41 protein-coding genes, 1 tRNA gene and 1 pseudogene (1 of these 43 running past the window's edge) are annotated in these 41371 nt (G+C 74.3%); 18 read left to right on the forward strand and 25 right to left on the reverse strand.

Going from position 1 to position 41371, the window contains the following annotated elements; translation table 11 throughout:
- Together OO47_RS09700 and OO47_RS09705 are read left to right on the forward strand one after the other, a co-directional pair.
- On the forward strand, positions 1-1208 hold the 3' portion of the coding sequence (locus OO47_RS09700) for an ABC-F family ATP-binding cassette domain-containing protein (protein ID WP_030215704.1). Its footprint begins 436 nt before the window's first position; only the last 1208 of its 1644 coding nucleotides appear in the window; its start codon lies off the left edge, out of view; it ends in the stop codon at positions 1206-1208.
- A gap of 338 nt (positions 1209-1546) precedes the next feature.
- Positions 1547-2521: an acyl-ACP desaturase gene (locus OO47_RS09705; protein ID WP_030215707.1), complete on the forward strand. Its 975-nt coding sequence runs from the start codon at positions 1547-1549 to the stop codon at positions 2519-2521.
- A gap of 60 nt (positions 2522-2581) precedes the next feature.
- Here OO47_RS09705 and OO47_RS09710 read toward each other — a convergent pair whose 3' ends face one another.
- On the reverse strand, positions 2582-2839 hold the full coding sequence (locus tag OO47_RS09710) for a WhiB family transcriptional regulator (RefSeq protein ID WP_030215710.1): 258 nt from the start codon (positions 2837-2839) through the stop codon (positions 2582-2584).
- A 135-nt stretch (positions 2840-2974) separates the two neighbouring features.
- Between OO47_RS09710 and OO47_RS09715 the strand changes: the two genes are divergently transcribed.
- Positions 2975-3835, forward strand: a complete 861-nt coding sequence (locus OO47_RS09715) for a hypothetical protein (RefSeq protein ID WP_030215713.1) — start codon at positions 2975-2977, stop codon at positions 3833-3835.
- A gap of 76 nt (positions 3836-3911) precedes the next feature.
- Here OO47_RS09715 and OO47_RS09720 read toward each other — a convergent pair.
- The 3 genes and pseudogenes from OO47_RS09720 to OO47_RS38580 form a co-directional block, all read right to left on the reverse strand.
- Positions 3912-4376, reverse strand: a pseudogene (locus OO47_RS09720) (ABC transporter substrate-binding protein); the annotation flags it as partial.
- Between the two features lie 75 nt (positions 4377-4451).
- Positions 4452-5462, reverse strand: a complete 1011-nt coding sequence (locus OO47_RS09725) for an ABC transporter substrate-binding protein (protein WP_030215720.1) — start codon at positions 5460-5462, stop codon at positions 4452-4454.
- A 326-nt stretch (positions 5463-5788) separates the two neighbouring features.
- A complete protein-coding gene (locus tag OO47_RS38580; RefSeq protein WP_324606509.1) occupies positions 5789-5905 on the reverse strand; it encodes a putative leader peptide in 117 nt (38 codons plus the stop codon).
- A gap of 203 nt (positions 5906-6108) precedes the next feature.
- On the opposite strand from OO47_RS38580, the gene OO47_RS09730 reads away from it, so the two are divergent.
- A complete protein-coding gene (locus tag OO47_RS09730; protein ID WP_030215723.1) occupies positions 6109-6900 on the forward strand; it encodes an IclR family transcriptional regulator in 792 nt (263 codons plus the stop codon).
- Positions 6901-6979: 79 nt separating this feature from the next.
- On the forward strand, positions 6980-7645 hold the full coding sequence (locus OO47_RS09735) for a TetR/AcrR family transcriptional regulator (protein ID WP_030215726.1): 666 nt from the start codon (positions 6980-6982) through the stop codon (positions 7643-7645).
- A gap of 42 nt (positions 7646-7687) precedes the next feature.
- Here the strand turns inward: OO47_RS09735 and OO47_RS09740 are convergent, their stop codons facing one another.
- On the reverse strand, positions 7688-8572 hold the full coding sequence (locus OO47_RS09740; RefSeq protein ID WP_030215731.1) for an alpha/beta fold hydrolase: 885 nt from the start codon (positions 8570-8572) through the stop codon (positions 7688-7690).
- Positions 8573-9106: 534 nt separating this feature from the next.
- Between OO47_RS09740 and OO47_RS09745 the strand changes: the two genes are divergently transcribed.
- Both OO47_RS09745 and OO47_RS09750 read left to right on the forward strand, forming a co-directional pair.
- On the forward strand, positions 9107-9301 hold the full coding sequence (locus OO47_RS09745) for a hypothetical protein (protein WP_051716123.1): 195 nt from the start codon (positions 9107-9109) through the stop codon (positions 9299-9301).
- Positions 9302-9399: 98 nt separating this feature from the next.
- Positions 9400-11493 carry an MDR family MFS transporter gene (locus OO47_RS09750; RefSeq protein ID WP_030215737.1) on the forward strand — a complete coding sequence of 698 codons (2094 nt, stop codon included), beginning with the start codon at positions 9400-9402 and terminating at the stop codon, positions 11491-11493.
- A gap of 18 nt (positions 11494-11511) precedes the next feature.
- On the opposite strand, the gene OO47_RS09755 is transcribed toward OO47_RS09750, so the two are convergent.
- Positions 11512-11958, reverse strand: coding sequence for a YchJ family protein (locus OO47_RS09755; protein WP_030215745.1), 447 nt, complete (start codon positions 11956-11958; stop codon positions 11512-11514).
- 61 nt (positions 11959-12019) lie between these two features.
- Here OO47_RS09755 and OO47_RS09760 point away from each other — a divergent pair, with 61 nt between their 5' ends.
- The gene (locus OO47_RS09760) at positions 12020-13363 is read left to right on the forward strand and encodes a 6-phospho-beta-glucosidase (RefSeq protein WP_030215746.1); all 1344 of its coding nucleotides are present in this window, start codon (positions 12020-12022) and stop codon (positions 13361-13363) included.
- 170 nt (positions 13364-13533) lie between these two features.
- On the forward strand, positions 13534-15408 hold the full coding sequence (locus tag OO47_RS09765) for a M64 family metallopeptidase (RefSeq protein WP_030215748.1): 1875 nt from the start codon (positions 13534-13536) through the stop codon (positions 15406-15408).
- Positions 15409-15475: 67 nt separating this feature from the next.
- Here OO47_RS09765 and OO47_RS09770 read toward each other — a convergent pair whose 3' ends face one another.
- The 3 genes from OO47_RS09770 to OO47_RS09780 form a co-directional block, all read right to left on the reverse strand.
- A complete protein-coding gene (locus OO47_RS09770; protein ID WP_030215751.1) occupies positions 15476-16294 on the reverse strand; it encodes an SAM-dependent methyltransferase in 819 nt (272 codons plus the stop codon).
- A gap of 73 nt (positions 16295-16367) precedes the next feature.
- Positions 16368-16604 carry a DUF397 domain-containing protein gene (locus OO47_RS09775; protein WP_030215754.1) on the reverse strand — a complete coding sequence of 79 codons (237 nt, stop codon included), beginning with the start codon at positions 16602-16604 and terminating at the stop codon, positions 16368-16370.
- Positions 16605-17480, reverse strand: coding sequence for a helix-turn-helix domain-containing protein (locus tag OO47_RS09780; protein ID WP_030215757.1), 876 nt, complete (start codon positions 17478-17480; stop codon positions 16605-16607).
- Positions 17481-17743: 263 nt separating this feature from the next.
- Here OO47_RS09780 and OO47_RS09785 point away from each other — a divergent pair, with 263 nt between their 5' ends.
- Genes OO47_RS09785 through OO47_RS09795 form a run of 3 tightly spaced genes read left to right on the forward strand, consistent with a single transcriptional unit; the run spans position 17744 to position 19462 of the window.
- The gene (locus OO47_RS09785; RefSeq protein ID WP_030215760.1) at positions 17744-18181 is read left to right on the forward strand and encodes an ATP-binding protein; all 438 of its coding nucleotides are present in this window, start codon (positions 17744-17746) and stop codon (positions 18179-18181) included.
- Positions 18175-18717 (forward strand): hypothetical protein, encoded by a 543-nt coding sequence (locus tag OO47_RS34820; protein WP_234323114.1) that lies wholly within the window; start codon positions 18175-18177, stop codon positions 18715-18717. Before OO47_RS09785 ends, OO47_RS34820 begins: the two co-directional genes overlap by 7 nt.
- A gap of 34 nt (positions 18718-18751) precedes the next feature.
- Entirely contained in the window at positions 18752-19462 is a 711-nt protein-coding gene (locus OO47_RS09795) for a class I SAM-dependent DNA methyltransferase (RefSeq protein ID WP_030215764.1), read from the forward strand.
- Between the two features lie 82 nt (positions 19463-19544).
- On the opposite strand, the gene OO47_RS09800 is transcribed toward OO47_RS09795, so the two are convergent.
- From OO47_RS09800 to OO47_RS09860, 13 genes are all read right to left on the reverse strand, one after another.
- Positions 19545-19629: transfer RNA gene (locus OO47_RS09800), tRNA-Leu, on the reverse strand.
- A gap of 313 nt (positions 19630-19942) precedes the next feature.
- Positions 19943-20947 (reverse strand): sugar phosphate isomerase/epimerase family protein, encoded by a 1005-nt coding sequence (locus tag OO47_RS09805; protein WP_030215766.1) that lies wholly within the window; start codon positions 20945-20947, stop codon positions 19943-19945.
- A gap of 12 nt (positions 20948-20959) precedes the next feature.
- Positions 20960-22198 (reverse strand): Gfo/Idh/MocA family protein, encoded by a 1239-nt coding sequence (locus OO47_RS09810; protein ID WP_033208573.1) that lies wholly within the window; start codon positions 22196-22198, stop codon positions 20960-20962.
- A 67-nt stretch (positions 22199-22265) separates the two neighbouring features.
- Positions 22266-23306, reverse strand: a complete 1041-nt coding sequence (locus tag OO47_RS09815; protein WP_030215770.1) for a substrate-binding domain-containing protein — start codon at positions 23304-23306, stop codon at positions 22266-22268.
- Between the two features lie 41 nt (positions 23307-23347).
- Positions 23348-24346 carry an ABC transporter permease gene (locus tag OO47_RS09820; RefSeq protein WP_033208576.1) on the reverse strand — a complete coding sequence of 333 codons (999 nt, stop codon included), beginning with the start codon at positions 24344-24346 and terminating at the stop codon, positions 23348-23350.
- Positions 24343-25884 carry a sugar ABC transporter ATP-binding protein gene (locus OO47_RS09825; RefSeq protein ID WP_030215776.1) on the reverse strand — a complete coding sequence of 514 codons (1542 nt, stop codon included), beginning with the start codon at positions 25882-25884 and terminating at the stop codon, positions 24343-24345. Before OO47_RS09825 ends, OO47_RS09820 begins: the two co-directional genes overlap by 4 nt.
- 266 nt (positions 25885-26150) lie before the next feature.
- Positions 26151-27332, reverse strand: a complete 1182-nt coding sequence (locus OO47_RS09830; RefSeq protein WP_030215779.1) for an ROK family transcriptional regulator — start codon at positions 27330-27332, stop codon at positions 26151-26153.
- Between the two features lie 181 nt (positions 27333-27513).
- Positions 27514-28170, reverse strand: a complete 657-nt coding sequence (locus tag OO47_RS09835; RefSeq protein ID WP_030215781.1) for a class F sortase — start codon at positions 28168-28170, stop codon at positions 27514-27516.
- A 122-nt stretch (positions 28171-28292) separates the two neighbouring features.
- Positions 28293-29009: a hypothetical protein gene (locus tag OO47_RS37215; protein WP_030215785.1), complete on the reverse strand. Its 717-nt coding sequence runs from the start codon at positions 29007-29009 to the stop codon at positions 28293-28295.
- A gap of 198 nt (positions 29010-29207) precedes the next feature.
- A complete protein-coding gene (locus tag OO47_RS09845) occupies positions 29208-30170 on the reverse strand; it encodes a beta-ketoacyl-ACP synthase III (RefSeq protein ID WP_030215788.1) in 963 nt (320 codons plus the stop codon).
- Between the two features lie 190 nt (positions 30171-30360).
- Positions 30361-30744 carry a hypothetical protein gene (locus tag OO47_RS09850; RefSeq protein ID WP_030215794.1) on the reverse strand — a complete coding sequence of 128 codons (384 nt, stop codon included), beginning with the start codon at positions 30742-30744 and terminating at the stop codon, positions 30361-30363.
- Entirely contained in the window at positions 30741-31262 is a 522-nt protein-coding gene (locus OO47_RS09855; RefSeq protein WP_030215797.1) for an isochorismatase family protein, read from the reverse strand. Before OO47_RS09855 ends, OO47_RS09850 begins: the two co-directional genes overlap by 4 nt.
- Before the next feature lie 57 nt (positions 31263-31319).
- The gene (locus OO47_RS09860) at positions 31320-32360 is read right to left on the reverse strand and encodes a bile acid:sodium symporter family protein (protein ID WP_051716124.1); all 1041 of its coding nucleotides are present in this window, start codon (positions 32358-32360) and stop codon (positions 31320-31322) included.
- A 234-nt stretch (positions 32361-32594) separates the two neighbouring features.
- Between OO47_RS09860 and OO47_RS09865 the strand changes: the two genes are divergently transcribed.
- The 4 genes from OO47_RS09865 to OO47_RS09880 all read left to right on the forward strand — a co-directional run bounded on the left by OO47_RS09865 (position 32595) and on the right by OO47_RS09880 (position 37188).
- On the forward strand, positions 32595-33461 hold the full coding sequence (locus tag OO47_RS09865; protein WP_030215804.1) for a LysR substrate-binding domain-containing protein: 867 nt from the start codon (positions 32595-32597) through the stop codon (positions 33459-33461).
- Between the two features lie 351 nt (positions 33462-33812).
- Complete coding sequence (locus OO47_RS09870; RefSeq protein ID WP_030215806.1) at positions 33813-35636, forward strand: AMP-dependent synthetase/ligase; 1824 nt, start codon at positions 33813-33815, stop codon at positions 35634-35636.
- A 166-nt stretch (positions 35637-35802) separates the two neighbouring features.
- The gene (locus OO47_RS09875) at positions 35803-36597 is read left to right on the forward strand and encodes an aldo/keto reductase (RefSeq protein WP_051716125.1); all 795 of its coding nucleotides are present in this window, start codon (positions 35803-35805) and stop codon (positions 36595-36597) included.
- 126 nt (positions 36598-36723) lie between these two features.
- Complete coding sequence (locus OO47_RS09880) at positions 36724-37188, forward strand: RICIN domain-containing protein (protein WP_030215810.1); 465 nt, start codon at positions 36724-36726, stop codon at positions 37186-37188.
- 28 nt (positions 37189-37216) lie between these two features.
- Here the strand turns inward: OO47_RS09880 and OO47_RS09885 are convergent, their stop codons facing one another.
- Complete coding sequence (locus tag OO47_RS09885; protein ID WP_030215815.1) at positions 37217-38149, reverse strand: AraC family transcriptional regulator; 933 nt, start codon at positions 38147-38149, stop codon at positions 37217-37219.
- 121 nt (positions 38150-38270) lie between these two features.
- On the opposite strand from OO47_RS09885, the gene OO47_RS09890 reads away from it, so the two are divergent.
- Positions 38271-39197 carry a Rossmann-fold NAD(P)-binding domain-containing protein gene (locus tag OO47_RS09890; protein ID WP_030215817.1) on the forward strand — a complete coding sequence of 309 codons (927 nt, stop codon included), beginning with the start codon at positions 38271-38273 and terminating at the stop codon, positions 39195-39197.
- A gap of 34 nt (positions 39198-39231) precedes the next feature.
- Here OO47_RS09890 and OO47_RS09895 read toward each other — a convergent pair whose 3' ends face one another.
- Positions 39232-39966, reverse strand: a complete 735-nt coding sequence (locus tag OO47_RS09895) for a class I SAM-dependent methyltransferase (RefSeq protein ID WP_030215820.1) — start codon at positions 39964-39966, stop codon at positions 39232-39234.
- 50 nt (positions 39967-40016) lie between these two features.
- A complete protein-coding gene (locus OO47_RS09900) occupies positions 40017-40322 on the reverse strand; it encodes a 4a-hydroxytetrahydrobiopterin dehydratase (protein ID WP_030215823.1) in 306 nt (101 codons plus the stop codon).
- Positions 40323-40425: 103 nt separating this feature from the next.
- Between OO47_RS09900 and OO47_RS09905 the strand changes: the two genes are divergently transcribed.
- Positions 40426-41247: a helix-turn-helix domain-containing protein gene (locus OO47_RS09905; RefSeq protein ID WP_030215825.1), complete on the forward strand. Its 822-nt coding sequence runs from the start codon at positions 40426-40428 to the stop codon at positions 41245-41247.
- Positions 41248-41371: the final 124 nt, after the last annotated feature.

Consider the following 41371-nt stretch of genomic DNA (forward strand, 5'->3'; position numbering starts at 1 on the left):
CGGGCGGCGAGTCCGTGCTGCTGCGCCTCGCCGCGCTGCTGCTCGCCCGGCCCGACGTCCTGCTGCTCGACGAGCCGACCAACAACCTGGACCTGCACGCCCGCGCGCGCCTCTACGAGGCGGTGGAGAAGTGGTCCGGGGTCCTGGTCGTGGTCAGCCACGACCGCGAACTCCTGGAGCGGGTCGACCAGATCGCCGATCTGCGGGACGGCGAGGTCGCCTGGTACGGCGGTTCCTGGTCGGACTACGAGGCGGCGCTCGCCGCCGAACAGGAGGCGGCCGAGCGGATGGTGCGGGTCGCCGAGGCCGACGTGCAGCGGCAGAAGCGGGAACTCGCCGACACCCAGACGAAGTTGGCGCGCCGGAAGCGGTACGGGCAGAAGTCCTTCGAGAACAAGGTCGCCTCCAAGCTGGTGGCCAACAGCCAGAAGCGCAACGCCCAGGTCACGGCCGGCAAGCAGCGCACGCTCCACGCCGAGCGCCTCTCGGAGGCCCGGGAGCGGCTCGACGCGGCGGTGGAGGCGGTGCGGGACGACGACGAGATCCGGGTCGAGCTGCCGCGCACCTCGGTGCCGCCGGGCCGCGAGGTGCTGCACCTGCGGGACCTGGAGCTGCGGTACGGGGCGCGCGTCGAGGGCGCGTTCGAGCTGCGCGGCCCGGAGCGGATCGCCCTCGTGGGGCGGAACGGCGCCGGGAAGACGACGCTGCTCCGGACCGTCGCCGGGGAGCTGGAGGCGTCGGCGGGCGAGGTGGACGCACGGGTGCCGCTGCGCTTCCTGCCGCAGCGGCTCGACGTCCTGGACGACGGGCTGAGCATCGTGGAGAACGTGGCTCGTTTCGCACCCACGGCGACGGCGAACGCGATCAGGGCCCGGCTCGCCCGGTTCCTGTTCCGGGGCGCGCGGGCCGACCAGCCCGTGGGGACGCTCTCGGGCGGGGAGCGGTTCCGGGCGACGCTCGCGGCGCTGCTCCTCGCGGAGCCGGCCCCGCAGCTGCTGATGCTGGACGAGCCGACGAACAACCTGGACATGGCGTCGGTGCGGAAGCTGACGGCGGCGCTCGACGCCTACGAGGGGGCGCTGGTCGTGGCGAGCCATGACGTGGCGTTCCTGGAGTCGCTCGGGATCACCCGCTGGCTGCTGCTCGACGGCGCGCTGCGGCCGACGACCGCCGAGGAGGTCCGGGAGGTGGCCGGGGGCGGGGCCTGACGGCCGCACGCCCGCCGCCGCGGGACCTCCCGGGACCGCGCATCCAGCGCTGCGGGGCTTCCCGGGACCGCGAATCCGGCGCCGCGAGATCTCCCCGGGCCGCGCACCCAGCGCCGCCGGACGCTCGCGCCGTGTAGTCGGCCGGGCGTCCGGTGGGCGCCGTCCCGGACGTGACCTGCGTCTCGGCCGTCCGCACGAGCAGGGATCATAACGGAACGTAACCGGACAACGCCCGGAGCGGGGTTGGTGGACGCCTTACGGAGCCTTAACCTACGGTCTCGTAACCTACGAAGCCGTAGGTACGCCCGTATGTCCTTCTCCGTCCCCAGGAGTTCCCCTTGACGCTCACCTCTCCCCACCTCGGCAGCTCGGCAGAGTGGACCGACGCGCGGTTGCTCCACGCCCTGGAAGAGGTCGTGGAGAAGGAGCTCAACCGGCACCTGAAGGTCACCAAGGACTGGATGCCGCACGAGTACGTGCCCTGGTCCGACGGCCGGAACTTCCCGGGCTTCTTCGAGGACGGCGAGGCCTGGGACCCGAAGCAGTCCAAGGTGACCGAGATCGGGAAGATCGCCCTCGTGGTCAACCTCCTCACCGAGGACAACCTGCCGAGCTACCACCACGAGATCGCCACCCTCTTCGGCCGCGACGGCGCCTGGGGCACCTGGGTGCACCGCTGGACCGCCGAGGAGGGCCGGCACGGCATCGTGATGCGCGACTACCTGCTCGCCTCGCGGGCCGTGGACCCGGACAAGCTGGAGCAGTTCCGGATGACGCACATGAGCGAGGGCTTCGAGTCCGACAACCGGCACTCGATGCTGCACTCCGTGGCGTACGTCGCCTTCCAGGAGCTGGCCACCCGCATCTCGCACCGCAACACCGGCCACCAGTCCGGCGACCCGGTCTGCGACCGGATGCTCGCCCGCATCGCCACCGACGAGAACCTGCACATGGTCTTCTACCGCAACCTGCTGGGCGCGGCCTTCGAGATCGCCCCGGACCTGACCATGCAGGCCGTGCGGGACGTCGTGGTCAACTTCCGGATGCCCGGACACGGCATGCCGGGCTTCGAGCGGGCGGCGGCGCAGATGGCGATCGGCGAGATCTACAACATGCGCATCCACCACGACGACGTGCTCCAGCCCGTGCTGCGCTTCCTCAAGGTCCTCCAGATCGACGGCCTGGGGCCGGAGGGGCTGCGCGCCCAGGAGGAGCTGGGGCTCTACATGAACGGTCTGGACGTCGAGGCGAGCAAGTTCGACGAGAAGCTCGCGGCCCGCAAGGCCCGGCTGGCGGCCCGCGCGGCGGGCTGACGCCCGACGACGGCCGGCCGGCCGAGCCCGTGCGGCGGACGTACGGTCCGCCGCACGGGCTCAGCCCCGGTTGCGCTTCAGCCGGAACCGCTCCTTCTCCGAGAGCCCGCCCCACACGCCGAACCGCTCGTCGTGCGCGAGGGCGTACTCCAGGCAGGCCACCCGCCCCTCGCAGGCCCCGCACAGCTGCTTCGCCTCACGGGTGGAGGAGCCGGGCGCCGGGAAGAAGAACTCCGGGCCGGCCTGGGCGCACAGCGCGTTCTCCTGCCAGGTCATGTCGGGCTCCGGTGCGGTCAGTACGCTCGTGTCGGTCTGCATGTCGTACACCGTGCCGGAGCGTCGTAAACGAGCCATCAACGTTCGATCAATGCGGCGCGCCGAAAGGATTCGTCAGGTGGCCCCGTCCCCCGCGGCGTCCGGCCGCGCCCCCCCGACCGCCCACCCGGAGAGCCCGTGCACGAGATCGCCCTCGTCCCCCACGCCCGGCTGCCCCGCGCGCACCACGACCGCCACGTCCTGGCCAGTACCGTCGACGCCTTCGGCGCCGCCCACTGGCTGCTCGCCGAGCGCGCCCCGGAGCCGGGCGGTGACCTCCACCCCTTCGACGCGCTGGTCGTCTCCGTCCATGACGGCGGTGCCGTCGAGACCACCGAGCTGAGCGCCGTACGGCCCCGGTGGCCCCTGCTGGACCGGTTGCCGGACGGCGGGTTCGTCGTGGCCTCGGCCCGTGACCGCCGGGGCGACGAGAAGAGCCAGGTGCAGGTCTTCGACGCGCTCGGCCGCGAGACCTGGTCCTTTCACGTCGGGGACGCGATCGAACACCTGCTCGCGGACGAGGCCGGCGATCTGTGGGTCGGACACTTCGACGAGAACCCGCTGGGCATCCGCCGCTGGAGCGCGACGGGACAGATCCGCTGGGCGTCCGGAGAGGTTCCCGGAGCCGGGTGGATCATGGACTGCTACGCCCTGAACGTGTCCGGCACCGGCGTCTGGGCCTGCCCGTACACCGATTTCCCGCTCCTGGAGATCAGGCCCGACGAACCCGTGCGGGTACGGACCAACACCGTGCGGGGCGCGAAGGCGGTGGCGGTGCACGGGGAGCGGGTCGCCTTCTTCGGCGGCTATCGCGGAGAGCGGGACCGGATCGCCTACGGAGAGCTCACCGAGACCTCGGTCGAGCCGGTGGACGTCGCCCGGCTCACCCGGCCCGACGGCGGTGCTCCGGGCCGCCGCCGGGTCGCCGCCCGGGGAAGCAGGGTCTACGTCGGGTACGGCTCCCTCGCAGACTGGGGCGTCTTCGACCTCAGCGTGTGACCCCCAGGGCCGGCAGGACCGTTTCGGCCACCCGGTGGGCCTCCTCCAGGAGGGGGTTGCCGGAGAGGATGAAGGTGTCGACGCCCAGGTCCCGGAAGACGAGGTCCTTCACGGCGGTGATGCCGGAGCCCTCGCGGACGAGGATGCCCTCGCCGACGGGGTCGGGGTCGGTCGCGGTGAAGAAGGCGAAGCCGGGGCTCTGGGAGAGGGAGGTGATGCCGGAGGTGATCGACCCGGTCGCGATGTCGAGCTGGTCGGCGTTCATCGCCTGGGCGGCGGGGGCGAAGGGGCCGGCGCTGCCGGTCCAGGCCACCTTGGCGCCGACGGCGGCGAGGGCCTCGTCGAGGCTGCCGTCCTTCTTGCCGAGGGCGAGGACGCCGGAGTTGCCGGGGTCGGGGATGCGGACGGTGACCGTTCCCTTCGCTCCCTCGCCGTCGCCCCCGCCCCCGGCCGCGTCGGCGGCCGGGCTGCCGCCGCAGGCGGTGACGGTGGCGAGGGCGGCGAGGGCCGCCAGGGCGGCGAACGGGGTGAGTGGGCGCATGGCGGTCGTCCTTCGGGGTCGGGTGTGCGGGTCTGCTCGTGCCGGCTGCGGGGCGGGCGGGTTCGTGCGGATCGGTTACGGAGCGGGGGCGGGGGTGCCGACCGTGAGCAGGCGGGCGCGGCGCAGGGGCTCGGGATCGGCCCAGGCCCGTACGTCCACGGCCTCGGGCAGGAAGCCGTGGGCGCGCAGGGCCTCCTCCTGCCGGGCGAGGAGGTCGAGGCGGGTGTCGGACAGGTCGGGGTGGAGGGTGCGGTGGGTGCCGGGCCGGTAGGCGCCCGCGACCCCCTCCGCGCCCGCGCCGGTCTCGGCGCCGAGGATGCGGGCGACCTCGTCCGGTTCGCCGGCGGCCCAGTCGGCGGCGCGGAGCAGGACGGAGAGGAACCGGGCCACGAGGCCGGGGTGCTCGTCCAGGAGGTCCTGGTGCACGGTGAGGGGGCGGGGGGTGCCGTTGTTGACGCGGTGCGCCGGGTCGGGCAGTTCGTCCAGTTCGACGGCCACCTCGGCGCCGGCCCGCCGGGCGGCCTCGACGGCGAGGGCGCCCTTCGCGTAGACGGCGTCGACCTCGCCCCGGCGCAGGGCGTCCAGTTCGGCGGCCCACTGGCCCTCGTACCCGTCGGCGGGCATGTCCACGAGGGCGGCGTCGGCGAGTCCGTACCCCGCCGAGGCGAGGGCCCCCTCGAAGCCGCGCAGGGCCATCGCGCGCCAGAAGTCGACGGGCACGGAGTGGCGGGGGACGGCGAGCCGGAGCCCGCGCAGGGCGGCGGCCCCGCGCACCGGGGAGCCGGGGGCGACGAGTACCGCCTGCCGCTCCTCGATCCAGGTGAGTCCGACGAGCCGGGTGCGCTCACCCCGGGAACGGGCCCACAGGGCGGGCACGTTGCCGCCCTCGCGGAAGAGCCCGGGGAGGGCGTGGGTGAAGTGGGTGGCGCGGTCGGCGCCGGGCTCGGCGTCCTGGAGCGAACGGACGGCGATGCCGTCGGCCGCGAACTCCCCGGCCAGCCATCCCCGGTCGGCGGCGACGCCGGTGGCGGTGGGGACGGGGCAGCGGGTGAACCAGAGCGTGTCGGGAACGCGGGCGTGCGTCATGGAGGGCTTCCCGGGGTGTGGTGGGTCGGGACGTGGGTGGGCCGGGGACGGCGGCGGGCGCGCCGGGGTACGGGGTAGGGGTACGGGGGCGGAGGACGGCAGCCGCGTGCCGTTCCGGCCCGGAGGCGGGGCGCGGTCCCGGCAGGCGTCGGCTTGAGGTGTTTTCGGCCACGAGCCGGGGCGGGTGCCACCGGGCGCGGGCACCACCGGGCGCGAGCGCCGCAACGGGCCGTCAGAGGTGCCGCCGGGGTGGCATGCCGGTGACGGCGGCGACAGGGTCGACGGCGACGGCCGTCAGGCGCGGCCGGGACCGCTCACCGCTCGCGTCAGCGACAGGTGGCGCCCGCGACGCGGGCCAGGTCGATGTGACGGCGGCGGGTGAGGCCGAGCGGCACGGGGGAGGCGGCGGGCACGCAGCGCGCCGTACGACGTCCGTTCGTCACCGGCTCGTCTCCCTCCCGCTCGGCACCACCGCGGTGGTGGTGCGTTGGCCGGAACCTTGCCACGGAAGCCGGACCGCCCACAACACGCTCACCACCATGTGGGATTGCGTATGAACGGAGTGTTTCCGACCTGGCGGGGCCGCTGATTCGGCTCCCGCCATGTGGGAGCGTGGGGGCCCGATCACCCACGGGGAGCGAACCCTATGACGACCGAGGCCGGCACCGTCCGACCCCCGGCGGGCGCCCAGGCGGTCCGCCGCGCACTGGACGTGCTGCACTGCTTCCACGACAACGGACCCGACCTGAGCGCCTCCGACCTCGCGCGGCGGCTCGGGCTCTCCACCTCCACGGCGCACCGGCTCGCCCGGACGCTGCTCGGCGCGGGCTTCCTCGAACAGGACGCCAGAACGGCCCGCTACCGGCTCGGTCCGGCGATGACGGAGCTGGGCCGCCTCTCGTACCACCAGCGGGGGCTCCACCTGGCCGCGCCCGAGCTGTCCGACCTGGCCGGGCGGACGGGTGCGACGGCCGACCTGGCGCTGCGCAGCGGCCCGCACGTCGTGATCGTGGCGGGCGGCTCGGTGACCCCGAAGGTGGGGCTGCGCAGGCCGCTGCACTCGACGGCGCTCGGGAAGGTGCTCCTCGCCTGGCCGAGGGCGGGCGAGGGCGGGCCGCGCTCCCTGCCGCCGCTGTACGCGTTCACCGAGCGGACCATCGTCGAACCGCCGCTGCTCGCGGCCGAGTTGGAGCGCGTACGGGAGGCGGGGTACGCGCTCAACGACGGCGAGTCGGCGCACGGGGTCCGGACCGTGGCCGTGCCCGTCCTGGAGCGGGCGGGGCACGCGCGGTTCGCGCTCGCGCTCCGCGGGACCCCGGCGCTGATCACCGACGAGCGGCTCGACTGGTACCTGGCGCAGGCGCGGGCGACGGCGCGCGCCCTGGAGGTGCTGCTGCTCGCCCCGGCGGAGCGGCGCGGCTTCGACGAAGGCGCCTGAAGGCGCCGGGGGCGTCCGGGGGCCCCGGGGGCGCCTCGCCGATCATTCCGCACGGTCGTGCGTTCAGTACGATGGGGGTATGAGCGGCGGCACCGGCGGTACGGGCACGAAGACGGACGGGCGCGTCGAGCGCGGCAACCAGACCCGGCGGCTCGTGCTCGGCCGGACGATGGACATCGCCTCGGTCGAAGGCCTCGAAGGGCTGTCCCTGGGCCGGATCGCGACCGAGCTGAGCCTGAGCAAGAGCGGCGTCTTCGCCCTCTTCGGCTCCAAGGAGGAGCTTCAGCTCGCCACCGTCAGGGCCGCCGTCTCCGTCTTCTCCCGCCGGGTGGTCGCCCCGCTGCGGGACGTGCCGCCGGGGGCCGTGCGGGTGCGCGAGCTGTGCGGGAACTGGCTGGCGTACTCCTCGGAGCGGGTCTTCGAGGGCGGCTGCTTCTTCTACGCGGTCTCCGCCGAGTTCGACGCCCGTACGGGTCCGGTCCACGACGCCGTCGCCCGGGCCCGCCACGACTGGTCCGCGTACGTGGAGCAGACCCTGTCGGAGGCGCGCGCCGCCGGGGAGCTCGTGGCGGACCTGGACGTGGAGCAGCTGGCCTTCGAGGTGATCGCCCTGATGGAGGCGGCCAACGCGCACTCGGTGCTGTTCGACGACCCCGGGGCGTACGGCCGCGCCGAGCGGGGCATCGCGGCGCGGCTGCGCGCCGCGGTCACGGACCGGGGCCGGGAGGCCCTGGGCACCGCGTAGCCTCGCCGGAAAGCGGGACCCGCCCCGGGGCCCGACGCCGGTTCAGCCGGTCGCCACCCGCTCCCCCGGCGTTTCCACCGCCGGCGCCGTCACGAACTCGACGGCCTCGGCGACGACGGCCGGGTCCTTCAGAATGCGCCGGTGGCCGAGGCCCCGGGTGGCGACGAGCCGGGCGCGGTCGCCGTGGGCGCGCAGGAGCAGGCGCGCCTGGGAGGGGGAGACCATGTCGTCCTCCTCGTCGTGGAGGAGCAGGACGGGCACCCCGAGCGGTTCGGGGTCGCGGTCGGCCTCCAGGCGGTGCCAGAGGCCGGGCTCGCCCGGTGCGAGCCGGCGCTCGACGTGACCGCGCAGGGCCCGGACCACCCGCTCGTCCACGCCGAGGAGGCCCTGGAAGCCCGTCGTGAGGTACGTGAAGGAGCCGACCGCGCCGATGCCGACGAAGCGGGCCGTGCGCACGCCGTCCCGCAGCGCGAAGAGGGCGGCGAGGGCGCCGAAGGAGTGGGCGACGACAGCGTCGAAGTCGCCGTGCCGGGCGTGCAGCCGCCGGATGATCTCGCGGTACTCGACGACGTTCGACGCCCGGCCCGGGGAGTCGCCGTGGCCGGGCGCGTCGAAGGCGACCGGGCTGTGGCCGCGCGCGAGCAGCGCTTCGGCGAGGGCGCTGAGGCGGGAGGCGCGCGAGGACCAGCCGTGGACGAGCAGGACGGGCCGCCGGCCGTCGCCCCAGGCGTAGGTGACGACGTCCTTGCCGCGGACGCGGAGGCGTTCGACGCGGGCGGCGGCCATGATCTCCCGCTCGTCGGGCCTGGGCCGGGCCCGGCCGAGCGGGCGGACGAAGAGGTGGAAGGCCAGGCGTCCGGCCGGGCCGGGGGCGACGCGGGCGGTGGCGTTCAGGAAGGTGCGGACGAGCGGAGTCATCGGGTGCATGCCGGATCTCCTCGGTGACCAGGGTGGGAAAAAATGCTAGCACGACCGTTCGTCTTGTTTTGTGGGCGAAGAGACGTGAGGGAGAGACGCGAGGGCGAAGGGATCGGGAGGGTGCGAGCACATACCCCTCCCGCTCCGAAAGAGTCCGGACCGACGAGTGAGATCCTTCACATTGCGCCGGAACTGGATCATCGTCCCCACTCCCCTCCCGGGCCGCTCGGCCACCGGACGCGCGGCCGATACGCAGAGAAGGTGCGCAAACCGCCGTCGGCCACGGACCCCCGCACCTGCGGGAACGCCCGGCGGAAGATCGTCCTCCACACCCGGTCCGCTCCCCCGCCGTCCCCCCGGCCCGCCGACGGTGCCCGGGACCGTCACCGTCCCGCGACGACTCCGTGCCCGAACCCGCGACCCCATCCGGTACGTATGAGGGGAGAGACTCTTCCGTACGCTTCCCGGACCCACTAGGACTGACCCGTGATCACCTCGCCCTCGCGCCTCGTCCCCGTCCCGATCCCCGACCGCGTGGCCGCGATGATCGGCGCCTGTCTGCCGCTGCACGTCCTCCAGGCCGAGGTCGACGCGGACTGCGCGGCGCGCGAGGTGTACCGGTTCCGGGGGCCGCTCTGCGCGGAGGACCGAGCCGACCGCGAGCACGCCCTCGCGGCGCTCGCGCGGGCCAACAAGATCCTCGCCAAGCACCACCCCGAGCTGCCCGTCACCCCCTGACGGACCCGCGACCGGGGCCCCGGCGGGCCGTGACGGGGCGACACCTGTCCGGCCGTCCCCCGCATGCGTGGGCCCGGGGCCGGTGTGACGCTGCGAAGGTGACCACGACCAGCGACGCAGCGCCCGCGCCCCCGGCCGCCACCGAGCCGCCCCTGCTCGACAGGCGCCGCCGCAACATCGTCTTCGGCACGATCATGCTGGGCGTCCTCCTCGCCGCCCTCGACCAGACGATCGTCGGCACCGCCCTGCCGACGATCGTCGCGGACCTGGGCGGCGCCGCCCACATGTCGTGGGTGGTCACCTCGTACCTGCTCGCCGAGACCGTCGCGACCGTCCTCGTCGGCAAGTTCGGCGACCTCTTCGGCCGCAAGGTGATCTTCCAGATCTCCGCGGTCGTCTTCATCACCGGCTCGTTCCTCTGCGGACTCGCCACCAACATGACGCTGCTCATCGTCTGGCGCGGCCTCCAGGGCATCGGCGCCGGCGGTCTGATGGTCACCTCGATGGCGCTCATCGCGGACGTGATCCCGCTGCGCGAGCGGGGCAAGTACCAGGGCGCGATCGGGGCCGTGTTCGGCGTCTCCACCGTCATCGGCCCCCTCCTCGGGGGGCTGTTCACCGACCACCTCAGCTGGCGCTGGGCGTTCTACGTGAACGTGCCCATCGCGATCCTGGTCGTGATCGCCGCCGCCCGCACGATCCCCTCCGTCCGCTCGGCGAGCAGGCCGGTCATCGACTACGCGGGCATCGCGCTCGTCGCCGTCGGCTCCAGCGCCCTGATCCTGGCCACGAGCTGGGGCGGGAACGAGTACGCCTGGGGTTCCGGCGTCATCATCGGGCTTTTCGTCGGCGGGACCGTCGCCCTGGCCCTGTTCTGCCTGGTGGAGACCCGGGCGGCCGAACCGATGCTGCCCATGCGCCTGTTCGGGAACCCCGTCTTCACGGTCTGCTCCGTGCTCAGCTTCGTGGTCGGCTTCGCCATGCTCGGCGCGATGACCTTCCTGCCGACCTACCTCCAGTACGTCGACGGGGACTCGGCGACCGTCTCCGGGATCCGCACCCTGCCCATGGTCGTCGGCCTGCTCATCGCCTCGATCTTCAGCGGCAACGTGGTCAGCAAGACCGGCCGCTACCGGGTCTTCCCCATCGTCGGCTGCCTGGTGACGGGCGTCGGCCTCTATCTGCTCTCGCTGATGGAGCCGGGCACGAGCACCTGGCTCGCGTCCCTGTACATGTTCGTCCTCGGCACCGGCATCGGCCTGTGCATGCAGGTCCTGACCATCGCCGTGCAGAACACCGTCGACTACGCCGACCTGGGCACCGCCACCTCGGGCGTCACCTTCTTCCGTACGCTCGGCAGCTCCTTCGGCACGGCCGTCTTCGGCACGATCTACGCCAACTCCCTGGGGCCCCGCCTGACGGCCGGGGTCGGGGAGGCCGCCGCCGTCGCCGGGGGCCTCGGGCTCGACCCGGCCGCCGTGGGGCGGGCCGCGCAGAGCCCGGCCGGGGTGCACGGGCTGCCGGACGCGGTCGCGGAACCGATCGTGAACGCGTACGCCGACACCCTCCACACCGTCTTCCTGTGGACCGTGCCCGTCGCCGCCGTGGGCTTCGTCGTGGCGCTCTTCCTCAAGCAGGTGAAGCTGCGGGACTCGGCGCGCGCCGCCGCCCCCGACATGGGCGAGGGCTTCGCCTCCCCCACCACCTCCGGGGACTCCGCGAAGCTCCTGGAGCTGTCCGTCGGGCGGATCCTGCGCCGCACCGACCCGGACACGGCCCGGCGGATCGTCGGCGCCTCCGACACCCGGCTCGACGTGGCGGGCGCGTGGGCGGTGATGCAGGTCGAGCTGTACACCCGGACCGTCGGGCACGCGAGCCTCGGCCTGATCGCGGCCGGACGGCGGGTGCCGCCCGAGGTGCTCCTGCCGGTCTTCGACCGGATGATCGAGGAGGGCTTCCTCACCCGCGACGGCAACCTGTTCTCCCACACCCCGGCGGGCCGGCGGGAGGCGGACGTCATCACGCACGCCTGGGGGTCCTGGCTCGCGGACCGCGTCGAACGGGAGCGCGGCCGCCCCAGCGGCCCCGAGCTGCGGGTGGCGACGGACGCCATCGCGAAGAGGATCGTCGCGGAGGACCTCGCGAGCGGCCTCCCGCGCTCGGGGTCGCGCGCGGTGGCGGGGGCCCGCTGAGGGCGGCCGGGGGCGGGACTACTCGGTCACGTCCCCGTCCACGTACACCCACGCCCCCTCGTGGCGGGCGAAGCGGCTGCGCTCGCGCAGTGCGCCCGGTTCGCCGTCGTGGAGGTAGCGGGCCGTGAAGGCGACGGTGCCGTGCCGGTGGAAGGCGGTGCCCTCGGTGGTCGCCTCGATCTCCAGGCCGGTCCAGCGCAGCCCCGGGTCGAAGTCGACCTCGCCCGGCCGCGTCTCCGGCGCCCAGGTGCGCAGCAGATAGGACTCGTCGCGGACGGCGAAGGCGCTGTAGCGGGAGCGCATCAGGAGCTCGGCGGTGGGCGCCGTGCCGCCCGTGCCCGCGTGGAAGCGGCCGCAGCACGCGCCGTACGCCGCGTCGAGGCCGCAGGGGCAGGGCGAGGCCGGGGTGACCGAGGGGGCGGCGGGGGCCGGGGCGGTGCGGGGGCGGGTCTTGCGTCGGGACATGGCGCCATTGTCCCCCGGCCGGTCCAGGTCCGTGTGCGGGGCGTCCGAGTAGCGTACGGGCATGAAACTGACGATTCTCGGAGGCGGCGGGTTCCGGGTGCCGCTGGTGTACGGCGCACTGCTCGGCGACCACGCCGAGGGGCGGGTCACCCGGGTCACCCTGCACGACCTCGACGGGGGGCGGCTCTCCGCCGTCGCGCGGGTCCTCGCGGACCAGGCCGAGGGGGTGCCGGACGCGCCGGAGGTGACGGCGACGACGGACCTGGACGAGGCGCTGCGCGGGGCGGACTTCGTGTTCTCGGCGATCCGGGTCGGCGGGCTGGAGGGCCGGGCGGCGGACGAGCGGATCGCGCTCGCCGAAGGGGTGCTCGGGCAGGAGACGGTGGGGGCGGGCGGGATCGCGTACGGCCTGCGGACCGTGCCCGTCGCGACGCACGTCGCCCGGCGGGTCGCGGAACTCGCCCCGGACGCCTGGGTCATCAACTTCACCAACCCGGCGGGCCTGGTCACGGAGGCGATGTCCCGGGTCCTCGGCGGCCGGGTCGTCGGCATCTGCGACTCCCCCGTGGGCCTGGGCCGCCGGGTCGCCCGCGCCCTGGGCGCGGACCCGGACGAGGCCTGGATCGACTACGTGGGCCTCAACCACCTGGGCTGGCTGCGGGGGCTGCGGGTCGGCGGCCGGGACGAGCTGCCCCGGCTGCTCGCCGACGAGAAGGCGCTCGGCTCCTTCGAGGAGGGCCGGCTCTTCGGCCCCGAGTGGCTGCGCTCGCTCGGCGCGATCCCCAACGAGTACCTGCACTACTACTACTTCAACCGGGAGGCCGTGCACGCCTACCGGACCGCCGAGCGGACGCGCGGCGCGTACCTGCGCGAGCAGCAGGGCGCCTTCTACGAGGAAATGGGCAGGCCCGGCACCCCCGCCCTGGCCGCCTGGCACCGGACGCTCGCGGACCGGGAGGCCACCTACATGGCCGCCAACCGGGAGGCCGCGGGAGTCGGGGGGCGCGACGAGGAGGACCTGGAGTCCGGCGGCTACGAGAAGGTGGCGCTCGCCCTCATGCGGGCGGTCGCGCGCGACGAGCGGACGACGCTGATCCTGAACGTGCGCAACGGCACGACGCTCTCCGTGCTCGACGCGGACGCGGTGGTCGAGGTGCCCTGCCTGGTCGACGCGAACGGCGCCCGGCCGGTGGCCGCGGCCCCGCTGCCGTACCACGCCGTGGGTCTGGTGACGGCCGTGAAGGCGGTGGAGCGGGAGGTGCTGGCGGCGGCGGAGAGCGGTTCGCGGGAGACGGCGGTCAAGGCCTTCGCGCTGCACCCGCTGGTGGACTCGGTCGCGGTGGCCCGCCGGCTCGTGGAGGCGTACGCGGCGGAGCATCCGGGGCTCGCGTACCTGCGGCGCTGAGCCGGATCGCGCCGGACCATCGGTACCGGAACGGGTCCCGCCGGACCATCGGCACCGGACCGGGTCCCGCCGGACCATCGGTACCGAGCCACCGCCGCCTCCGTACGGCCGGACGATACGGCCGAAGGACGTCTTCCAGCGGGCGGGCGCGCGGCCTAGGCTCGCGCCCCATGACCTTACGCAGCAAGGGAGTCCGGCTCGTCGCGGCCTGTCTGCTGGCCGCCGGCCTGACGGGGCCGGCCGCGGCGGAGACGGAGACCTCGGGCGGGGAGCCGGTCGTCGTCCCCGTGCAGACCACCGGGCCGGCCGACCGGCGGTTCAACCTGGTGTTCCTGGGCGACGGTTACACCGCCGGGGAGATGCCGGAGTTCCGGGCGGACCTCGAACGGCACCTGAACGCCCTGTGGAGCATCGAGCCCTTCGCCTCCTACCGCTCGTACGTCAACGTGTGGGCGGTGGAGGCCCCTTCGGAGCAGTCCGGGGTGGACTGCGACCCGGGGCTCGACGCGCCCGCCCGGGACACCGTCCTCGACATGGGCTTCTGGGGCGGTTGCGACCCGGGCAGCGTGCGGCGGCTGCTGACCGTCGACGGCCGGAAGGCCGCCGCGCTCGCGGACCTCGTCCCGGGCACGAGCGGTTCCAACCGGCAGGTCGTCGCCCTCGCCCACAGCTCCACCTACGGCGGCGCGGGCGGCGGTTACGCGACCGCGTCCGGCGGCAACGCGCTCTCCGCCCTGATCACCCCGCACGAGCTCGGGCACTCGCTCGGCGGTCTCCAGGACGAGTACGACTACTACGCGCGCGGGGTGCCGGGCGGCGCGTACTCCGGCCCGGAACCGGACTCCGCCCACCACACGCTCCTGACCGAGCGGCAGATGCGGGAGCGGAAGGCCAAGTGGTGGCGCTGGCTGGGCGAGGAGAGCGAGTCCGGCGGGGTCATCGGGCGCCACGAGGGCGGCCTGTACAGCACGGAGGGGGTCTGGCGGCCGAGTCGCCACTCCCTGATGAAGACCCTCGGCTACGCCTTCGACCAGGTGGAGCGCGAGGTGATGGTCCGGGCGATCTCGGCGAAGGTGGACCTGGTCCAGGGCCACGCGCCGAACGCGGCGCCGATCGGGGCGGACCGGTCGGTGTGGGTGGACGTCCTGCACCCGGTGGGCGGTGAACTCGCCGTGACCTGGCGGCTGGACGGGCGGACCCTGGACACGCGCGGCGCCCGCACCGTCGACCTGCGCGGGCTCCGGCTCTCCCCCGGCCCGCACGCGCTGACGGCGACGGTCACCGATCCGACGCCGTTCGTCCGCGACCCGGCGGTCCGCGCCTCCGAGGCGCTCACCCGGACCGTGCGCTGGACGGTGGACCCCGCGCTGACCACCGCGCGGGAGCCGTTCGCGGCCGCGTTCACCAGGCACACCCCGACCGGCTCCCCCGTCGGCGCCCGGAGCGTCGTCCACGCGGACACCACCCACGCGGTGGACGGCACCCCGGCCGTGCGCTGGCGGCTCGACGGGCGTCCCGTCGCGACGGGCGACCGCAACGACCGCGACCTGGACCTGGGCGCGCTGCGGATCGCCCCGGGGACCCACACGCTCACGGCCCGGCTCGCGGGAACGGGGCGGGAGTTGCGCTGGACGGTCGACGCGCGCCCGGCCACGGCCGCGTACGAGCTGTCGGAGCCGCTGCGGACGGTGCGGCGGCCGGGGCGGCCGGTGGAGTACGTGTACGACGGGGCGTTCACGATGCGGCTGACCGCGCGGGACGACCGGGAGGGCGCGGTGGTGAACCAGTTCCGGGTCGACGGCGACGGCTGGTACACGTACTACGGCTGGCCGACGGACGCGGACGCGCCGTTCCGCTTCTCGCCGGGCGGCACGGAGATCGACGGCCTGGTGTACGGGAAGCTGGGGCGGAGCCGGGCGGTGCCGTGGGACGACGCGACCCCCGACCACGGCACCCACACCGTCGAGTACCGCACGGTCGACGCGGCCGGGAACACCGGTCCGGCGCGGAGCTTCCTGGTGACGCTGGTGCCGCCGAAGGACTGAGACGGGTCGGCCCCGTGGACCGGTGGGTCCGCGGGGCCGCCGTTCGCGCCGTTCGTACGGGGCCGGGTCAGGGCTTGCGGGCCACGCCGGCCCAGCCCGGGATGGGCTCGTCGCCCGGGACCGGGACGGGCTCGCCCAGCTCCGGGTGCCATTCGGCGGTGAGCGAGACGCCCGGCTCGACGAACTCCAGGCCGTCGAAGAACGCGGCCAGTTCGTCGCGCGAGCGGGGCCGCAGGGTGAGGCCGCGCGCCTTGTACATGGCGGCCGCCTGTGCCGCCCCCTCGGGGTTGAAGTCCCCGGTGACGTGGGAGAGGACGAGGTAGCTGCCCGGCGCGAGCTGGTTGACGAGCTTGGAGACCAGCTCGTACGCGCCGTCCTCGTCCCCGACGAAGTGCAGCAGGGCGAGCATCGAAAGCGCGATGGGCTGGTCGAAGTCAAGGACCTTTCCGGCCCTTTCGAGGATGACCTCGGGCTCGCGGGCGTCCGCCTGGATGTACTCGGTGGCCCCCTCGGGGGTCGAGCGCAGCAGGGCGGCCGCGTGCGCGAGCACGATCGGGTCGTTGTCGCAGTAGACGATGCGGGACTCCGGCGCGGCCTCCTGCGCGATCTGGTGCAGGTTGGGCTCGGTCGGGATGCCCGTGCCGATGTCCAGGTACTGGCGGACGCCGTGGGCGCTGAGCCAGCGGATGGCGCGGTGCATGAAGGCCCGGTTGACGCGGGCCATGTCCCGGCCCCGGGCGTCGACGGTGAGGAGCTGACGGGCCATCGCCTCGTCGACCGGGTAGTTGTCCTTGCCGCCCAGGAACCAGTCGTACATGCGTGCCGGGTGCGGCTTGCTGGTGTCGATGCGTATCTCGGTCCGCGGGGCTGCGGGGTCCTGGGTCATCGGCTCTCCTGGTCGGGGTGAACGGGTGGCGCTGCAGCAAGAGTTACGCGACGGTAGGGGCGGGACGGAAGGGTCAGGTGAGCAGAAAGTCGGCCTGACCGGATTTCGCTCCCCGGATGAAGGCTTCGATCTCCCCGTGGGTGTAGATGAGCGCGGGTCCTTCAGGGTCTGCGGACTGTCGCACGGCGACCCTGCCGTCGGCCAGCTTCATGGCCTCCACGCAGTTGCCCCCGTTCCCGCCGCTCCAGGGCTTGTGCCATCCCTCGGCACCGAGCTCCGCGGCGGGCATGCCGTTGTATATGCGATCCATTCACAGCTCCTTGCGGAGATTCCGGAGAATCTCCTTCGTGCGTTGTGCAGTCGCGGCCTGAGCCGCCATGCGGTCCATGACCTCCAGGTGGGAAGCCACCTCGGGACGCGCGTCGAGGTAGACGGCGCCGGTCAGGTACTCGCTGTAGACCATGTCCGGGAGTTCGGGCACGGCGAAGCGGAAGAGGACGAACGGTCCGTAGGTGCCGGGGTGGTGGCCGGACGCGAACTCCGCGATCTGCAGGGTGACGTTCGGCAGCTCGGACGCTTCGAGCAGCCGGTCGAGCTGGTCGCGCATCACTTCGGGCCCGTCGCCGACCGGCCGGCGGAACACCGTCTCGTCCATGATCACCCAGAACTTGGGGGCGTCCTCCCTGAGCAGCAGGGACTGGCGCTCCATCCGCAGGGCTACATGCCGCTCGGTGTCCTCTTCCCTGGCGGCGTCGCTGCCGCCTCCGACCGCCCCGCTGCGCAGAATGGCACGGGCGTACTCCGCGGTCTGGAGCAGACCGGGGACGAACTGGGGCTCGTACGCCCGGATGAGGCTCGCGGCCCCCTCCAGGCTGACGTACATGGAGAACCAGCCGGGCAGCACGTCGTGGAACCGCTGCCACCAGCCGGGGAGGTTGGCCTCCTCCGCGAGGGCGACGAAGCCCTCGGCCTCGGAGTCCGTGATCCCGTACTCCTTGAGCAGGAGCTGGACGTACGGGATCTTCAGCGCGACCTCGGCGGTCTCCATCCGCCGGACGGTGGCCGGGGCGACCCGGAGGATCTTCGCGGCCTCTTCCCGCTTCATGCCGGCCCGCTCGCGCAGGTCCTGCAACCGCTTTCCGAGGACGACCTGTCCCACCGTGGGGGCGGACCGCGGCTCGCTCACTCCCAGACCTCCCCGACGCGCTGTTTTGGACGAGTGTGCCACGAAGCCGGGCCAGAGAGAACACGGCACTCTGCAATTTTCAGAGTGCCACTTGCCAAGTGTCCGACTCAGGAGGACAGTGTTCCGGTGAACCAGTACACGCTGCCGTCGTGCGCCCCCGCGCCCCGGCGCGGCGCCGTACGGCAACTCCTGCCCACTGTCGTGAGGAACCGGTCGTGGCTTCTGGCAACGCGCAGCCTTCAGGTCTCATGAGTCCCCGCGTCATGGCCCAGCGCCCGCAGCCCCAGACCGATACCGGCGCCGTGCGGCGCTTCGCCTTCGAGCTTCCGGCCCTCACCGCCTCGGTCGCGCGGGCCCGGCGCCTCGCGGAGGAGCGGCTCATCATCTGGGGCTGCGGTCCCGGGATACGCGACACCGTCTCCCTGATCGTCTCGGAGCTGGTCACCAACGCCGTCGTGCACACCGCGAGCGGCCGTTTCGTGTGCGAGCTCCGCGAGGGCGAGGAGAAGCTGCGGATAGCGGTGCGGGACGAGGGCGGCCCGGCGGGGCCGCGGATACGCGACTGCGGCGAGGACGAGCGCGGCCGCGGGCTGATCATCGTCGACGCGCTGTGCAGCGCGTGGGGCGCCGAGCGCACCGGGCACGGCACGTCGCAGACCGTCTGGGCCGAGCTGGCCCACGGCACGGGGGAAGCGTGCTGAGGTCGATGGCGGACCGCATGCTGCCGCGGGCCCGCCGCCACCCCGGACTCGGCCTGGTCCCGGCCGCCGACCGCCCCCTGGCGCTCCGCCTCGAACGGGACGACCGCCGCTCCCCGGACGCCTCCTCCCACGGGGGCCCCGGCCCGGCGGACCCCGCCCGCTCGCGGCACCCGGACGCCGTCACCCGCCTCGCCGTCCCCGCCGACCTGCACCCCGGCCTCGGCCGCGACGCCGTCGGCCTCCCCGCCCGCTTCGGCTTCAAGGTCCTCTCCCGGCTCCCCGCCAACGGCTGCGTCTACGCCGACTCCGACTGGTGGTGGTGGCTCGTCCCGGCCGGGTCGGACCTGGACCTGACCTGGCCGCTGCCCTCCTGCTACGCGCCCGGCGCGGAGATCCCGGACCGCCGGCCCCGGCTGATCCACCACCCCGACGGCACCTCGCCCTACACGCCGCCGATCCCCCTGTACCTGCTGACCTGCCAGCTGACGGGCATCGCGCCGTCCTGGACGGTGCCCCCGGTGCGCAGCGCGCTCTGACGCGCACCGACCGTCACGGCATAGGGTCGGGGCCATGTTCTCTCCGCAGGGTCCCAGCCTCCGCGAGCTGACCGTCCAGGCCCTCTCCTCGGTCGAGCACGGCTACGACCTGCTCGCGGCCAGGTTCGACGCGACCCCCTTCCGCACCTCCGACCGCCTCCTGGACGCGGTGACCCGCGCCCTGGAGCCCCTCGGGCCCTTCGACTCGGGCCTCGACGTCTGCTGCGGCACCGGCGCCGGGCTCGGCGTCCTCCGCGCGGTCTGCGCGGGCCGGATCGCGGGGGTCGACTTCAGTACGGGCATGCTGGCCGAAGCGCGCCGCGCCCACCCCGGAGCCGACCTGGTCCGCGCCGACGCCCTGGCCCTGCCCTTCGGCCCGGCCTTCGACCTGGCGGTCAGCTTCGGCGCCTTCGGCCACTTCCTGCCGGAGGAGCAGCACACCCTCTTCGCCCGGGTCCACGCCTCGCTCCGACCGGGCGGCACCTTCGCCTTCCCCCTCCCGGCCCCGCCCCGCGTCGGCTCGCGCGCCTACTGGACCCTGTGGGGCTTCGACACGGTGATGCGGGTCAGGAACGCGCTCCGGCGCCCGCCCTTCGTCATGTACTACCGCACCTTCCGCCTCGCCGACGTCCGCACCCGCCTGGAGACGGCCGGCTTCGACGTCACCCTCCGCCCGGTGGAACCCCTGGGCCGCCGGGAGGACGGCAGCCCGGCGTGCCGGCTGGTGGTGGCGCGGAAGGGCTGATCGCGGGAAGGCCTGGTCGCGGAAGTGCGGGCGCATACGAGAAGTGCCGGTCGATGCGAGATCGACCGGCACTTCTCCTCTGTGTCCGAGGGGGGACTTGAACCCCCACGCCCGATAAAGGGCACTAGCACCTCAAGCTAGCGCGTCTGCCATTCCGCCACCCGGACCAGGTGTTGTTGTCGCTCCGGGGTTTCCCCCGCGGCGACAGAGATAACTCTACCAGGGGTTTCAGGCGCCTTTCACCAGCGTTTTCCGTGGTCAGTGGGGTGGAGCGGGGGTGAAGAGCTCGATCCGGTCCGAATTGTCCGGGCATGTGTGCGGTGGGTGGCTTTTGCCGTACGGAGAGTGGGGCGGGCGGCGGCCCGGGGAGAGGGGGAGCCCGACGCCCCCCGACGCCGGCTCCGTGGGAGCCACCTTGGCGACCGCGCGCGGTCCGGGCCAACGTTCCGGGGGGAGTCCGTCAGGTCGGGGTGGGGCGGGTCAGGGTTCGGTGCCGAAGGCGGCGTCGAAGGAGGCGGCCGGCGGGTCGAAGTCGTACCGCTTGAGGAAGGCGAGGGCCTCGGGGGCGCCGGTGAGCCGGTCCATGCCCGCGTCCTCCCACTCCACGGAGACCGGTCCGGCGTAACCGATCGAGCGGAGCATCCGGAAGACGTCCTCCCAGGGCACGTCGCCGTGGCCCGCGGAGACGAAGTCCCAGCCGCGCCGGGGGTCGCCCCAGGGGAGGTGGGAGCCGAGCCGTCCGTTGCGCCCGTCGAGCCGCTTGCGGGCCTCCTTGCAATCCACGTGGTAGATCCGGTCGCGGAAGTCCCACAGGAAGCCGACCGGGTCGAGGTCCTGCCACACGAAGTGGCTCGGGTCGAAGTTCAGGCCGAAGGCGGGGCGCCGGCCGACCGCCTCCAGGGCCCGCTGGGTGGTCCAGTAGTCGTAGGCGATCTCGCTGGGGTGCACCTCGTGGGCGAAGCGGACGCCCTCGGCGTCGAAGACGTCCAGGATCGGGTTCCAGCGCTCCGCGAAGTCCTCGAAGCCGCGCTCGACCATGCGCTCGGGGACCGGCGGGAACATCGCCACCAGGTGCCAGACGGAGGAGCCGGTGAAGCCGACGACGGTGTCGACGCCGAGCGCCGCCGCGGCCCGCGCGGTGTCCGCGAGCTCGCGGGCCGCCCGCCGCCGCACCCCCTCGGCGTCGCCGTCGCCCCAGATCCGGGCGGGCACGATCGCCCGGTGGCGCTCGTCGATCGGGTCGTCGCAGACGGCCTGGCCCACCAGGTGGTTGGAGACCGCCCAGCACTTCAGGCCGTACGCGTCGAGCAGTTCCCGCCTGCCCCTGACGTACGCCGGGTCGGCGAGGGCCCGGTCCACCTCGAAGTGGTCGCCCCAGCAGGCGAGTTCGAGGCCGTCGTAGCCGAAGTCGCGGGCGAGCCGGCAGACCTCCTCCAGGGGCAGGTCGGCCCACTGGCCGGTGAAGAGGGTGAAGGGTCGTGGCACGGTCCGGGCCTCCTAGCGGGACGCGGGGGACACAGGGGATACGGGGAGCGAGGGGAGTACGGGGGTGTAGACGGCGGCGTTGCGGGCGCTCTCCTCCACCGCCGCCAGGACCCGCTGGACCTGGAGGCCTTCGGCGAAGGAGGGCGCGGGGGCGGTGCCGGTCGCGACGGCGTGGACCAGGTCGCGGGCCTGGTGGGCGAAGGTGTGCTCGTAGCCGAGCGCGTGGCCGGGCGGCCACCAGCCCTCCAGGTAGGGGTGGCCGGGCTCGGTGACGAGGATGCGGCGGAAGCCGGCCGTGACGGCGGGCTCGGTGTGGTCGTGGAAGGACAGTTCGTTGAGCCGTTCCAGGTCGAAGGCGAGCGAGCCGTGCTCCCCGTTGATCTCCAGGCGCAGCGCGTTCTTGCGGCCGGCGGCCATCCGGGTCGCCTCGAAGGAGGCGAGCGCCCCGGAGGCGAGCCGCCCGGTGAACAGGGCCGCGTCGTCGACCGTGACCCGCCCGTGGGCACCGCGGGCCGGCCCCGGGGAGAGGCCCGCGGCGGCCCCTGCGAGCAGCGGGCGCTCCCGTACGAAGGTCTCGGTGAGCGCCGACACCCCGACCAGCGGCTCCCCCGCCAGGTACTGGGCGAGGTCGACGGCGTGCGCCCCCAGGTCCCCGAGCGCCCCCGATCCCGCGTGCTCGCGCTCCAGGCGCCAGGTCAGCGGGAAGTCCGGGTCGACCAGCCAGTCCTGGAGGTAGGTGACGCGGACGTGCCGCAGGGCGCCGAGTCGGCCCCCGGCGACGAGCCCCCGGGCGTACGCGAGGGCCGGCACCCGGCGGTAGTTGAAGCCGACCATGGCGATCCGGCCCCGGGCTCCGGCGGCCTCGGCGGCGGCCGTCATCGCCTCGGCCTCGGCCACCGAGTTGGCGAGCGGCTTCTCGCACAGCACGTGCTTGCCGGCCTCCAGGGCGGCGATCGCGATCTCCGCGTGGCTGTCGCCCGGGGTGCAGATGTCGACGAGGTCGACGTCGTCGCGGGCGATCAGGGCGCGCCAGTCGGTCTCGGCGGCGGCCCAGCCGTGCCGGCGGGCGGCGGTCCGTACGGCGTCGGCGTCGCGGCCGGCGACGGCGGCGAGGACGGGCCGCAGCGGCAGGTCGAAGACGCGGCCCGCGGTGCGCCAGCCCTGGGAGTGGGCGGCGCCCATGAACGCGTACCCGACCATGCCGATGCCGAGGGCCGGCGGTGCGGTCCCGCTCTCCGTGACCCGTTCCATGCGGTTCCTCCCTCTCGTGGTGTGCGCTGCGGGTGCTTCGGTGCCGGTCGGGCCGGTACCGGCGGGGTCAGTGGAAGCCGGTGGGCAGGTACTCGTCGACGTTCTCCTTGGTGACGACGGCCGAGTAGAGGGTGAGCGAGGCGGGGACCTCCAGTTCGGACAGGCCGCCGATCCCCTTCTTCCGGCCGAGGGCGCGGGCGAGGTCGACCGCGGAGGCGGCCATGGTCGGCGGGTAGAGGACGGTGGCCTTGAGGACCCCGTCGTCGGCCTTGATGGCGTCCATGGCGGACCTGGCCCCGGCGCCGCCGACCATGAGGAAGTCCTTGCGGCCGGCCTGGGCGATGGCGCGGAGCGCGCCGACGCCCTGGTCGTCGTCGTGGTTCCAGAGGGCGTCGAACCTCTGCTGGGCCTGGAGCAGTTGGGCCATCCTGGCCTGGCCGGACTCGACGGTGAAGTCGGCGGCCTGGCGGGCGACCTTGCGGATGTTGGGGTAGTTCCTCAGGGCGTCGTCGAAGCCCTGGGTGCGCTGCTTGGTGAGTTCCAGGCTGTCCATGCCGGCGAGTTCGACGACGGTGGCGTCCGGCTTGTCCTTGAGCCTCTCGCCGATGAAGCGGCCGGCGTTGAGGCCCATGCCGTAGTTGTCGCCGCCGATCCAGCAGCGGTAGGCCTGCGGGGAGGCGAAGATCCGGTCGAGGTTGACGACGGGGATGCCGGCCCGCATGGCCTGGAGGCCGACCTGGGTGAGGGCCTTGCCGTCGGCGGGGAGGACGACGAGGACGTCGACCTTCTTGTTGATGAGGGTCTGGACCTGGCCGATCTGGGCGGCGGTGTCGTTGGAGCCCTCGGTGATCTCCAGGGTGACGTCGGAGTACGCCGCGGCGCGCCGCTTCGCGTTCTCGTTGATGGCGTTGAGCCAGCCGTGGTCGGCCTGCGGGCCTGCGAAGCCGATGGTCACGGGGGTGCCGGGCTCATCGCCGGCGGGGGCGGCGCTCCCGGCGGGGGCCTGGCCCTGGCCCTGGGGTTCGTTGCCGGTGCAGGCGGTGAGCAGGGCGCCGGCGGAGACGGCGGCGCCGCCGAGGAGGAGGTGTCTGCGGCTGGTCGCGGGCATGGCGGTGGATCCCTTCGGGTGCGGTTCTCCGGACGGGGTTCTCAGTGGGGGTCGCGGGCGGTGCGGTGCTGGACCAGGACGGCGGCGACGATGATCGCGCCCTTGGCGATCTGCTGGACGTCGCTCTGGAGGTTGTTGAGGGCGAAGAGGTTGGTGATCGTGGTGAAGACGAGGACGCCGAGGACGGAGCCGGCAATGGTGCCCCGGCCGCCGCTGAGGAGGGTGCCGCCGATGATGGCGGCGGCGATGGCGTCGAGCTCGTACAGGTTGCCGTTGGTGTTCTGGCCGGAGCCGGAGAGCACGATCAGGAGGAAGGCGGCGATGCCGCAGCACAGTCCGGAGAGCAGGTGGAGCAGCAGACGCTGGCGGCGCACGTCGATGCCGGCGAGCCGGGCGGCCTCGGGATTGCCGCCGACGGCGACGGTGCGGCGGCCGAAGGTGGTGCGGTTGAGCAGCAGCCAGCCGGCGGCGGTGACGGCCGCGAAGACGAGGACGAGCGGCGGGACGCCGAGGACGTAGGAGTCGGGCAGGCCCAGGTCGAGGACGGACGGGACGGTGACGATCTGGGTCCTGCCCTCGGTGATCTGGAGGGCGAGTCCGCGGGCGGAGGCGAGCATCGCGAGGGTGGCGATGAAGGGGACCACCCCGCCGTACGCGACGAGGAGGCCGTTCACCAGGCCGCAGCCGAGGCCGACGACCACCGCCGTGAAGAGGATGCCGGCGAAGCCGAACTCCTGGGTGGCGAGGGTGGTGGCCCAGACGGAGGCGAGGGCGACGACCGCGCCGACGGAGAGGTCGATGCCGCCGCCGGTGATGACGAAGGTCATGCCGACGGTGACGACGCCGATGACGGAGGCCTGGGTCAGGACGAGTTGCAGGTTGGAGGCGGCCAGGAACTCGGCGGGCCGGGTGAGGCCGCCGACGAGGACCAGGGCGGCGAGCACGCCGAGCAGGGACAGGTTGCGGACGTCGGGCCGGAGGCCGAGCGCCGGCCGGCGCCCTTCCCGGGGCGGCGTGTCGGCGGGGGTGGTGAGCGTCATGCCGCCGGGCTCCCTTCCATCACGAGATCGAGTACGCGGTGTTCGTCGAGGTCGCGGGCGGGCGCCTCGTGGACGACCCGGCCCTCGCGCAGGACCAGGACGCGATCGGCGAGGCCGAGGACCTCGGGCACCTCGCTGGAGACCAGGAGGACGGCGAGGCCTTCGTCGGCGAGGCGGCGGACGACGGCGTAGAGCTCGGCGCGGGCGCCGACGTCGACGCCCCGGGTGGGTTCGTCGAGGAGGAGGACGCGGCAGCCGCGGAGCAGCCAGCGGGCGAGGACGGCCTTCTGCTGGTTGCCGCCGGAGAGGGTGCGGACGGGGGCCTCGGGGTGGTCGGGGCGGAGGGAGAGCTCCCGGGTGGCGGTCCGGGCGGCGGCGCGTTCGGCGGCGCGGTCGATCCAGCCGGCGCGGGAGAAGCGGCCGAGGGAGGAGACGGAGACGTTGCGGGTGACGGATTCGAGGAGGAGCAGGCCCTGGGCCTTGCGCTCCTCGGGGGCGAGGCCGATGCCGGCGCGGACGGCGGCCGGGACGCTGCCGGGGCGCAGGGGGCGCCCGTCGACGAGGACCCGGCCGGCGGTGGGCCTGCGCGCGCCGTAGACGGTCTCCAGGATCTCGGAGCGGCCGGAGCCGACGAGTCCGGCGAGACCGACGATCTCGCCGGGGCGCAGTGCGAGGTCGAACGCCTCGAACTCGCCGTGCCGGGCCAGGCCTCGGACGGTGAGGACGGGCTCGGGGACGGGTTCGGCACCGGAGGCGCGGTCATGGGGGTCGGGACGGTCCGGGAAGGCGTACGGGACGTCCCGGCCGGTCATCAGGGCGACGACCTCGCGGGTGGGGGTGGTGGCGGCGGGCAGTCCGCGGGCGACGGCCCGGCCGTCCTTGAGGACGGTGACGCGGTCGCCGATCCGGCGGATCTCCTCCAGGCGGTGGGATATGTAGAGGACGGCGACCCCGTCGGCGGTGAGGTCGGCGACGATCCGGAAGAGGTTGTCGACCTCGTCGGGGTCGAGGGCGGCGGAGGGCTCGTCCATGACGATGAGGCGGACGTCGTGGGAGAGCGCGCGGGCCATGGAGACGATCTGCCGCTGGGCGGCGGAGAGTCCGCCGACGCGCCGGGCGGGGTCGATCTCGGGGTGGCCGAGGCGTTCCAGGAGGGCGGCGGTGGCGGTCCGCGCGGCCCGGGCGCGGACGAACCCGGCGGTGGCGGGCTCGTGTCCGAGGTACGCGTTCTCCGCGACGGAGAGCCCTTCGACCAGGTCGAGCTCCTGGTGGATGGTGGCGATGCCGAGGCGTACGGCTCCGCTCGGGGAGCGGAGCCGTACGGGCTCGCCGTTCCAGACGACGCGGCCGCCGTCGGGCTGGTGGGCGCCGGCGAGGACCTTGATGAGGGTGGACTTCCCGGCGCCGTTCTGGCCGAGGAGGCAGTGGACCTCGCCGGGCGCGACCTCCAGGTCGACGCCGTCGAGGGCGCGGACGCCGGGGAACGACTTGGTGATGCCGGACATGGTGAGCAGGGGCGGGCGGGGGTCTGGGGCCATGGCGGAGTTCCCCTCGGCGGATGCGGGCGGACGCGGGGCGAGCGGGTGAGCGGGGTGGGCGTACGGGTGGGTGCGGGCGTACGGGCGGGTGCGGCCCCGGCGGGCGGAACGGCAGGACGCGGGCCGCGGCGCGGGGCCGTGCGGGAGGCAGGACGAGTCGGGTCGGTTCGGGTCGGTTCGGGTCGGTTCGTAAAGACGTACAGGCGTACGAGTGGGGCGGGCGGGCGCCCTTCGTTGCGGCGTCGTGGCGGCGCGGGGCCCTGGTGTTATGCCGGGGAGAAGAGGTGGTCGCTGATGAGGCGGGCCGCGCCGGTCACGCCGGCGGTCTGGCCGAGTTCGCCGAGGACGATGGGGAGGTTGCCGGTGGCCAGGGGCAGGGACTGCCGGTAGACCTGGGTGCGGACACTAGCGAGGAGGTTGTGGCCGAGGCCGGTGACGCCGCCCCCGATCACCACCAGACCGGGGTTGAAGAAGCTGACGAGTCCGGCGATGACCTGCCCGACCCGCCGGCCGCCCTCGCGGATGAGGGCGAGCGAGGTGGCGTCGCCCGCGGCGGCGGCCGCCGCGACGTCGACGGCGGTGAGGCGCCCGGCCGCCGCGAGCCGGGCGGCCAGTTCCTCGGACCGGCCGTCGCGCGCCGCGTCCTCCGCGTCGCGGGCGAGGGCGGCGCCGCCGAAGTGGGCCTCCAGGCAGCCGTGGTTGCCGCAGGCGCAGGGGCGCCCGTCCGGCTCGACCCGGATGTGCCCGATGTCGCCGGCACTGCCCGTGGCCCCCCGGTGGACCCGGCCGCCGACGACGATGCCGCAGCCGATGCCGGTGCCGATCTTGACGCAGAGGAAGTCGTCGACGGAGCGGGCGACTCCGGCGTGCCGCTCCCCCATGGCCATGAGGTTCACGTCGTTGTCGACCATGACGGGACAGCCGAGTTCCTGGCTGAGCGCCTCCCGTACGGGGAAGCCGTCCCAGCCGGGCATGATCGGCGGCGCGACGGGGACGCCCTCGGGGAAGCGGACCGGTCCGGGGACGCCGACGCCGGCACCGTCGAAGCCCTCCGCGAGGCCCGTGGAGCGGAGCTTCGCCGCCATCGACAGGGCCTGTTCGAAGACGGCGACGGGCCCTTCGCGGACGTCCATGGGGTGGTTGAGGTGTCCCAGGACCTCCAACTCGGCGTTGGTGACGGCGACGTCGATCGAGGTGGCGCCGATGTCGATGCCGAGGAAGCGGAGCCCGGGCGCGAGGCGGACGTTGTGGGACCGGCGGCCGCCGCGGGAAGCGGCGAGTCCGTCGGCGACGACGAGCCCGGTCTCCAGGAGCCGGTCGACCTCGACGGCGAGCCTGGAGCGCGAGAGGTCGATCCGGTCGCCCAACTGGGCCCGGGAACTGGGGCCTTCGTCGCGCAGCAGCCGGAGGAGGCGTGCCTGGTGCCGGTTGGCGGGTCGTGCCGTCATGCGTCTCACGCGCTCCTCCCCTCTCCCCCGTGCTCTTCCGCACGCGGTGTCGCCGGGTTCTCCGTCGGCTTCCGGGGGAACGTAGCAGCGGCCCGGTGGGGTGGGAAGAAGTCGTGCGCGAATCCGTCCGACTTTTTCCCGAGACAGGACAAAGAGGGGGCGCACACGGGGAGGAGCGGGGTCAGCGGACCTCGGTCAGGCGGGCCGAGACCACCACGTTGCCCTCGTAGCCGCCCTCCTCCGTGTACGTGCCGCCGCAGGTGATCAGGCGCAGTTCGGGCCGGCCGGAGTCGGCGTAGACCCGCCGGGCGGGGAAGCCCTCCTTGGGGACGACCTCGACCCCGTACACCGTGAAGACGGCGGTCCGCCCGTCGCGGCGCGCGATCTCGACGCGGCTGCCCCGGTGCACGGCGCCGAGGCCGTAGAAGACTGCCGGGCCGGCCGGGGTGTCGACGTGGCCGACGACGACGGCGGTGCCGCGCTCGCCGGGGGTGACCGCACCGGTGAACCAGCCCGCGAGCCGGTCGTCCTCCGGCGGCGGGGCCTCGATCCAGCCGTCGGCGTCGAGTCCGACCGGCGTGACGGGCGCGTCGACGCGGGCGGCCGGGACGCGGACCCGGGACGGGGGCGAGGCGGGCAGCGGGGCGGGGGCGGACCCGGGGGCGAGGAGGGCCGCGTCGGCGCGGGCGGCGCCGGGGGCGGCCGCGGCGAGGGGCTGCGGCGGTCCGGCCGCCCGCAGCTCCTCCGTACCGCCGCGCACGAGGTGCACCCCCACGAGGAGGACGACGGCGACGGCGCCCCAGGCGCCGTGCCGTCCCGTGCTGTCCGCTCGCCCCACGTCCGTTCTCCTCCACGGCCACCGGGTGGCCGCGCGGTCTCGTGCTCGTATGGCGCCCCTCCGTCCCGGTCCTCGTCACACCGGGGCGGAGGGGCCGTTTCGGGTTCTCCCCGGCCCGGCCGTCAGAGACGGCCGTCGGCGGTGCGGCGGCGGGTCAGGACGACGGCGGAGCCGAGGGCGCCGACGATGAGCAGGACGCCCGTCACCACCTCGGCCGTGCCGAGCCCGTCGGCCTCCGTGCCGGAGGCGGCGGTTCCGTAACCCGCCTTCACGCCCTTCTGGGCGCCGGTGGGAGTGTCCGGCCGGGTGCCGGTGGCGTGCTCGCCGCCGATGCCGCCGGTGGTCCCGGTGTCCCCGGTTCCGGTGTCCCCGGTTCCGGTGTCCCCGATGCCGGCGGAGTGCTCCGTCTCCGGGACGTCGCCGGGGCCGACGGGGTGCTCCGTCTCCCCGAGGCCGCCGAGGTCGCCGGTGGCCTCGTGCTCCCGGGCACCGCCTTCGGTGACCGTCAGGCTGGTGGTGCCGCGTTCGCCCGCGCAGTCGAAGGTGATCTCGTACCGGGCGCCGGGCTCGGCGTCGGGGTCCACGGTCGCGGTGCCGGGGCGGCCCTCTTCGAGGGTCACGGCGTCGAACACACCGGAGGTCGCCGTCACGGACGGCACCTCGCAGCCCTCGGACGTGAGGGTGACGGTGCCGCCAGGGGCGACCGTCGCCGGGGTGGCGGAGAAGCCGAACGACGTGACGGCGCCCTCGTCCTCGGCCGCGAGGGCCGCCGGGCCCGCCGTCGTCACGGCGGCGGCGCCGAGCAGGGCGGCGGAGACGGCGACGCGTATCGCACGCATGGCGTTCCTCCGATCGCGCGAGGGCCCGGGCGGGGAGCGGTTCCGCCGCCGGAGGGGACGACCCTCACCGCGTTCGAAGCTAGGTCCGCACCCGGCGCGCCGCCACCGGGCTCCGCCGAACGGGGCACGGGCCCCGAGAGCCCCGGGGCAGCCGTCACGGCCGTGCGCCGGTGCCGTGCGCCCCGGCCGGAGGGTCCCCTACGGGACCCGGATCACCTGACCGGCGTACGAGAGGTTGCCGCCGAAGCCGAAGAGCAGGACCGGGGCGCCGGAGGGCAGCTCGCCGCGCTCGACCAGCTTGGCCAGGGCCAGCGGGATCGAGGCGGCGGAGGTGTTGCCGGAGTCGACGACGTCGCGGGCCACGACCGCGTTGACGGCGCCGATCTTCGTGGCGAGCGGCTCGATGATGCGCAGGTTGGCCTGGTGGAGGACCACGCCCGCGAGCTCCTCGGGAGTGACGCCGGAGCGCTCGCAGGCCTGGCGGGCGAGAGCGGGGAGCTGCTGGGTCGCCCAGCGGTAGACGCTCTGGCCCTCCTGGGCGAAGCGGGGCGGGGTGCCCTCGATGCGAACGGCGTGGCCCATCTCGGGGACCGAGCCCCACAGGACGGGGCCGATGCCCCCGGCGGCCCCGGCCTCGGCGTCCCCCTCCTCGACGGCCTCGACGATGGCGGCGCCCGCGCCGTCGCCGACGAGGACGCAGGTGGTGCGGTCCGTCCAGTCGGTCACGTCGGTCATCTTGTCGGCGCCGATCACCAGGACGCGGCGGGCCCCGCCGGCCCGGACGGCGTGGTCGGCGGTGGCCAGGGCGTGGGTGAAGCCGGCGCAGACCACGTTGAGGTCGAGGGTGGCGGGCGAGGTCATGCCGAGGCGGGCGGCGACGCGGGCGGCCGTGTTCGGGGAGCGGTCGATCGCGGTGGAGGTGGCGACGAGGACCATGTCGACGTCGTCGGGAACGAGGCCGGCGGCGGCCAGGGCCTTGCCGGCGGCGTGCGCGGCGAGCTCGTCCACGGGCTCGTCGGGGCCGGCGACGTGCCGGGTGCGGATGCCGACCCGGCTGGTGATCCACGCGTCGTCGGTGTCGACGAGTGCGGCGAGGTCGTGGTTGGTCAGCACCTTGGCGGGCTGGTAGTGCCCGAGCGCGGCAATGCGAGTGCCCGTCATGCTCAGGGTCCCCCTAGGTGGTTCGTTCGTCCGGCAGGACCACCCAGTCTCGCCAGCGACTGATGGGTAACCAGTGACGTAAACCACCAACATTCACCCGTACCGCTTGGCCGACCGCGACAAGGGCCGTGGGGGGCACGGGCGCCGTCCGGGTCCGTGCCCCGCGGGTTCCGCACGGGCCGTGCGGGGCTCAGTTCTTCGGCGGGTCGACCAGCTGGAGGGCCAGGGTCGCCGGGGGCGGGGCGATGCCGGGGCCGCCGGCCTCGGTCCAGGCGAGGATGTCGTCGAGGCAGTCGTCGTCCAGGGTGAACCCGACCCACGCGGCCCGTCCGCCGCGCCGCCGGCCCTCGGTGGAGGGCTGCACCACGACGATGTTGGCCTGGGCGCAGGGCCCGAGGCAGTCGCTGGTACGGACGAGCAGGCGGCCCCCGGAGGCCGCGGCGGCCGCGCGGAGCCGGGCGAGCTGGGCGTCGTGGTCGGTGCCCGGGTTCTTGCGGGCGTCGCCGCAGCAGCAGCCCCGGCAGACGACGAGGGAGCAGGGGCGGGCCCCGTACCGTATCGGTGGCGGGGTCACTCCGGGCCGTCCAGGGTGATCGCGGAGACGGGGGCGACCGTGCCGAGGCGGGGGAAGTCGAGGGTGACGGAGGCGCGGTGCTCGTCGGCGGTGAGGGCGGACATGGCGTCCTCGGCGAAGACGAGGCCGTAGCCGAGGTCGCAGGCGGCACGGGCGGTGGACTCGACGCCCAGGTTGGTGGCGACGCCGCCGAGGACGAGGGTGTCGGCGCCGAGGCCGGAGAGCAGCTCGTGGAGGCCGGTGTCCTGGAAGCCGCCGATGGTGCGCTTGACGACGACCGGGTCGCCGTCCCGGACGAGGTCGGGGACGAGTTCGCTGCCGGGCGGCTGGGTGGCGGTGTTCGGGCGCTCGACGCGGAGGTGGACGACGGGCGCTCCGGCGTCCCGGAAGGTGTCGGCGAGCCGGGCGGAGGCGGCGAGGACGTCGGCGCCGGGGCGGGGGGCGAGGGGCAGGGCGACGATGCGTTCCATCAGGTCGACGAGGACGAGGGCGGTGCGGCCGGGATCGAGTGCGGGCATGGGAGCACCGTAGCGGCCGTGATGATCGTCGAGGGGTGGCCGGGGGTGTGATCCGGCCTACGGCACCTTCTCCGCCGGGAGGGGGTGCGCGTGGGGTTCCGGGGCGGGCGGTTCGCCGTCGTGGGCGCGGCGCTTCGCGATGACCGCGCAGACCATGAGCTGCATCTGGTGGAAGAGCATCAGCGGGAGGACGGCGAGGGAGGCCTGGGCACCGAAGAGGACGCTGGCCATCGGGAGCCCGGCCGCCAGGCTCTTCTTGGAGCCGGCGAACTGGATCGCGATCCGGTCGGCCCGGTCGAAGCCGAGGCGCCCGGCCCCGTACCAGGTCGCCGTCAGCATCGCCGCGAGCAGGGCGGCCTCGACGGCGAGCAGCAGGCCGAGCCGGGCGGGGGTCACCAGGTGCCAGATGCCCGCGACCATGCCCTGGCTGAAAGCGGTGTAGACGACGAGCAGGATCGAGCCCCGGTCCACATGTCCCAGGACCTTCTTGTGGCGGACCAGGAGGCCGCCGACCCAGCGGCGCAGGAACTGGCCCGCGAGGAACGGCACGAGGAGCTGGAGGACGATCCGCAGGATGCCGTCGGCGGAGAGGCCGCCCGCGCCGCCGCCGAGGAGCAGCGCCGCGAGCAGCGGGGTCAGGACGATGCCGGCGAGCGAGGAGAACGAGCCGGCGCAGATCGCTGCGGGCACGTTGCCCCGGGCGATCGAGGTGAAGGCGATGGAGGACTGGATGGTGGAGGGCACCAGGCAGAGGAAGAGGAGCCCGCCGTAGAGCTGGGGCGTGAGCACGGCGGGGACGAGTCCGCGCGCGGCGAGGCCGAGGAGCGGGAAGAGCAGGAAGGTGCAGCCGAGGACGGTGAGGTGGAGCCGCCAGTGCCTCAGGCCGTCGAGCGCCTCGCGGGTGGAGAGCCGGGCCCCGTAGAGGAAAAAGAGGAGGGCCACGGCCCCGGTCGACGTCCCTTCCACGACGGTCGCGGCGGTCCCGGAGGCGGGCAGGAGCGCGGCGAGGACGACCGTGCCGAGCAGCGCCAGGACGTACGCGTCGACCGGGAGCCGGGAGAGGAGTCGGCGGGTTCGGCCGGTGGTGCGGGGGGTCATGGGCTCCACTGTCTGTGCGGTTCCGGGGGGGCGGGGGCCCGTGCGTGCGCTTCCGGGGTCTGTGCGGGCGCCTCCGGGTCCGTCCGGGCGTTTCCGGGGTCTGTGCGGGCGCCTTCGGGTCTGTCAGGGCGTTTCCGGGGGCGGGCGTCCGGGTCCATCCTGCTCCACGGCCCGGTGATCGGGAATCTCGTACAGTGCTCTGACTGTCATCACGTACCGCGATAACCTCGTGCCGTGTACGAGCCGACCCAGCTGCGCACCTTCCTCGCCGTGGCCCAGACGCTGAGCTTCACGCGGGCCGCGGACCGGCTCGGGCTGCGCCAGTCGACCGTCAGCCAGCACGTGCGGCGCCTGGAGGAGGCGACCGGCCGGGCGCTCTTCAGCCGGGACACGCACCGCGTGGAGCTGACCGAGGACGGCGAGGCGATGCTCGGCTTCGCGCGGACGATCCTCCAGGCGCACGAGCGGGCGGCGGCGTTCTTCGGCGGGACGCGACTGCGCGGGCGGCTGCGGTTCGGGGCGTCGGAGGACTTCGTGACGACCCGGCTGCCGGAGATCCTGGAGTCCTTCCGGCGCGAGCACCCCGAGGTCGACCTGGAGCTGACGGTCGAGCTCTCGGGGACGCTCCAGGCCCGGCTCGCGGCGGGTCGGCTCGATCTGATCCTGGCCAAGCGGCGGGGCACCGAGAGCGGGGGCCGGCTCGTCTGGGAGGACTCCCTGATCTGGATCGGGGCGCCGGGGCTGCGGGTCGAGCCGGACAGGCCGGTGCCGCTCATCCTGTACCCGCCGCCGGGGATCACCCGGGCGCGGGCCCTGGAGGCGTTGGAGGCGCAGGGGCGGGCGTGGCGGATCGCCTGTACGAGTTCCAGCCTGAGTGCGAACGTGGCGGCGGCCCGCGCGGGGCTCGGGGTGATGGCGCACACCCGGGGCCTGGTGCCGCCGGGGCTCGTGCCCGTACCGGCCCGGGCGGGACTGCCGGACCTGGGCGAGGTGGGCTTCGTGCTGCGGCGGGGGCGCCGGGGCGGGGAGGCGCAGGAGGCGGCCGACGCGCTGGCGGAGGCGATCCTGGCGGGCGGCGACCGGCTGCACCGCCCGCGCTGACGGAGCGGCCCCCGGCTCCCGGCATCCCGACCGACGGAGCGGCTCGGCACCGGCGCCCCCGCCGACGGAGCCGCCGGTTCCGCACGGGCGGGCCCGCGTGCGGGGTCCGCCGTGAGCGGCCCGTACAGATTCCGTGGAGATTCGCGCCCGGCGGACGTACCGCTCGGTACGCAATCCCCCCGCCGCGCCCCCGACTTGGCTCCCCCACCCATTCTGACCTGTGCGAACGGTGAATGTCCCGGCTTGGTGAAGGTCCTCCCGCCGGGCAGTCGGGTGGGGTACCGTCACCCGCGCCGTACGGAGAGCGACCAACGGGCTTTTCCAGCCATCGAGCCGTCGAGGAGCAGGTCAGTGCGCGAGTTCACCGTGCCGCCCGTCGAGGCGGCGCCTCAGGTCGGCGGTCTGGCGGACGCCGTGTTCGCGCACGCCCTGGCCGACCCGGACCGGATCGCTTTCGGCCGCAAGGGCCCGGACGGGAAGTGGCGGGACGTGACGGCCGCCCGGTTCCGGGACGAGGTCCTGGGCCTCGCGAAGGGGCTGGTCGCGGAGGGGGTGCGGTTCGGCGACCGGGTCGCGATCATGGCCCGCACCCGGTACGAGTGGACGCTCTTCGACTTCGCCCTGTGGACGCTGGGCGCGCAGCCCGTGCCGGTCTATCCGACCTCCTCCGCCGACCAGGTCCTCTGGATGCTGCACGACGCCGAGGTGACGGCGTGCGTGGTGGAGCACGAGGACCACGCCATGACGATCGGCTCGGTGATCGACCGGCTGCCCCTGCTGCGGCGCCTGTGGCAGCTGGACGCGGGCGCGGTGGAGGAGGTGACGGCGGCGGGGGCAGGCATCGGCGAGGAGGTCGTGCACCGGCACCGGCGGGCGGTGACCCCCGAGACGGTGGCGACGGTCATCTACACGTCGGGGACGACCGGACGGCCCAAGGGCTGTGTGATCACCCACTCCCACCTGATGTTCGAGACGGACATGGTGACGGGCCGCTGGGAGCCGGTCTTCCGCTCCCGCCCCGGGGAGCCGGCCTCGACGCTGCTGTTCCTGCCGCTGGCGCACGTCTTCGGGCGGATGGTGGAGGTGGCGGCGGTCCGGGGCGGGGTGAAGCTGGGGCACCAGCCCGTGATGGCGGCGGCCGAGCTGCTTCCCGACCTGGCGGCCTTCCGGCCGAGCTTCGTCCTGGCGGTGCCGTACGTCTTCGAGAAGGTCTTCCACGCGGCCCGGCGCCGGGCGGAGGCCGAGGGGAAGGCGGGCCCCTTCGACAAGGCCGTGGAGGTGGCGGTGGCGTACGCGGAGGCGCTGGAGCAGAAGGCGTTCGGACGCGGGCCGGGGCCGTCGGCGGCGCTGCGGGTGCAGCACCAGTTCTTCGAGAAGACGGTGTACGGGAAGGTGCGCGGGGCCCTGGGCGGGCGGGTCCGGCACGCCATGTCGGGCGGTTCGGCGATGGACCGCAGGCTGGGCCTCTTCTTCGCGGGGGCGGGGGTCACGGTCTTCGAGGGGTACGGGCTCACCGAGTCCTCGGCGGCCGCCACGGCGAACCCGCCGGAGCGGATCAAGTACGGCACGGTCGGGCAGCCGGTGCCGGGCACGACGGTGCACGTCGCGGAGGACGGGGAGGTGTGGCTGCACGGCGGCCAGGTCTTCTCCGGCTACCTCAACGACCCCGAGGCGACCGCCGCCGTCCTCAGCGACGGCTGGCTGGCCACCGGGGACATCGGCAGCCTCGACGAGGACGGCTATCTGACGATCACCGGGCGGAAGAAGGAGATCCTGGTGACCTCGGGCGGCAAGAGCGTCTCCCCCGGGGCCCTGGAGGAGCGGGTGCGGGCGCATCCGCTGATCGCCCAGTGCATCGTCGTCGGCAACGACCGGCCGTACGTCGCCGCCCTGGTGACGCTCGACCAGGAGGCGGTGGAGCACTGGCTCGCGATCCAGGGGCGGCCGCCGCTCGCCCCGGCCGAGCTGGTGCGCGACCCGGCCCTGGAGACGGAGATCCGGCGGGGCGTGGTCGCGGCGAACACGCTGGTCTCGCAGGCCGAGTCGATCCGCACCTTCCGCATCCTGGCGCACCCCTTCAGCGAGGAGCACGGGCTGCTCACCCCGTCCCTGAAGCTGAAGCGGAGGGCGATCGAGCGGGCGTACGCGACCGAGGTCGCGGCGCTGTACGGCTGACGCGGGGGCACGGGGCCGGAGAACCGGAACGCCCGTCGTGGAATGCGGGGCGGCCCGTGATCGTTGACGCTGGGAGTACCCCCGTACGACCACACGACGTAAGGATCTCCCTCACGTGAGCACGGACAGCAAGGTTCCCCAGGTCACCCTGAACAACGGCGTGCAGATGCCGCAGCTCGGCTTCGGCGTCTGGCAGGTGCCGGACGACGAGGCGGAGAAGGCCGTGGCGACCGCCCTGGAGGCCGGCTACCGCTCGATCGACACCGCCGCGATCTACGAGAACGAGAAGGGCACGGGGCGTGCCGTCGCCGCGTCCGGGATCGCCCGCGAGGACCTGTTTGTCACCACCAAGCTGTGGAACAGCGAGCAGGGCTACGACACGACGCTGCGCGCCTTCGACGCCTCCCTCGACAAGCTGGGCCTCGATCACGTCGACCTGTACCTGATCCACTGGCCGGTCCCGGCGAAGGACGCGTACGTCGACACGTACCGGGCGTTCGAGAAGATCCTCGCGGACGGGCGCGCGAAGGCGATCGGCGTCTCGAACTTCCTCCCGGAGCACCTGGAGCGGCTGATCGGCGAGACGTCGGTCGTGCCCGCCGTCAACCAGATCGAGCTGCACCCGCAGCTCTCCCAGCAGGCCTCGCGCGAGGCGCACGCCCGGTACGGCATCGCGACCGAGGCGTGGTCGCCGCTCGGCCAGGGCAAGGGGCTCCTGGAGGTCCCGGCGATCGTCGCGATCGCGCAGAAGCACGGCCGGACCCCGGCCCAGGTGGTGCTGCGCTGGCACCTCCAGCTGGGGAACGTGGTGATCCCGAAGTCGGTCACCCCCTCGCGGATCGCCGAGAACATCGACGTCTTCGGCTTCGAGCTGGACGACGAGGACCTGGCCGGGATCGCCGCCCTCGACGAGGGCCGGCGCCTCGGCCCGGACCCGGCGGAGTTCAGCGTCGGGGCCTGACCCCGCGCGGGGCGCCGACGGGCGCCGGAGCCGTTCCGACGGCTCCGGCGCCCGTTGTCGTACCCCGGGCATAGGGTCGGTGACGGCCGGTGGGGCCAGTCGGGCGGAGCGTGAGGAGTCGGTACGGTGAGCGGTGCGCCGGGGCCCGTGGAGGAGGGCGTCTACCGGGTGCGGAACGTGGCCAGCGGGCTGCTCCTGGAGGTGTACGAGGGGTCCTCGCGCGCCGGGGCGAAGGTGCAGCAGGGCACCGAGAGCGGAACTCCCGGGCAGCACTGGCACATCGCGCCCGTGCCGAACGGCGGCGGGCTCTACCACCTGGTCAACGCGGCCAGCGGCAAACGGCTCGACGTCGCGAACGCGTCCACGGAGAACGGCGCGCGCATCCAGCAGTGGCGGGCGAACAACTTCGGCGCGCAGGAGTGGATCATCGAGCAGGACCTCCAGTCGCCGGGCACCGTGGCCCTGGTGAGCTTCGTCAGCGGCCTGTTCCTGGAGGTCGCGGACGGCTCGGAGGAGGACGGCGGGGACGTACGGCAGTGGGAGGACACCGACTCCCCGTTCCAGTGGTGGCGGTTGGAGCCGGTGTCCTGAGCCGCGCGGTCCCGGAGTGCCCGGCGCTTCACGCCCCGGCGCGGTGCTCCTGCGGGCTGAGGCCCCGTACCCGCTTGAAGGCGGCGCTCAGGGCGAACGCGCCGCTGTAGCCGACCTGTCGGGCGACGGACTCGACGGTGGCGTCCGTCCCGCGCAGCAGATCGGCGGCGAGCGCGAGCCGCCAGCCGGTGAGGTACGCCATCGGGGGCTCCCCGACGAGGGCGGTGAACCGGCGGGCGAGCGCGGCCCGCGACGCGCCCGTCTTCGCGGCGAGCGAGGCGACGGTCCAGGGGTGGGCGGGGTCGTTCTGGAGCAGCCGGAGCGCCCGGCCGACCACCGGGTCGCCCATCGCCCGGTACCAGGCGGGGGCTTCGGCGCCGGGGCGGGAGAACCAGGCGCGGACGGCGGAGATGAGCAGCAGGTCGAGCACCCGGTCGAGGACGGCGCTCTGGCCCGGCTCGTCGCGGGAGACCTCCTCTTCGAGGAAGGGCATGAGGGGGCAGTGCCACGTGTCGGCGGGCAGGTGGAGGAGGCCGGGCAGGGCGTCGAGGAGCCGGCGGCCGACCTCGCCGTCCATCCGGTAGGTGCCGACGAGCACGGTGGCGGTGCCGTCGGGGGCGTTCCCCCAGGTGCGGACGCCGAGCCGCATGCTCTGGTCGAGCGGTTCCCCGTCGAGGCTGGTGCACTCGCCCCCGGGCCCGGCCAGGGCGTGGGGCGGGGTGCCGGGGGCGTCGGCGACGGTGTACGGCTCGGGCCCCCGGACGACGGCGATGTCCCCGGGCTTCAGCAGGACGGGCGCGCCGGTCCCGGGGACGACCCAGGCCTCGCCGCCGGTGACGCACATCAGGCAGAGCGGGGCGCCGTCCTCGACGCGCACGGACCACGGCGGCTCCATGATCATGCGGAGCAGGAAGGCGCCCTTGGCGCGGGGCCCGTCGAGGAGTCCGGCGAGTGCGTCCATGGTCCGCAAGCCTAGGGCGAGTCCGACGGATCGGGCCCCGCGCGGACGCGTGAGACGCACGCGTAGGGACGTGAGACTGCGCGGCATGGGCCCGGGGGCCGCCGGGCGGGAGCCTTGGGGCATGACGACGCAGACGCAGAACACGCAGAACACGCAGAACACGCAGGCACAGAACAGGCAGAGCACGCGGGCGGGGAACGCACCGGCAGGGAAGACGCGGACGGTTCTGGTGACGAGCGCGTCCGGCAAGACCGGGCGGCGCGTGGCCGAGCGGCTCGCGGCGCGCGGGGTGACGGTCCGCGCCGGGTCCCGTACCGGCACGACCCGCTTCGACTGGGAGGACCGGGCGACCTGGGGCCCGGCGCTGCGGGGCGCGGACGCCGCGTACGTGGCCTACTACCCCGACCTGGCCGCTCCCGGCGCGGTCGGGGCGATGGAGGCGTTCGGCCGGCTGGCCGCGGAGAACGGGGTGCGGCGGATCACGCTGCTCTCGGGGCGCGGGGAGCCCATGGCCCTGGCGGCGGAGGAGGCCCTCCGGACGGCGGCCGCCGGGTCCGGGGAGGGGCCGGGTGCCGAACTCACCCTCGTACGGGCCTCGTTCTTCGCGCAGAACTTCTCCGAGGGGCTGCTCGCGGAAGGGGTCGCGGAGGGCGCGGTCGTCTTCCCGGCCGGGGACACGGCCGAGCCGTTCATCGACGTGGACGACCTGGCGGACGTCGTCGTGGAGACCCTGACGGCGGACGGCCACGCGGGCCTGGTGCACGAGGTGACCGGGCCGCGCCCGCTGGGCTTCGCGGAGGTGGCGGCGGAGATCGCCCGCGCCTCGGGCCGCCCGGTGGTCTACGAGCCGGTGTCGGAGGCCGCGTACGCGGAACTCCTCACCGGCTTCGGGCTCCCGGCCGACGAGGCGGCCTGGCTCGCGGCCCTGTTCGCGACGCTCCTCGACGGCCACAACTCCTCGGTCACGGACGGGGTGAAGCGGGTCCTGGGCCGTGAGCCGCGCTCCTTCGCCGCGTTCGCGTCGGAGACGTGGGGCGGGGAGGCCTGAGGAAAGGGGGAGGCCTGAGGAGAGGGGGCGCGCGTCAGCCCCGGCCGACGAAGGAGGCCAGTCGGTAGCGGGGGTCGGGGCGGCGCCGGTCCTGGTCCGGCAGGGTGGCCAGGGCGGCGGCGAGCGTGTCGACGGTGGCCGGGTCGCCGTGGAACCAGGAGGCGAAGTAGCCCGCGCGCAGCTTCCGTACGGTGTCGCGCGGGGTGCGGCCCTGGCCGTGCCCGGTGAAGCGGGTGTCGGCGGCGGGAACGAGGCCGTGGGCGGCGGCGTACCGGGTGATCAGGTCGGAACGGTCGGAGGCCGCCCCGGCCCGGCGGTGGGGGCGCAGGAGCGCGTCGACGTCGCTGCCGACGTCGTGGGCGGCGTCCTTGTCGACGGTGGCGATCAGGACCCCGCCGGGCCGCAGAACGCGGGCGGCCTCCGCCACGACGTCCGCGGCGAAGGGGACGAGGTGGAGCAGCCAGACGGCGCAGACCGCGTCGAGGGAGGCGTCGGGCAGCGGAAGGCGCCGGGCGTCGGCGCGCACGGCCCGTCCCGGCACCCGTCCGGCGGCGACCCGCAGCATCGCGTGCGCGGCGTCGGCTCCGTACGCGCGCAGGCCGGGGCGGACGAGCCGTTTGGTGACGAGGCCGGTGCCGCAGGCCAGGTCGAGCAGGGTGCGGGCGCCGGGCGGCACGAGCCGCAGGACGGCCTCGGCCGCCGCCTCGGCCCGGGGCACACCTCCCCGGGTCCGGTCGTAGTGCGCTGCCTCGGCCTCGTAGTCGAGCACGGTCTCCGCCACGGCGGCGATCCTACGGATCCCGCCGGACCGGCGGAGGGTCAGCGGGCGCCGTGGCCGGGGGCGATCCGCTGGACGCGCTCGGCGAGTTCGAAGTCCTTCTCCGTGAGGGCGCCGCCCGCGGAGTGGGTGTGCACGGAGAGGGCGACGGAGTCGTAGCCGAGGGTCAGGTCGGAGTGGTGGTTCAGCTCCTGCTGGATCTGGGCCACGTGGACGACGAGGGCGGTCGCCGCGAAGTGGTCGCCGAGCCGGTAGGCGCGGGTGAGGCGGTCGTCCTCGACGGACCAGCCGGGGAGTTCCCTCAGCCGGTCCTCGATCTCCTTCTGGGACAGCGGTTCCGTGGGCACGGCGGTGCTCCCTCCGGTGGGGTGGCGCGGGTGGCGGGCGGTGCGGGTGCGCGGGGTTCCCGGGAAAGGTACCCGGGCTCCCCCTCTGGGATACCGTCTGGCCATGACGACTGTCGTGAGCGACACGGGAGTGGGGCCGCTGCTGCGCGGGTGGCGGGAGCGGCGCCGGTTGAGCCAGTTGGAGCTGGCGCTGCGCGCGGGCTCCTCGGCGCGGCACGTCTCGTTCGTGGAGACGGGCCGCTCCCGGCCGAGCGAGGAGATGGTCCTGCGGCTCGCCGAGCACCTGGAGGTGCCGGTGCGGGAGCGCAACGCGCTGCTGCTCGCGGCCGGTTACGCCCCCCGGTACGCGGAGACACCGCTCGACGCCCCGCGCCTGGAGGCGCTCCGGGAGGGCGTCGAGCGGCTGCTGCGGGGGTACGAGCCGTACCCGGCGCTCGTGGTGGACGGCTCGTACACGGTGGTGGCGGCCAACCGGGGCATCGGGCTGCTGCTCGACGGGCTGCCCGAGCACCTGCTGACCCCGCCGCTGAACACGATGCGGATCGCCCTGCACCCGGAGGGCCTGGCGCCCCGCATCCGGAACCTGCGGGAATGGCGGGGCCATCTTCTGGCCCAGATGGAGCGTCAGATCGCCCTGGCACGCTCGGAGTCGCTGCGGGAGCTGTACGAGGAGGTGGCGGCGTACCCGCTGCCCGCCGGCGCGGAGGGCGAACCGGAGGAGGCGGAGCCGTATCCGTACTTCGCGCTGCCGCTGCGGATCGAGCACGACGGGCGGGTGCTGTCGTTCGTGTCGTCGATCTCGACGTTCAACACCCCGATGGACGTGACGGTCGCCGAGCTGGCCATCGAGACGCTGATCCCGGCCGACCCGGAGACGGCCGCGTACCTGCGGTCGCTCGCGGAGGAGGCTCCTCCTGGGGCCTGACCGGCGGATCAGGGCCGGACAGGCCCTAGGCAGTGTCTTCAAATGATCACCGCTGGTGGATCATGGTGTTGTGATACGTCGCCATGAACTGTCGGACGCCGAGTGGGAGTTCGTCCGGCCGCTG

It is taken from the genome of Streptomyces bikiniensis (assembly GCF_000716625.1).
Lineage (GTDB): Bacteria > Actinomycetota > Actinomycetes > Streptomycetales > Streptomycetaceae > Streptomyces > Streptomyces bikiniensis.

Bases quoted from the DNA above. Each gene is read 5' to 3' on its own strand.
- OO47_RS09890 (WP_030215817.1), top strand. From the start codon at position 38,271: ATGACGACGCAGACGCAGAACACGCAGAACACGCAGAACACGCAGGCA.
- OO47_RS09875 (WP_051716125.1), top strand. From the start codon at position 35,803: ATGCCGCAGCTCGGCTTCGGCGTCTGGCAGGTGCCGGACGACGAGGCG.
- OO47_RS37215 (WP_030215785.1), bottom strand. From the start codon at position 29,009: ATGCGTGCGATACGCGTCGCCGTCTCCGCCGCCCTGCTCGGCGCCGCC.
- OO47_RS09725 (WP_030215720.1), bottom strand. From the start codon at position 5,462: ATGACGCACGCCCGCGTTCCCGACACGCTCTGGTTCACCCGCTGCCCC.
- OO47_RS09795 (WP_030215764.1), top strand. From the start codon at position 18,752: ATGTTCTCTCCGCAGGGTCCCAGCCTCCGCGAGCTGACCGTCCAGGCC.
- OO47_RS09905 (WP_030215825.1), top strand. From the start codon at position 40,426: ATGACGACTGTCGTGAGCGACACGGGAGTGGGGCCGCTGCTGCGCGGG.
- OO47_RS09885 (WP_030215815.1), bottom strand. From the start codon at position 38,149: ATGGACGCACTCGCCGGACTCCTCGACGGGCCCCGCGCCAAGGGCGCC.
- OO47_RS09740 (WP_030215731.1), bottom strand. From the start codon at position 8,572: ATGCACCCGATGACTCCGCTCGTCCGCACCTTCCTGAACGCCACCGCC.
- OO47_RS09775 (WP_030215754.1), bottom strand. From the start codon at position 16,604: ATGGATCGCATATACAACGGCATGCCCGCCGCGGAGCTCGGTGCCGAG.
- OO47_RS09745 (WP_051716123.1), top strand. From the start codon at position 9,107: ATGATCGGCGCCTGTCTGCCGCTGCACGTCCTCCAGGCCGAGGTCGAC.
- OO47_RS09860 (WP_051716124.1), bottom strand. From the start codon at position 32,360: ATGACCCCCCGCACCACCGGCCGAACCCGCCGACTCCTCTCCCGGCTC.
- OO47_RS09735 (WP_030215726.1), top strand. From the start codon at position 6,980: ATGAGCGGCGGCACCGGCGGTACGGGCACGAAGACGGACGGGCGCGTC.
- OO47_RS09845 (WP_030215788.1), bottom strand. From the start codon at position 30,170: ATGACGGGCACTCGCATTGCCGCGCTCGGGCACTACCAGCCCGCCAAG.
- OO47_RS09820 (WP_033208576.1), bottom strand. From the start codon at position 24,346: ATGACGCTCACCACCCCCGCCGACACGCCGCCCCGGGAAGGGCGCCGG.
- OO47_RS09770 (WP_030215751.1), bottom strand. From the start codon at position 16,294: ATGACCCAGGACCCCGCAGCCCCGCGGACCGAGATACGCATCGACACC.
- OO47_RS09730 (WP_030215723.1), top strand. From the start codon at position 6,109: ATGACGACCGAGGCCGGCACCGTCCGACCCCCGGCGGGCGCCCAGGCG.
- OO47_RS09830 (WP_030215779.1), bottom strand. From the start codon at position 27,332: ATGACGGCACGACCCGCCAACCGGCACCAGGCACGCCTCCTCCGGCTG.
- OO47_RS09760 (WP_030215746.1), top strand. From the start codon at position 12,020: ATGAAACTGACGATTCTCGGAGGCGGCGGGTTCCGGGTGCCGCTGGTG.
- OO47_RS09810 (WP_033208573.1), bottom strand. From the start codon at position 22,198: ATGGAACGGGTCACGGAGAGCGGGACCGCACCGCCGGCCCTCGGCATC.
- OO47_RS09755 (WP_030215745.1), bottom strand. From the start codon at position 11,958: ATGTCCCGACGCAAGACCCGCCCCCGCACCGCCCCGGCCCCCGCCGCC.
- OO47_RS09785 (WP_030215760.1), top strand. From the start codon at position 17,744: ATGGCCCAGCGCCCGCAGCCCCAGACCGATACCGGCGCCGTGCGGCGC.
- OO47_RS09855 (WP_030215797.1), bottom strand. From the start codon at position 31,262: ATGCCCGCACTCGATCCCGGCCGCACCGCCCTCGTCCTCGTCGACCTG.
- OO47_RS09765 (WP_030215748.1), top strand. From the start codon at position 13,534: ATGACCTTACGCAGCAAGGGAGTCCGGCTCGTCGCGGCCTGTCTGCTG.
- OO47_RS09710 (WP_030215710.1), bottom strand. From the start codon at position 2,839: ATGCAGACCGACACGAGCGTACTGACCGCACCGGAGCCCGACATGACC.
- OO47_RS09825 (WP_030215776.1), bottom strand. From the start codon at position 25,884: ATGGCCCCAGACCCCCGCCCGCCCCTGCTCACCATGTCCGGCATCACC.
- OO47_RS09815 (WP_030215770.1), bottom strand. From the start codon at position 23,306: ATGCCCGCGACCAGCCGCAGACACCTCCTCCTCGGCGGCGCCGCCGTC.